We start from the raw sequence: 42797 nt of genomic DNA on the forward strand, positions 1-42797 counted from the left end.
GTGACGTGAAGTAGGTCAACTACGTCGTAGGATGAACGCTTACCTTTTGCCAATACTGCGACAAATGAATAAACTGGATCGATAGGTGAGAAAAACTTATCTATTGAGAAGCCGGGTTGAGACCAAAAATAGGAGGCTAGCGGTGAATGCTTCACTACAGGCGATTAAGGTGTTTGAAGCAGCCGCTCGGCTGGGGAGCTTTAAAGATGCTGCCGAGGAGCTGTCGATAACGTCGGCGAATGTGTCGCATCATATCAGCAACCTTGAGAATAGGTTGGGAGTGCGGCTGTTTACCCGAATCAACCGGGGCGTGACTTTAACGTCAGAAGGGCACCAGCTCTCTGAGGCGACAACCGCCGGTTTGCAGAAAATTCAGACTGCGCTAGATAATATAAAGTCAGATGCCTCGCGACTGAATGTTGATACCACCTCATCCTTTGCCGCCCTGGTGCTAATTCCGTTGCTACATGACTTTAATAAAATTTACCAAAATATTGATGTTGAAATATCAACGGGCGAAGTCGTGGCATCAAAAGTGAATACCCTCTCTATCCGTTTGGGGGACGTAACCCGGGTTGATGAATCAAGTTTATTAAAGAAAGAGCGTTTTAACCTATATGGGAGCTGTCCTTTTATCCGCTCCATCACAGTGGATAAGCCAGCAACGGTCTATCTGACTAAATGGAAGAACAAGAAACTGCCGGACTCGCCTTGGAAAAACTGGCTAATTGAAAGTGGAGCGTCACTGCCAAATTTTGAAATAAGGTATTTTGATCAGGAGCTTTATGGTGTGTATGAAGCTCTTGCTGGGAAAGGACTGGTGTTTTGTTCAGAGACACTGGTTTCTGACTTTGTGAAAGCCAACGCATTGCAGCCCATTTCGTATCAAAGCGTCGATTCTCTGCTGTGTTACTACATCCCGACCGAAAGCTGGCAGCATAGTGCCAAAATGCAGGCTTTTATCGATTGGCTTAAGTCTCAGATCAAATAGGTTTGCACTGCTCTTTTCCCAACATCGGGCAGATAACGTTCCTGGTTGGATCATAGTGTCCACGCTTGAGTTGCGGATTAATCGCCGCTTTCTACTCCGTACCTAACGTCACTGCCTGACGAATTAGGGCCTCCTTTAACGTTTTGGCAGCTGGCCCGAGATGCTCGTCTGTACGATGCATCAGCCACATCCGAACAACGGTTTCGCCCTCGGAGCCGAACTCGGCCGCCGGTATGCGGACGAGTCGTCCTTCCAGTAGATCACGCTCGATCAGCCATAGCGGCAGATTGCCCCAGCCAATCCCTGCACAGATTAGCGCATGTTTTGTTGAATTATCGCCCACCCGCCACGTACCCGGTGACAGTACATCGTATTCGCGACCGCGAGTGAGAGTGGATGGGTCTTCGGTAACGATTTGAACATAGTCAGCGAGTTCGGCTGCCGTAATGGTCTCCCCGCTCGCTGTGCGATTGGCTAACGGATGGCTTGTGGATACCACAGCAGCACGTGGGACAAACACAATAGCTTCTCGCTCGATCCGAGGATCGGGTATGTCAATTCCGCTGATGGCAAGGGTACAGCGATGTTGCTGAAGTAGCTGAATGGCCTCACCCAGGGGGGCAGACAGCACGCGTACCGATACAAGAGGGTAGGCGTCCTGTAACTCTTTTAAGGCCCGCGAGGCAACAGTTAGCGGAAATTGTGGATCGAGCGCGATATCCAGTCCTAGTTCTACACCCTCTCCAAAGCCCCGTGCACGAGCACGCAGTGTGTCAACTTTAAGAAGAATGGCGCGTGCGTCCGCCAGCAGCATTCTCCCCTCGGGCGTCAAAACAGGCCGGTAGCCCGAGCGGTCAAAAAGAGTAACGCCCAACTGCGCCTCGAGATTGCCAATGGCATAGCTGACCGCTGATTGTGCTCGCCCTAGGCGCTCCGCACCACCGCTAAAGCTTCCTGCTTCGCTAACGGCAATGAGCACACGCATTTGGTCAAGTGTCAGGGCATCTAACATGATCGATTAAGTAGATAGTTAAAGACTAAATATTGTCATTTTTTTTAGTTAATTGACGAGTGTAGTTTTGCCTGAGGAGTGCGGATGGAGCATGACTGCATCCTCCTCATTGTGAGACACCTTAGGAGACCTACACATGAGTAACGTACTTGTCCTTTACTATTCGAGTTATGGCCATATCGAAACAATGGCGGAAGCTGTGGCAGAAGGCGTTAGGCAAGCGGGCGCCAATGTTGCTATCAAGCGAGTGCCGGAGTTGGTGCCTGAAAGTATCGCCAGTCGCTCAGGCTACAAGCTTGATCAGCGAGCGCCGGTTGCTGAAGTCGCAGAACTTGCGGATTTCGATGCCATCATCATTGGTACTCCGACTCGCTTTGGCAACATGGCGAGTCAGATAAAGAATTTTCTCGACCAGGCAGGGGGGCTGTGGTTTGAGGATTGTCTAGTGGGCAAAGTCGGTAGTGTCTTTACTTCAACAGGCAGCCAGCATGGCGGTCAGGAATCGACGATTCTTGCTACGCAGGTGGTGTTGATGCATCTGGGTATGGTGATTGTCGGCTTGCCTTATACCTTCAAGGGGCAAATGCGTATGGACGAGATTACCGGCTGCTCACCCTATGGTGCCTCTACGCTGGCTGAAGACGATAAGCAAGGTAGTCGCCAACCAAGCGCCAATGAACTTGACGGAGCACGCTTTCAAGGCAGACACGTTGCAGAAATCGCCACTGCTCTGGTAAACGGCCGGGAGCAAAGAACGCAGGTCGCCTCCTGATGAGCGGTGCTCACTCATCGCCAACGGCTGCGGCCTGGCCCATAGTCGCACTGATCATCGGGGCGGGCGTCATTGCAGCCTGCCAGGTTGGTAAGGCATCGATGGCTCTCAAGGCCGTGCAAGAGGAATTGCAGTTGGGACTCGGTACGGCTGCTTGGTTGATGTCTGCGTTCGCCGTCATCGGTGCCGTCGCTGGAGCACCTATCGGTTTAGCCGTTGATCGCATTGGCGCAAGGCGAATGGCTCTCTGTAGCTTAGTGGTGATGGGGGTAGGCTCTGCGCTAGGAGCGTTTTCAAGCGATGCTAAAATGCTTCTTGCAACACGCGTTTTTGAAGGCCTGGGTTTTCTCGGGCTCACTGTCGCTGCCCCTACACTGATTGCCGCAGCAGCGCCAGCCAGTATTCGCGGTAGAGCGATGGCGCTTTGGGCAGTTTTTATGCCGGTCGGAATGACCGTGGTCTTTCTATCAGCGCCACTGATGAACTGGCTTACATGGCGTGGTTTTTGGCTGTTTAACGCTGGAATCTTAATTGGCTATGCCGCACTTTTGGGGTGGGTAGTGTCAGCGTCGGAGAGTTTTAGAGTGAATCATAACTCGATACTTGGCGATATAAGGGAAGCCATTACTGCCCCCGGGCCTTGGGTGCTTGGGGGGTTATTCGTCATCTTCTCTTGCATCTTCTTCGCTCTTTTTAGTTTTCTGCCGACGTTGCTAGCAGAGCGCCTTGGGGTCAGTGATGAGAGTGCGAGTTTGCTAAGTGCCGCTGCCATCGCGTTAAGTGGTGTTGGTAATGTCGTCGGTGGGCAACTTTTGACTCGCGGGGTGCAGTCCATCTATCTCCTGGCTGCAGGCTTTAGCGCTATGGTGTTCGGTGGTATCGGCGTATTCAGCGCGCCCACACCAGAGTGGGGGATATACGCTTTGTGTGTAGTTTTTGCCTTTTCTAGCGGGTTTGTGCCGGTGGTGATCTTTAAAAGTGCCCCGGATTACGCGCCTCATAGCTCACTGGTTGGCGCCACACTTGGCTTTGCCATGCAAGGTAGCAATATCGGGCTATTGATTGGTCCAGTGGTTGCAGGAGGATTGGCCAGCGCTTTTAGTTGGTCAGCGGTATCGTTGCTGATTAGCGTAAGTGGATTTTTAGCAGTACTTTTACTCATCGCATTTCAAAAGCTACGCGTGCAGCCCGGAAGGAGGGCACTCCAGCTTTAACGAGAAGTTTAGCCGTATGTTAGGAGTGACTCCTGCCCAGTATGTTGCGCGGGTAACGGTGTATCAGGCTCGTCAGTGGCTAGTACACGACATTAGCAGTCGAAGTAAACCACCATCTTGAGATGACGGTGCTCATCAACGATGAGCGTCTCATGGGTATAGGTATGATGCTCGCCCTCTGTATCAAGGAGGCTGCTGATTCCTCGGTTGTAACCTTCCATGCTTGACGCTTCCCACCAGTGCCGGAAGTCTGGCGATAACTGGCAAAGCTCTTCAATTTGCGTTTGCATGACTGGGTCTTCAGGGGCGACAGCTAAGTCACAACGAAACTGTGCCAGCATATTCGACGCATCCTGTTGCCAGTCAGGGAGTCGTCGGCGTAGGTCGGGAGCCGTAAATACCATCCTTAATAGATTGCGCTCAGACGCTTCTCGGCTGCTGAACTGAAGTAGTTCATCAGCCTGCGTATTCCAGCCAATAACATCCCAACGCAGGTTCATCACGTAACTAGGGCGAGAAAGGTCATCCATCAGCGACTGGATTCGGGGGGAAGTGCTCTGCTCTTGATACGCTTCTGCAGGCGGTGCTCGGCGGTGCGCTAATAGAAAAAGATGGCAGCACTCGGCGTCATCCAGTTTTAGGGCGCGGGAGATGTTGAGCAGAAAACGTTCGGAGACCTTAATGTCACGGCCCTGCTCAAACCAGGTGTACCACGTCAGGCCTACCCCAGCGAGCGCAGCAACCTCTTCTCGTCTTAAGCCCGGGGTACGCCTTCGCCCGCTAGTGGGAAGCCCGACGTCAGCAGGCGTTAATTTGCGGCGATGCCGCAGCATGAATTCGGTGAGATCACACTGCGTTCGCTCAAGCCGATGATTCGCCATGCTATTACCTCTAGTAATAGGATAATTAGCTATATTGTAACCCCATATTGAGTGTCTGAGAATGCCTGCTTCCTTGATGAAGTCGGAGGCGACATGTCATTCAGCTGTGATGTTCACACCCCTGGTAATACGGACACAGGCGGAAGCCCCTGCAACAAAGCTGGCATTAAAGAGTGGGCGGGGCTTGCGGTATTGGCCCTGCCCACCATGCTGCTTGGGCTCGATGTCACTATTCTCTACCTTGCGCTTCCTGCCTTAGCGGTAGATCTACAGCCTAGCAGTACTCAGGCGCTGTGGATTATGGATGCCTACGGCTTCATGATCGCTGGTTTTCTTATCACGATGGGCACGCTAGGGGATCGGGTTGGCCGACGTCGACTACTAATGATCGGGGCCTTTGCGTTTGCGGTCGCGTCAGTGTTTGCTGCTTATGCGCCTAATGCCGAGTGGCTTATTGTGGCGCGGGCAGTACTGGGTATTGCCGGAGCAACGCTGATGCCTTCTACGCTGGCCTTGATTAGCAATATGTTTTTTGATCTGCGCCAGCGCGCATTGGCGATTGGGATATGGGCGACCATGTTTGCACTGGGGATGGCCTTGGGGCCGGTAGTCGGTGGGTTGCTGTTAGCCCCCTTTTGGTGGGGAGCGGCTTTCCTAATTGCCGTGCCCATCGTCATCGTACTGCTATTAACTGCGCCATTACTGCTGCCGGAGTATCACAATCCGCAGGCAGGCCGTCTGGATATTTTAAGTGTTCTACTGCTGTTGATAGCAATTCTGCCCAGTATCTATGCCATAAAGGCGTTCTCTAAAGCCGGTGTGACGCCACTGGTATTGGCCACACTTGTGTTGGGAATCGTAGGAACACTGCTCTTTGTGCGTCGACAAAAGCAGCTTCTTGATCCTTTGCTTGATCTCAAACTGTTTGCCAGTAAAACCTTCACTGCTGCGCTGGTCATAATGTTGCTAGGGCTGGTGGGTGTGGCGGGAATGATGCTTCTAGTCACTCAATATCTTCAGCTAGTAGCGGGCTACACGCCGCTGATTGCTGGGCTGTGGATGGGGCCGCCAGCGCTGATGATGGTGCTTGCCGGTATTCTTGCTCCTATCTTGGCGCGCCGTATTCGGCCTGCGTTTGTTATTGCTGTCGCGCTGATGCTTGCAAGCATCGGCTGTGCTTTTCTGGCTCAAGTAGACCCGCTCTCTGTTCAGGTACTCCAGGTCGTTTTGGGATTTTCATTAGTGTATCTGGGGTTGGGCACCATCGCTGCGCTGGGCACCGACTTGGTGGTAGGCGCGGCTCCTGCGGAAAAAGCTGGGTCCGCGTCGTCGATGTCCGAGATGGTTCAGGAGTTGGGTGTAGCGCTGGGCGTAGCACTTCTCGGTAGCCTGGGAACCTTGTTGTATCGCGTGCAGATTGCCAGTGCGATTCCTGATGAGGTGCCAGACGATGTCTCCCGTGCCCTTGGAGAAAGTTTGTGGTCCGCAACGTCCGTTGCTGAACGACTTCCCGGCGGGATACTTGAGCAAGCACAGTCAGCGTTTACGCAAGGAATGAATGCTGTGGCCATCGTCAGTGGCATCACTATTTTGGCGCTGGCGTTGTTGTCGGCTGCTAGCCTCCGGCATGTACAGGCAGTTGGTGAGAATGAGCACTAAATTTTGACATGCAACTATTTGGTTGCATAATGTCATTATGACAACTAATCTCAATCTTGTTTTCAAAGCGCTCGCTGATCCCTCGCGGCGCCAGCTGCTGGATAGCCTGTTTGAAAATAATGGGCAGGCCCTCAATGAGCTATGCGAACGACTCTCCATGAGTCGTCAGGGCGTTACCAGACACTTGGCGCTGCTGGAAGAAGCGGGGCTGGTGGTTACGGCGTGGCGGGGGAGAGAAAAGCTGCACTACCTCAATGCCGAGCCAATTCAGCAGATCCACCAACGCTGGGTCAGTAAGTTCACTCACCAGCGGATTGCGGCGGTGGACAGTCTCAAACAGAAGCTTGAGGACCATCACAATGAGTAAGCCCGATTTTGCCTACGTTATTTACATTAACACGACGCCCGAGCAACTGTGGAAAGCGTTGACGGAAGGGGAGTTTACCCGCGAATACTGGGGTGGGCGGCAAATTACGTCGGAGTGGACAGCGGGAGCAACGGTTAAACTCGTCAAGGCCGATGGATCACTGGATTGGCGCGGCGAGGTGCTGGAGTCAGATCCGCCGCACCGTTTGTCCTATACCTTCATTCCTGAAAACGATGACGAGATGCCAGGATACGAGGGCGAAAAAGTTGATCTGACGAGACCTGAAAAACCGTCTCGGGTCACGTTTGAGATTGCCGAGTATATGGGCCAAGTACGCCTAACGCTGATTCACGATCAATTCGAGGAGAGCAGCAAGGTACTGCAAGGCATCAGCGTCGGCTGGCCATTCATTCTTTCCAGCCTCAAAAGCTTGCTGGAAGGCGGCAGCCCTTTGCTAAGGAGTGATACTGATGGCGCGCATTGAACATATTCAATACGTCAATGCCCCTCTTTCACGTGTTTACGAAGTGTTGACTACGGCTCGTGGCCTGGCCGAGGTGTGGACCCAGGATTTAACATTCACTGCCCAACTTGATGCGGTCAATGAATTCCGATTTGGGGATGAGCACCCGACAAAGATGACGATCGTGGAGCTGGTGCCCAATGCTAAGATGACTTGGCAATGTATCGATTCAGACCCGGAGTGGATTGGGACCAGCATAAGTTTCGAGCTAGAACAACGAGGAGGCAAAACGGCCGTCACTCTCAAGCATACCGATTGGCGTGAAGTGACCGAGTTCTACCGTTTCTGCAACTATAACTGGGCGATATTTCTGCTGAGCCTTAAGCAATACTGTGAAGAAGGGGCCGGTATTCATTACCAGACCCGGACGTTTTAGTAGAGCCGCTGTTCAATTGTGACAAGCAAGCACGATCAGCCTTTAGAATAATATTTTCCATATTGTTGTCGATATTTACCTCCCTCACACGACTGCTTGGCATAGGACATAGAACATAGGACGAAGCCATTTCGGCTTTCGGATGAACACACTTATTGATAAAGGAATATTCAGTGAAAACCGATATGATCAAAATGGCACTGGTGCTCGGCCTGCTGAGCTGGATCGGCCCTTTTGCCATTGATATGTATCTGCCTGCTATGCCGGCCATCAGTGAAGACCTGGGGGCGTCAGTGTCGGCCGCTCAATGGACGTTGATGTCGTTCTTCATTGCATTTGGTATCTGTCAGCTTTTTTACGGACCGGCCTCCGATGTGCTCGGCCGCAAGCCACCGCTCTACTTTGGCCTTGGTATCTTCGGTGTCGCCTCGATTGGTTGTGCATTTGCGCCCACCATCGAATGGCTGATTGCTTTGCGCTTTTTGCAAGGTATGGGGGCGGCTGCGGTCATGTCCATTCCGCGCGCGGTGATCCGTGACCGCTACACTGGCACCGAGGCGACGCGCATGATGTCCACCATCATGTTGGTAATCGCCGTTTCACCCATGCTGGCACCCCTGATGGGCACCTCGATCATCGTGCCCTTCGGCTGGCGTGCTGTCTTTCTGGCAGTCGCCATTGCCACGCTGTTGGGCCTGTTTCTGACCGGCTTCGCTTTGAAGGAAACGTTGGCCCCGGCAGACCGCGCACCTTTTCGCTTCAACGCTATGATGAACGCTTTCGGCGTATTGTTCCGGGACTCGGGATATATGGGCCTGACGTTGATTGGTGGTATGGGCATGGCCAGTTTCTTTGCCTTTCTGGCCACCGCCTCGTTTCTCTACACCGGTTACTACGGCCTTACAGCATTCCAGTTCAGCCTTGCGTTCGCACTGAACGCCCTGGGGTTCTTTACCACCAGCCAAATTGCCTCCAATCTCGGTGTCCGTTTCGGCTCCATCACGGTGGTGAAATGGGCGGTGGCCTGTTACGCCGTGTCGGCCTGCCTGATGTTTACGCTGGTGGCGCTGGGATACACCAGTTTCCCGCTGCTGGTGGGAATGCTGATTACAACCTTTGCGTTTCTTGGTCTGGTGATTCCCACGTCCATGGTGTTGTCGCTGGAGGAACACGGCCCCATCGCCGGTACAGCGGCGGCCCTGGGCGGCACCCTGCAAATGATGCTGGGCGCGGTCGCCATCGCTGTGGTCAGTGTGGTGTTCGACGGCACCCCACTGATGCTGACCGCAGCCATCGCACTGTGCTCGCTGGTGGCAGCGGGCCTGTCGCTGTTGACCTTGCGCGGTACGTCACAAGAGGCCGTGGTCTAAGGTTTTTGAAAGATGTCACATTGAACCGCGCCCGAGTGCTGTTACCGATCTGCTCTCAGGTCCCGCTATCCAAGCAAACGAGATCGGCAATATCCCTAGGTTCGTTGTCACGCGGGATGGGCTTAGCCAACGCGCTGAACGTCCGGTATTTCGCTACGCAAATAGTCAGCGAGCGTCATTAAATGAAATTAGCGGATTCAGCTTGGTAGGCGTTATGGAGCAAATTGATGAACGGTGTTGCTTCTGCAAAAGCCGTTGAATCAATGGCCGTGACGGCGATCCCCGGTGTCCATGAGTTCATCACCGCCGCACCGGACAGTTCTCGAAGCCGTTCGGTGGTAATGACCTCATGACGCTGGGGAATCCCAAGGCGATCCAGTTGACGCTGGATGATGCTCATCATGGTGCCCTGTAGTATCTCGGCCTGTGGCCAGATAACCGCCTCGCCGTCCCAAAAGACAAGGTTCCATATCGTTGCTTCGCTCAGGTGCCCGTGGCTGTCAACAAAAGCTGCATCGTCGAAGCCCTGGCGTATGGCTTGATGTAGATAGAAGGTTTTGCCGGATTCACCAACATGTTTTATGGCGGCCAAAGGTCTTTCATGTGCCACCGTACCCAGCCTCAGCGGGCCTGTGGGGCCTTGAGAGGGGGCACCTGTGCGGATGAGCACTGCTAGCTCCCCATCCATACTGGCCGCCGTGAACTCACCATTACGGGAAAAGATGGTGACTGTTAGTGACTGGTCTTTCGGACCCTCATCAATGGCTGTTCTGATGTAGGACAAGAGCTGTTCATCGGGAAACGCTCTGCCAAAAAAGTCTATTGAAGCGTTTCGTAGGCGATCTAAGTGCAGGTCTAGCCCTTTAACCTTGCGGTCTCGTACCTGCATTGCTGTGAAATGCGCAAACCCGGCAAAGGCCAGGGGTATCAGCTCTGAAAGAGTGGCTGGCTGCCCATTGATATGGGCCTGAACATTGCTGACGTTAGCAGACATAACATTGACTCCTGATTGAACTGGCAGTGAGGAGTCACTACCCTAAACCCTTACAGTGCTGTGAGGGTCAAGAGGGGGAAATGAAAATAGGCGAATTAGCAAAACGTACCGACGTGAGCATCCGCATGCTGCGTTACTATGAAGAGGCAGGTTTGCTGAAGCCGAAGCGCAGCGCGAGTGGGTATCGTGATTATGCTCCGGATGAGGTCCGCACTGTTGAGCGGATCAAGCTGCTTGGTTCGGCAGGCATGACCCTTGCGACTATCCAGCAGTTCTTACCCTGTGTGAGAGGCGAGGAGCCTGTCTTCGAACCCTGTGACGAACTACGCAATGTCTTGCACGAACAAATTCGTCTTGCTGACCAGAAAGCGGCGAAACTGGCCCAAAGCCGAGCCATTCTGGAGAGTTTCCTGTGCGATATAGAACGGCGCTAAAGCGGTAGGTAGCGGTAATTTCAAGGGGCATATAATGCTTGAGACACCACGTTTTTACTGAGTGGTCTATCCCAAAGGAGAGCCGGGGAGTTTCACTGCCCCCCGGCTTTCTTGCTATCAGGCTTGGCTCTTTGAGCGTGGCCCAAATGACAGCACAAGCAGTGTTCCCAGGCTGGTAGTGATCAGGGCTAGTAAGGGCCCACCTAAAGCGCCGAGGTAATCCACTAATATACCGCCGCCTATGGCGCCACTGGCGATAGCAACCTGAAAGGCGGCAACTATCAAGCCTCCTGCCGCTTCAACCTGATCCGGCGCAGCACGAACTATCCAGGTTTGAAATCCGATGGGAAAAGCGCCAAAAGCAAACCCCCACAGTGCGATAGATACAGCAGTAACGCTGGCTAAACTACCCGCGAACAGTAACGTAATGGTGATCGCAATAATGAGTGCCCCACCAAACATAATGGCGTTGCGCTCGCTACGTTCAGCGATAAATGCACCGGCGAAATTGCCAAAGAAGCCACCAATACCAAAGCCGAGCAGTACAGCAGAGATTGCACTGACGGATAGTTGCGCCACCTCTTCAAGGAGCGGTCGTATGTAGGTAAATCCGGCAAAATGACCTGAAATCATCAGCACCACGGCTAGTAGCACAACGCGAACCTGCGTGCGTTTGAGCAGATGGAAGAGAGTGCGCAGATTTGGGTTGTCTTTTGGCGGCATGGCGGGAACGGCGAAAAGCTGAGCCACGAGCGTTACCAGACTAAGGCAACCGGCGGCAATAAACGCACTGCGCCACCCCCAGAGACCACCAATATAGGCGCCCAGAGGCGCTGCACAAACGGTAGCGACAGACACACCTGTCAGAACAATAGACATAGCGCGTGCAAACAGGTTATCGGGCACCATGCGCATTGCTAGCGCGGCGGACATCGACCAGAACCCTCCCAAGGCAATTCCCAGCAATACTCGAGCAATAATTAAAATAAAATAGCTACTAGCTGTGGCCGCAAGGGCGTTGGAAATGACGAGTAACAGCGTTAACAAAAGCAGCACAAACCTGCGATCAAAATTGCGCGTCAGGAGTGGGATTGTTAGCGCGGCAAGTGCAGCGACCGCAGCGGTAGCCGTGACCGCCTGGCCCGCGGCGCCAACGGAGATACTGAGATCTGCTGCCATGGCAGTCAGCAAGCTAGCCGGTAAAAACTCAGCAGTCACCAAACCAAACACCCCCAGCGCGAGGCTGACAATACCCATCCAATTGGCTTGGGCAGGTTCAGCGGTGGGTGTGGCTATCAGTAACTGTGGGTTGGCAGAGCAAGTGGTGTCGTTCATTGCAGGCCTACTAAAGTGGTAGTTGAAGCTGCAGTGTAGAGTTAAGGTTTTGGCTTTTCTATGATATAAAAACCTAAAAGCATGACTATTTGTCCAAATAGAGCCCATTGATATGCGCGATACCTTAACTGAAATTCTGCTCGGCCTGCGCCTTGAGGGCGTTGAGTATGGTCGCTGCCTGCTGCGCCCCCCTTGGGCCGTCGCAACCGCAGCCCAGACAGCAGCACATTTTCATTTTGTAGCTCAAGGCGGGTGCTGGTTGCGTACCGAGACAACCGACTGGACATATCTCAACCCTGGAGATGCGGTGCTCTTTCCGCGTGGAGCGTCCCATGTAATGGCCAGCTCGCAAGACGTGCCTGCAGTGGATGAGGCTACGTTGGCGCGTAGGCCGGTCTCTGAGAATATTTATCTGGTGAACAGTGAATCAAAAGAGGGCGACATTGAACCGAATGTACTTTTTTGTGGTGCCATGCACTTCAATCTCGACCCGCTACATCCACTGATCGCGATGATGCCTGACATGATGCGCGCTAGCGATTTGGCTAAACGCGACCCATCGGTACCTGCCTTACTGGAAGCAATGGAGCGAGAAATTAGCCTGGATCGGGTCGGTGCCTGCGGCATACTTGCCCGTTTGGCCGATGTGCTGGCAGCCAGTATTATTCGTGCTTGGATTGAGTGTGCCAGCAGCGACGACTCCAGCGGTTGGATTGCCGCCGTGCGTTGTCCCCAGCTCGGCAAGGTACTGACAGCCATCCACACGCAACCGGAGCGCGATTGGTCCGTTGCTGAGCTAGCCCATGTCATGGGGGCTTCGCGTTCCAGCTTTAACGAGAAGTTCAGCCGTATGTTAGGTGTGACTCCTGCCAAGTATGTGGCGCGGGTAAAGATGTTTCAGGCTCGACAGTGGATAGCGCGGGATAATATGCGCATCGCCGTGGCCGCTAACCGGCTTGGCTATGACTCCGAAGCCTCATTCAGTCGCGCGTTCAAACGGATTATTGGACACCCACCGAGTGAAGCACGTGTAGTAGAGATCGTGTGACGGTGGAACCTTCTCTTCAGTACCTTGTGAGAACCAGAAGGTGCCGATAACTGAGGGAACACTTTCGAGCGCAGTAGCGCAGCGGCATGCTGGAAGCTTTCAAATATTCCGAATATTGCACTGAGCAGGCTCAAGTCATACAAGGGCGCAAGGGCAGGATCGTCGCCGGACGGCTAATGTTTTTTAAATTATCCCCGCCATGTCACAAACCCTGAGGCTATTCCGTCTACCTCTGTAGAGCTTCCCGTGGAAAGGTTCCACACCACTCACTGCAGAGGAATAGAACGATGGAAATACGCCTGAATGCCTATAAAGCCTCCCCAGAAGGCATTGCCGCGATGACGAAGCTAGAGGAGTACGTGCGTCATTGTGGGTTGGAGTTTAGCCTGGCTATGCTGGTTAAAACACGCGCCTCTCAGATCAACGGCTGTGCCTATTGCCTGCATATGCATACCAGTGATGCCCGTGCCGCGGGGGAGAGCGAGGAGCGGCTCTACCTGTTGTCTGCATGGCGCGAGTCCACTCTTTATACACCTCGGGAGAGGGCGGCGTTGGCCTGGACCGAAGCCTTAACACGGCTGCCTGACACTGGTGCTCCAGCTAAGGATTACGAGCAGGGCCTGGAGAGCTTTACTGAGAAGGAGCTTGTGGACCTAACGCTGCTGATTGGTGCGATTAATGTTTGGAACCGGATCAGTGTAGGCTTTCGTTCGGTTCATCCTAATGAGGCGAAAATAGCCCGCTGATCAACGTTCAGGAGTTCGTGTCATGTATTCCTGTTGCATCCAACATTTTAAATTTGGAGTTATCGCTATGAGTATGATGCTGAACACTGCTTACGCCGGCGGGGTAACAACGGCTATCGTCAACCCCACGGAACTTTATGATCCTGCTCCTAACGGATATAGCCACGCGGTGATTGTCAGCGGCGGCAGCCGGGTCGCCTACATTGCCGGTCAGGGGGGCGAAAATGCCCAGGGAATACTGTCAGCGTCATTTACTGACCAAGTGGCCCAGGCCTATCGCAATCTTAGGATTGTGTTAGACGAGTTGAATGCGAGCCCGCAGCAGGTCACTCGTATTAACACCTATGTCGTCAATTATGATCCTTCCATGTTGGAGGTAATGACCCACTATGTGAAGGAGACCTTTGGCGACTCACTGCCAGCGCAGACGCTTGTTCCAGTGCCGCGGTTAGCGCTGGATGGCATGCTGTTTGAAGTGGACGCGACTGCCGTTCTTGACTAGCGGGAGCGAGGATCCATGGCTGAACAGCCTGCGTGCCAGTTTAATCACTGGCGCCGTTATTTGACCGGTATCGCCTATCGCATGCTTGGGTCAGTGAGCGAAGCGGAAGATGTCGTACAGGATGCTTACCTACGTTGGCACGCTGTTGACCACCATTCGGTATCAGATGTGCGGGCTTATTTGACGACTGTCACTAGTCGGCTTTGTCTTGATCGTCTTAGAACCGCACACCGGCAACGGGAGGTTTATGTTGGTCCCTGGTTACCAGAGCCTTTAGTGGAAGCGCTGGATGCCCCAGAAGACCCCGAGGCGTTGGCCAGTGATGTGTCTTTCGCTTTGATGCTGGCGCTAGAGCGGCTATCGCCTCTGGAACGGGCTGCGTTCCTACTGCACGATGTCTTCGGGCTGGGTTTTAATCAGGTAGCCGTCAGTTTGGGGCGCAGTGAAGCAAGCTGTCGGCAACTCGCCAGCCGGGCTCGGAAAAGAGTGCAGGCCGCTGGTCCGCGTTATCAGGTTAACGCTGGTGAGCATGGCCAACTGACCGAGCAATTTTTTGAGGCAGCTCGTAGTGGCGATGTTGCAGCACTGCAGGCTTTGCTGAGTGAAGGGGCCACTCTGCATACTGATGGTGGGGGCCAGCGGATTGCTGCGCGACGTCTGATTATCGGAGTCGAGAAAATCAGTCGGTTCTTTGCAGGCTTGGCGCGTAAGTCGACGCGATCCCATCCTCGTTGGGTTAATCCTGTGATCGTCAACGGGCTACCAGGGTGGTTAACTATCGAACAAGATGGGCTGCCTCAGGTCATGATGCTGGACATCGTGGATAGTCGTATCCAGGCGCTCTATGTTGTTCGTAACCCGGATAAATTACGCCACCTAGTGGATTATTTTCCGGAGCCGTTTGCTGGGCGTGACGTATGTGCCGACAGTCCTCCTCAATAATAATACGCTGTCCAATAGCGCCGGTGACTAGGCGGGTTGTGTTGCTGCCCTAGCGCCTCTGAGCTGAATGACGTCGGCTCTGGGCGGCGCGCCAAACATGCGGCTATATTCGCGGCTAAAGTGGGAGGGGCTTTCATAACCCACCCGGTAGCTGGCCGTGGCCGCTTCCAGCCCTTCTGCCAGCATCAGTCGTCGGGCTTCGTGTAGGCGTAGTTTCTTCTGGTACTGCAGGGGCGACATGCGTGTGACTTGTCGGAAGCTATGGTAAAGCGTCGATTCACTCATGTTGGCGGCGGCTGCCAGCTCACTGATCTTGAACGGTTGCGTGTAGCTTTCTTTAAGGGCGTAGATGACCTTTGCAATCCGGTTGGCTTGGGAGTCAGAGGCGGCGAATCGACGCATGTGAGGCCCCATTGCACCCATGAGTGCCCGGTAGATTAGCTCGCGCCTAGCTAGGGGCGAAAGTACCTGAATATCTTCCGGTGAGTCGAGCAGGCTTAACAGTCGATAGAGCGCACCCAGCATAGCTGTATCCATGGGAGCCGATTTTAATCCGCAGTCTGTCTCGGGGCAGATAGTATCATTTCCCGCGGGCGGAGCTTTGTCACCCAGTTCCAGTATCAGTCCTGCTACCTCCTGAGGGTCTACCGAAACTTTTACTGCTAGGTAGGGGGTTTCCGGAGTGGCATGGTCAATTCTGCCTACCACCGGTAGGTGAATGGCGCTTCCCATGTAGCTAGGTCCGGTGTAGACGATCTCCTTGTCACCCAATAGCACCGTCTTGCTGCCCTGAATGACAAAGCATAGGCACGGCTCATATACGGCGCAGTGAAAGGTGGTGGGGGTGTCAGCACGTATCAGTTGCACCTCGGGAATCGCCGTATTCTGAAGCTCCTCCAAGGGCGTCCAGCGACGGACAATTTTGCTTAATTGCTGCGGCAGGCTGTCACTGAAATAGGTGGTCTGCTCAGGCACGGTATCGGTCAATGGCTCTCCTCCCTAACAGCCTGCAGTATATGCCTTCGCTGCGCGCATAGGAGGCTTTTTCAGTTTTTTTGCAGGATCGGGCAAGCACTGGGTAGAAACCGACAATCCGTGCCGCGTGTCAGAAAACGGTCATTATGCTAAAAAACCGAAACAGCGCGATGATCCAAATACCTCGCCAAGTGAAGCTTGTCACTCCTCACGACAGAAATAGGCAATCTTACCGCAGGAACCCGATACCTCCATTGTCCTTAAAGACCCTACCGTAGAGAGCTTCTGATTAGGAGCTAGCAACCCCCCTGTCAGCCTCCTTGATAAAAAATCGACCGTTGACCTATTGACCTCAACTTAACTTGAGGTTGCAAAGTGGATGTCGAATCTGACGCTACCCAACCGACTAGTTAAAAGCTAACCACCAATGCGGTACGCAATTATATAACCAACGCTGATATCGGTTTCCGATAGTCACTGGAGCAAGTAATCATGGGAAGTTTGGATCAAAGTGCTCGCTCAACGAGTTGCCGGGGAATCATCCCGCTGCTACTGGTAATGGCTTTACTTACCGGCTGCGAGGCCAAGAGCGAGGAGGCGGCAGCTTCGCCACCACCGCCGCCAGAAGTAGAGGTGGTGAGTATGGTTTCCCAACCGGTAGTGTTGAGTGAGATCTTCACAGGACGAGTAGAAGCCGCAGAAACGGTGGAACTAAGACCTCGCGTCAGCGGCTATATCCAGGAGGTGGCGTTCGAAGAGGGAGAGCTTGTGGAGCAGGGGGATCTACTGTTCCTGATTGATCCGCGCCCATACCAAGCCCGTGTTAGTGCCGCCCAGGCGGATCTAGCCCAGGCCAGGAGCCAGCAGGCTCAAGCGGGCAGTGAAGCTGAGCGTGCTCGGGTCTTACTGGGGCGTCAGGCGATTTCACAGGAGGTACACGACCAGCGTCAATCGGCCCTGAGCACTTCTCGTGCCATGGTCGATGCCGCTGAGGCAGCGCTGCAGACCGCCGAGCTTAACCTTGAGTACACCCGCATTACAGCGCCGGTCAGTGGTCGTGCCGGTCGGGCAATGGTGACCCGAGGCAATTTGGCTAACGCTGACCAAAGCCTGTTGACGACTCTCGTTACCATCGACCCGATTCATGTCTACTTCGAAGCGGACGAACAGGCCGCTTTTGCCAGCCAAGCCCTGCTATCCGATGAAGAGAGCAGCCTGAAGATTGAGTTGGGCGGCGACCCACAGCGTCAATACAGTGGCACGCTGGACTTTATTGATAACCGTTTAAATCCCAGCACGGGAACACTGCAGTTCCGTGCTCGGTTGGCCAACCCTGATGGCCGTATCCGGCCGGGAGAGTTTGCCCGGGTTGAAATGCCGATAGCGAGTTTGGAACAGGCGCTGCTGGTGGAACGTAAGGCAATTTTGACCGACCAAGATCGTCGCTATGTCTATGTCGTGGCTGGTGACAATCGGGCAGAGCGTCGCCAAGTAGCTACCGGTCGTCAGATGGGGGAGCAGATGGTGATCACCGAAGGACTTAGCCCCGGTGATCGAATCATCGTCAACGGTGTGCAAAAAGTGTTCTTCCCTGGAATGGAAGTGAGCCCGCAAAGCGCCGTTGCCGCCTCGACTGTCGATGCCCCACCCACCACCCTTGCTGCCAGGGAAGAGTAAACCGCCATGAATTTCTCCCGTTTCTTTGTCGACCGACCGATCTTTGCGGCGGTGCTGTCGATTATCATCCTGGCGATCGGGCTGATCTCCATCCCCAATCTGCCGATCAGCGAGTACCCGGATGTGGTGCCACCCTCGGTGGTGGTGCGTACGGTCTATCCGGGTGCCAACCCGAAGGAGATCGCCGAGACGGTGGCGACGCCTTTGGAGGAAGCCATCAATGGTGTCGAGGACTTGATGTACTTCAAGTCCGTCGCAGGCTCTGATGGCGTACTGCAGATGACCGTCACCTTTCGCCCTGGTACTGATGCGGAGGAGGCGGCCGTCAGGGTACAGAACCGGGTAAGTCAAGCCGAGGCGCGTTTGCCGGAAGCCGTGCGCCGCCAGGGCGTGACCACCCAGAAGCAGTCGCCCACTTTCCTGATGGTCGTTCACCTGACCTCGCCCGGGGGCGAATACGACACCCTCTATCTGCGTAACTATGTGCGGCTGCATGTCAGAGACCGCCTTGCCCGGCTCGAAGGGGTAGGGGACGCCCAGATATTTGGTGGTGGTGACTACGCCATGCGTGCCTGGCTCGATCCCGAGCGGGTGGCGGCGCGTGGTCTCACCGCCAGTGATGTAGTGGCTGCCATGCGCGAGCAAAATGTCCAGGTATCCGCCGGGCAGTTGGGCGCTGAACCCATCGGAGAGAGTGATTTTCTGACCCTAATCAACGCCCGTGGGCGCTTGGAGACGGCGGAGGAGTTTGGCGACATCGTGCTGAAACGCGGTGACAGTGGCGACATTCTAAGGTTGTCGGATGTGGCCCGGCTGGAGATGGGCGCTGGAGACTATACTCTGCGTTCGCAGCTTGATGGCAATGACGCGGTCGCCATTGGTATTTTCCAGGCACCGGGTGCCAATGCGCTAGCTATCCGCGAGCAGGTGGTGGCCACCATGGATGAGTTAGCCACGCAGTTCCCTACCGGCGTTGAGTATGAGGCGGTCTACGACACCACTATCTTTGTTAGCGATTCGATCAAGGCAGTCGTCAAAACCCTGCTGGAAGCCGTGCTGCTGGTAGTACTGGTCGTTACTCTTTTTTTGCAAACCTGGCGCGCCTCAATCATTCCGCTGTTGGCGGTGCCAGTATCGGTGATCGGTACCTTCGGGGCGCTCTATCTGCTGGGATACTCGATCAACACGCTGACCCTATTCGGGCTGGTGTTGGCCATCGGCATTGTGGTCGATGACGCCATCGTGGTGGTGGAGAACGTCGAGCGTAACATCGGCGAAGGGCTCAATCCCCAGGCCGCGGCTCACCAGGCGATGAAGGAGGTCTCTGGACCGATCGTTGCTATTGGCTTGGTGCTGTGTGCGGTGTTTATACCCATGGCCTTTCTTTCCGGGGTGACCGGGCAGTTTTACCGCCAGTTTGCGGTAACGATAGCCATCTCTACTGTTATCTCCACGATTAACTCTTTAACCCTGTCGCCCGCTTTGGCGGCGATGCTGCTCAAACCCCACGATGCGCCTAAGGATCGACTCACCCGGCTAATCGATTGGCTATTCGGCTGGATTTTTCGGCCCTTCAATCGCTTCTTCAACGCCAGCGCAGAAAAGTACCAGGGCGGCGTGGCGCGCTCCCTAAAACGGAGGGGGGCGGTATTTATGGTTTACGCTCTATTACTCACCGGAACCGGGTTGATGTTCAAGGTGGTGCCTCCCGGCTTTATTCCGGTGCAGGACAAGCTGTACCTGATTGCCGGCGTTATTTTGCCAGAGGGGGCATCCCTGGAGAGAACCGACCAGATGCTTCAAGAGGTGGTAGATATTGCCATGGAGACCGACGGTGTTGAGCACGCCATTGCCTTTCCTGGTCTCAATGCGCTGCAGTTCACGAACACTTCCAACACAGGGGTAGTGTTTCTCACTCTTAGCCCCTTTGGCGAGCGTAGTCTCACCGCCGCAGAGATAAACGCCAGGATTAATCAGGGCATAGGTGGCCTGAAAGAAGGCTTTGCGTTTGCGTTTATGCCGCCCCCAATTCTTGGTCTTGGCAATGGGTCGGGCTACCAGATGTTCATCGAGGATCGCGGTAATCTGGGTTACGGAGCGCTGCAGGGAGCGGTTAATCAGCTCCAGGGCGCTATCGCCCAAACGCCAGGGATGGGGTTCCCGATTAGCAGCTATCAATCTAATGTGCCGCAGTTAGATGCAGAGGTCGATCGGCTGAGGGCTAAAGCCCAGGGAGTGCCACTAACCGAGCTCTTCGACACTCTGCAGATCTATCTTGGTTCGACCTATGTGAATGACTTCAATCGCTTTGGCCGCACTTGGCAGGTAATTGCCCAAGCGGACGCTCCTTACCGGACCAGCGTGGAAGACATTGCTCGCCTGCGTGCCCGCAATGACCAGGGCGAAATGGTGCCTATTGGCACCATGGTAAACATCAAGCAAACCTTCGGGCCAGACCCGGTGTTGCGCTACAACGGCTATCCGGCGGCGGACTTAGCCGGGGAGGCTGATCCTAGGTTGCTCTCTTCTGCCCAGGCAATGGATGCGATCAACGCCTTGGCAATGGAGGTGCTGCCACCGGGCATGGCGTTCGAATGGACCGACCTGAGCTACCAGCAGTCCACCCAGGGGAGCGCTGCGCTGGTGGTCTTTCCACTGTCGATACTGTTGGTGTTTTTGGTGCTGGCGGCTCTCTACGAAAGCTGGACATTGCCTTTAGCGGTGATCCTGATTGTACCCATGTGCATGCTCTCGGCGCTCATCGGCGTCTGGTTTGGTGATGGCGACAACAATATTTTCGTACAGGTAGGGTTGGTGGTGCTAATTGGCTTGGCGTGTAAGAACGCTATTCTGATTGTGGAGTTCGCCCGCGAGCTGGAACTGCAGGGCAAAAGCGTGGTGGACGCGGCCCTAGAAGCCTGCCGACTGCGACTGCGCCCTATTATTATGACCTCGATCACGTTCACCGCCGCTGTTCTACCGTTGGTCATTGCCACCGGGGCGGGCGCCGAGGTGCGGGCAGCGCTGGGTACGGCGGTATTTGCCGGCATGGTCGGGGTCACCCTGTTTGGGCTTTTCCTCACTCCGGTATTCTATGTGGCGCTGCGTAAGCTCTCTGGCTCTCGCCCGCTTGTCAGCCATCACCTCTCTACTTTGACCGCTGAATAATGATGCCAGCCAAGAAGGGATGCTAGAAGGAGGGCCTTGCTAACGTACTTATGCGAATTCTGACCAAGAGGGTTTAGTGCAGTAGAGTAATCCAACACACCACTTTTGCTCGGCAAAAGTGGCGTATTGGACACGCTTAGCGAGATGATGCCGTGACCTTTACTTTGCTAGTGGGCGTCATGTTTGTGTTGTCGGTACAGCCACCACACATCGAAGCCAAATGAGTAGCTGAGTGAGACTAACGCGCTCAGAGCAAGCAGGCCTGCAGCGAAAGGAGAAGTGAGTGGCGTTAACGCTAGCAGCAATGCAACAACCTGCCACACGCACACTGCTTTACGCCGAAAACTTTCGAATAACGGTGCTTTTAGCCACGCAAATGGCCAGCTAGCGGCGATAAATAAATAACGCATGCCGCCAATCAGTAGTACCCAAGCGCCTAGATGTTCGCTCTGCAATAAGCCAATGCAGAGTATCAGGATTAATACTGCATCCAGCTCCATATCAAAGCGCGCGCCAAACGTGGTGTGGGTTTTAGTGCGCCTGGAAATCCAGCCATCCACACCGTCCAGTAATAGCGCGATGACGGCCACCGCTAGCCATAGCCAAATTGCGTTAGTAAAGGCATTCGCTGCCAGTGCCCCTGCCACGATGGCGACGAGTACGCCGCGCCCAAGCGTTACCCGGTTTGCCCAACCGAGCGGGCCATGGGGCCAAAAACTTACCACCAGTACGCCCATCACGACGTAGAAGCCAGCTGCCAACCACCAGTTTGCAGCGCTGGCGACTAATCCCGGCAGCATCGATCCTAAGCCTGCGAGTAATAGGCTGGCCAGGGCTATCTCCGCCAAGGTGTAAATACGCTTGGGCAAAGAGACACTGGAGGTGTTGGAAAGAGAGGGCATGCTTACTCGCAAAGCGGCTGACTGGCCCGCGGTTGAATTAAAGTGTGCAAACTATTTCTTATGTACCATTCTTGTATAAGAAGGTAAGGTTGTCCATGATGTGAATATAGTTGTTTCAAATCATCTTCGCGCTGACAGGGGTTAAGCAGCCAGGGCTTAAGCAGCCGCTTCGCTTTCTAGGCTACGCTGTATGGAGGGATGAAGCGCTTAAACCATAAGGAAATGTCATGTTGCCGCCTGATACCGCTACGGCTTTTTGGGTGACCCACCCTACCCATGGTGAGCTCAAGCAGGAGCCACTAGCATCACCCGACGACAATGAGGTACGGGTTCGTGCCCTTTATAGTGGCGTAAGCCGTGGCACTGAGTCGCTGGTGTTTAACGCACGGGTGCCGCAAAGTGAATATTTGCGCATGCGCGCTCCCTTCCAAGCGGGTGAGTTTCCTACGCCCGTGAAATACGGCTACTGCAACGTTGGTTATGTGGAGCAGGGGCCAGATCATTTATTGAATAAAACCGTTTTTTGCCTTTTTCCGCACCAGGACTACTACGTCGTGCCTGTCGACGCTGTTTTAGCGCTTCCCGATGACGTACCTGCTCACCGTGCCGTGCTAACCGCCAACATGGAAACTGCCATTAACGGCGTGTGGGATGCTAACCCCATGCTTGGCGAGCGCGTGTGTGTGGTGGGCGCTGGCGTTGTCGGTGCACTGGTGGCGTATCTGTGTGCGCAAATTCCAGGTGTAGAAGTGTGCCTGGTCGACATTAATCCCGAGCGAGAAGCGTTGGCAACGCATTTGGGGATTCCCTTCTGTACACCAGGACAGGCACCCAGCGACCAAGATTGCGTGATCCATGCTAGTGGTCAGCCGGATGGACTGAAGCTGGCCATGAGCTTGCTGGGCAACGAAGGCCGGGTGATTGAAATGAGCTGGTTTGGCGAAGGCGATGTGTCGCTACCACTCGGTGGTGCTTTTCACTCCCAGCGTTTAACGCTTCGCGCCAGCCAGGTTGGACAACTGCCTGCCAAGTTGCAGCCGCGTTGGAATTATCGCCGCCGTTTAGCGCTCGCTTTACGCTTACTCACCGACCCGCGATTAGATGCGCTGATCAGCGGTGAGAGCGACTTTGCCGATTTTCCAACGCTGGCGCCTGCTCTGTTTGGGCCTGATAGCACAGCGCTTTGCCATCGAATTCGTTATCCATTGCCCGCTTAGGCGATGTGGCTTATTTAACACGACAGGAGTGTCTATGTACCGTTTATGCGTTCGTGACCATTTCATGATTGCCCACAGTTTTAATGGGGAAATATTCGGCCCTGCCCAACGCACCCACGGTGCCACCTATGTCGTGGACGTGGTATTTCAGCGCCCTGAACTTGACCAGGATGGTCTAGTGATTGATATCGGTTTGGCCAGTGAAACGGTTAAAGAGGTGCTGGCGGATTACAACTATCGCAACCTTGATGAGGTAAGCGAGTTTAGCGGTAAAAACACCACCACGGAATTTATGGCCAAGGTGATTTTTGACCAGTTGGCGGCTGCCATCAAAGCAGGAAGAATGGGCGCCACCGCTCAGGGGCTGACGCATATGGAGATCAAACTGCATGAATCTCATGTGGCGTGGGCAAGTTATGAAGGAGCGCTATGAGTCAGCCATTGACCTTGATAGTGGCTGGCGATCCAGACCAGCGTACCGGCGGGTATATTTACGACGCCCATATTGTCGCTGCGCTGCGCAAGCGTGGGCTGGCTATCAATGTGGTGGGGTTGGCAGGGCGTTTTCCTGATGCCGATGATGAGGCGGCTCAAGCGCTAGCCAGTGCGCTTTCTGTATTACAGGATCGTTCGCGAGTGATTATTGACGGCCTAGCCATGGGAGCATTGCCCGATGTGGTAGCTGACCATGCTGAGCGCCTTGATATCACTGCGTTACTGCATCATCCGTTAGGTGATGAGCAGGGCTTGAGTGAGCTGGATCAGCAGCGTTTTCACCGTTGCGAACTGCTCGGGCTGGCGCATGTGAATAGAGTGATTGTGACCAGTCGCTTTACTGAACGCCGTGTAACAGCACTGGCGGAGCAATACGCGCTGCCATTTGGTGCCCCTATCAGCGTGGTGGAACCTGGCGTTGAACGTGCTCCGGTCAGCCCCGCGGCGCAACCCAACGAACCTATCCGCCTGCTATGCGTGGCAACGCTGACCCCGCGTAAAGGACAGGATATTTTGGTTCAAGCCTTGGCGGATGTTGAGCGTGGTCACTGGCGATGTGATTGCTTTGGCGGTGCTCGTGATGCTGCGTTTACGGAGCGCGTTCAAACACTGATCGACAACCATCAGCTTGGTGATTGGATAACGCTTCACGGCGAATGTGATGCTGCGACCCTGGAAGCCGCTTATCAAAATGCCCATGCACTGGTGTTACCTTCTTGGTACGAAGGCTACGGCATGGTGGTAACTGAAACGCTAGCCCATGGCTTGCCGGTTATTACCACCACCGGCGGAGCACTGCGGGATACCTTACCTAAAGGGGCTGGCATCAGCGTAGCACCGGGGGATGTTGAGGCGCTGTCGAGGGCGCTGGCGGCTTTCTGCCAGGATGAGGCACTACGCACTGAGCTACGCGCAGGCGCCGCCGCTGCACGTGACCGCTTGGGCGACTGGCAGACTGCAGGAAAAGCGTTTTCCCAGGCGTTGCAGCAATCTTCGACATTGTTGCCAGGAAGCCAATTTAGCGCGGATTGGCTGTCGCTGCGTGAAAGCGTCGATGCCAGTTCGCGCAGCCAAGCGTTGGTCGAGGCGTTAGCGAGCTGGTTATCAGAAGATAAGTGGAGAGCAGAAGCTTGCTCGCCAATCACACTAGCGGATTTAGGCTGTGGACGCGGCAGCAATAGCCAGTTTCTTGCACCTCGCTTGCAGCATGCCCAGCGCTGGATGCTGATTGATCATGACCCGGCCTTACTGAATGAAGCCTACTCGCGAACCAGCCAATTGAACACCGGTAAAGGTGAGCCACTGCAGGTCGAAACCCACTGCGTCTCCCTTAAACAGCTGGATCACCCAGCTCTTACGCACTGTGACGTAGTGACGGCATCTGCGCTGATTGATCTGGTGTCTCAAGAGTGGATCGATGCCTTGGCTGCACAGTGTGCTAAACATCGCCAAGCGCTGCTTATCACTCTAAGCATTACCGGCGAATGGTACTTTACCAATGCCCAGCAGCAACCTCTGAACGACCTTGACGATCGCTGGGTCTGTGAGCTGTTCAACGCACACCAGAGCCGGGATAAGGGCCTAGGCGGTGCATTAGGCGGCGCTGCTCACAGTGCGCTAGCTAAAGCGATGGCTGGCCACGGTTATCGTGTTAACGAGGCTGAAACACCATGGCGCTTGGCGGCGGGCAAGCCAGCGCAGTACCCCTTAATGTGCGCGTTGATTGAAGGATGGGCGAGCGCTGCTAACGAACAGGCTCCTGAGGCGGCGTTACGGATTGCTCTTTGGCGTGATCAGCGCCTGGGTCAGGTAGCCAAAGGCGAGATCGGTATTTGGGTAGGCCACCGCGACTTGCTGGCGCTGCCAGCGGATGAGGGCTAACCCCATGCGACGCTGGCGCTGGCTGAGAACCCCGTGGGTGCAAAAAGGGCTAGTGAGCTTAGGGCTGCTGGCCGCTGTTGCCCTGTGGGTAGAGCCAGACGCGGTGATGGCCGAAGTGCAGCGTTTTGCGCCGGCTTGGATGGCTCTGGCGCTGTTGATCAGTGTGCTGCAAGTGATGCTGAGCGCGTGGCGCTGGCAGTTGACAGCAGGCTTAATCGACGTGCCGCTGCGCTACCGTTATGCACTGCGGGAGTACTACTTAGCGTTGTTGGTTAACCAGTTGTTGCCTGGCGGCGTGTTGGGTGATGCGGGTCGTGCCCATCGCCATGCCCGTCAGTCTTCTTCGAAGGGAAGTGCTTGGCGTGCGGTGGTGATTGAGCGTGCCTCTGGGCAGCTGGCGATTGCACTTTACACACTAATCGCCTTGTTCACGTCACCACTCTGGCTAACAGCGCTGGGCTTCAGTGGCTTGATGGTAGTGGCGGGCGTAGCGGTTATCGTGATGGTGGCCGGTGTGACGCTGATGGTCTGGCTGCGGCGCTCGGCGGTAACGCTACCCGCTTGGTGCGCTGCATTAGGGCAGGATATGCGTCGCGGGCTACTGCAGCGCGACGTATGGCCACGGCAACTGATCTCTTCTCTTGCTATCGTGCTTAGCTATGGCTTGGTAATGGTCTGCGCGGCTCGGGCAATCGGCATAGAGCTGGCGACCTTAGATATTTTGGCGTTGGCTCCAGTGTTGCTGCTTGCCATGCTGGTACCCCTTTCGATTGCCGGGTGGGGGGTGCGAGAAGGCGCCGCCGCAGGCATTTGGATGTTTGTTGGCTTGCCTTCGGCGCAAGGTGTGGCGATATCATTGGCTTATGGTGTGTTAGTGCTGATGGGTAGCCTGCCAGGCATTTGGGCAGCGCTGGCTTCACGGACACATGCGACGCCATCCAGTTCTCCGCCGTCCGGTTCTCCGTCAGGCAGTGCGTCCGCTCAGCACTACGTCGAACAGCGTGTCGTCCCCGCAGCGGAAAGAGCGCATCGTCGGGCGCAACGCATTCTCAAGGGTATCGATGGGCGTCATCTGCAGCCCAGGTCGGCCGGAACCGATCAGCAGCGGCGCAACCAGCAAATGCAAGCGGTCAACCGCGTTCGCTTCAATGAACTGCGAAACAGTGACGCCGCCGCCTTCTACCAATACCCGCGTAAGACCACGATCTGCCAGCAGGGCAATAACGTCGGTGGGACGGAACTGACCGTTGGTATCCAACGGCAGCACGCAGTGTTCGGCGGCCGTTGGCGCCACCGTTACCTCTGGCCCGGTGAGATGCAGCGTGGGGGCGGTAGACGAGGTGAACAGCGCCAAATCAACGGGCACACGTCCTCGTGGGTCAATCACCACTCGGGTGGGGTGTTTGCCCGCCACATGGCGCACGGTGAGTTGAGGATTATCAGCACTCGCCGTACCTGCGCCAATCACTACGGCATCTGCCAGCGCTCGCAGCCGGTGCAGATGCACCAAGCTTTCAACGCCATTGATGTAGTGGGAATGACCGCTTTCCGTAGCGATGCGCCCATCCAGGCTTTGCCCCAGTTGGGCAACCACCCAGCTCGAATGACGCACCAGTGGCAGCAAACACGTCAACAGCTCCTGAGCGGCGCTTGTGACTGCGTGGGGAGAGTGCCAACCGCCATGGGTATCAAGCGTCATAGTGGCGTCACTTTTGATGCCCTGTTGAGTGTCCAGCAACCATGCCCACGCTTGGTCGGTATCGATCGTCACTTCATTGGTGCCAGGCATGGTATCTCCACTCAAAAAACAGCAACTCATCATGCGGGGCCATGTTGCCCGACGCAAGCAAACGTTGTCCGCCCCAACCGGCAACTTGGAGGCCTACATGTATCACATTGAACGCGCTATTTTCGATATTCGCCGTGGATTGCCCGTGGTAATTAATACCGGAGAGCAACGTCTGTTGGTACAGGCTCTTGAAGGCAGTGTGTCGGTCGATTCACTGGCGAAACTCTCCGGCTCTCGGCCAGCGCTGGTATTAACGCGTCATCGCTTGCAGGCAATGGGCATGTCGCTTAAGGCGGATGCGGCCTGCTTACCGCTCACCGAGCAAATCAGTGAGCGTGATTTGCATCACCTTGCTGTGTCCAATGAAGCGTCGAAGGCTCATTCGCTTTTAAGCGGCCTGAAGCCTGCTGGCGTGGGAGAGAGAGGCGCTGTGGCACTTATGCGTCGTGCGCTATTGATACCGGCGGCGCTGTGCGCAGAGGTCAGTGCGACATCAGCCGAGAATATTGCTCAGCAGTTAGCAAAAGGCGAGCTGTTAGAAGTGAATGCCCGCGATGCAGAGACGTGTTTAGCCGGTGCCCCGGGGATGCTAAAGCGTGTCAGTGAAGCACGTATTCCCCTTGAAGATGCGCCTGAAAGCCGCTTCGTACTGTTTCGTGAACCTGATGGTCTGCGAGAGCATGTGGCCGTGGTGATTGGCGATTTGGCTACTATCCCTGGGGCGGTTCCTTTGCGTATGCACTCGGCTTGTCTCACCGGTGATCTGTTCGGCAGTCTGCGGTGTGACTGTGGCGAGCAGTTACGTAATGCGGTGGCCGATATTCAAGCGATGGGTGGCGGCGTACTGCTTTATTTAGCACAAGAGGGACGGGGAATTGGTTTAGCCAATAAGCTGCGCGCCTACACCTTGCAAGATGGCGGTTTAGACACCGTCGATGCCGACCAAGTGCTAGGGTTTGGCGACGACGAGCGGCAGTACGCCGTCGCGGTGGATATGCTCAATGCGCTAGAGATCGATAAAGTTCAGCTGTTGACCAACAACCCGCTAAAAATGGCAGCGCTGCGTGAAGGGGGTATTGAAGTCGTCTCACGTCAGGCGCTCTACGGTAGTGTGACGGATCACAATCACCGCTACCTAAGCGCCAAAGCCAACCGGGCAGGGCATTTTTTAGACGAAGTGCTTGAAGGTCGTGGGCGTTAATCTGGCGTTTTACCAGTGATAAGCGGTGGCAGGCGGGCGGTTTCGGCCACCACCTGCGCCAACTGAGTGGCGTAGTGCCTGACTAACCGTTCACCCAATGCTTGATGAGCACCCGTTGCATCACCGGCAACGCCGAACCTACTCAGGTCCTCGGCAAGCCAGGCAAACGCGGCGCTACCCTCTGGACTGACCAGGGCGTCACCTTTAGGCATTGCCGGTGGGGTAGGTTGGTAGCTGTCGAGCTGCACAAGCTCAGGCGCTAAATGCAGCATGATGGCGGTTTCCAATAATCCGCCATGCAATCCATAGCGCAGCTCATCGGCATTGATAGCACCTTCCAACGGCGGTAGCCGCGTATAGGTGGCTTTCACCACGCGCATTTCAAACTGCTTGCGTAGGGTCAGCGCGGCAAGATCCATCACGGCTTTATTGCCACCGTGGCTATTAATCAGCACCAGCTTTTTTATCCCTGCCTGGGCAATGCTTTCGCCGTAAGCCTCTAATGTCGCGATGGCGAGTGGAGCGGGCAGGCTAAGCGTTCCAGCAAAGCTGGCGTGTTCGTCGCTCGCACCGACGGCAATTGCTGGCAGACACAGCACGTCGAGTGCTGGGTCAATCATGTCTAACATGGCGGCTTGTAACCCTTCACCAATGATCAGATCGGTGCCCAGCGGTAGGTGAGTGCCGTGTTGCTCAATGGCCCCCAAGGTGATCACTGCGACTGGATCACCTTCGGCAATCGAGGCGAGCTGGGGAGCGGTGAGGGTTTGCCAGTGATAAATCATGCAGATTCTCTTGTTTTGAAAGCTATGTTTTAAAAGCCGTGTTTTAAAATCGTTTTTTGAAGAGTTATGCGGCTTCGTTTAACAGCGGATGGTCGGCGCGGCAGGCGTAGAGATCCCCAGAGGCTAAGCCGTCAACGCCATCGTTAAGCCATTGGGTAATGGTTTCAGGGGATTGCCAGGTTGCCCAGCGGAAGTGGCGCTGCTCACCGGCAATTGCATTGAAACGGTAGTCGCCAAGACGTGACAGCTGTTCAACGCAGGCATGGCTGACCTCTAACACGCCCGCAACAAATTCCACTGAAAGCGCTGCTACCGGGTGGTTAAGCCCCATCAGCACTTCTGCTTCAAACCCTTCAATATCAATTTTTATAAAGCTTGGTTCGCCGTAAGTGGCGATCAGTTGATCCAGTGTAGTGACTTCCACGCTTAGCTGCTGTTCCCATTGCACGTGCTGAAAGCCAGGGTTTCGTTCGCCCACCTGATGTCGCCATTCGGTCGCTAGGGTAGAGAGGGTCGGATTGCTAACACTGATAGCGATATCCGCATAGCCGGGTTGCGGTCCAGCGGCCAGTGGTAAGAGCGTGATGTTAGGCTGATTAAGTATCCGTTTAAACCATTTGGCCAGTGCTGGCTGTGGCTCTAATGCCACTACCTTAGCACCTAGCGAGTGGAAGGCGGCACTACGGTCGCCTAAGTGAGCGCCAATATCAAAAGCGATATCGCCCGGTTGAATAAACGGACGATATAACTGTTTCAGACCCCTTTGCCTTCCTGGCCGCCAGTAAATAAACAGTGAACGCACCATACCGCTGGCACTGCGCAGCCGATGAAAAAAAGCAGAAGGCATTAGTGGGGCTCCTTAGTGGGTGGTGCATGCTCGGTTTTTATCTGGACGTGATGGCGAAACGACTGGCAGGGCATATCGCCTGGCTGTTCTTGGGGAGGCGCTAGAGCAAGTGTTAGCGACGAGCGAGCTAAGGTGGCAATGGATTGATGACTGCGGCTTTCTAACGCGGCAAACTCCTCCAAAAGTGGTGGTTGTTGTGCTGAACTGGGTGTTTGCAGTAAGCCGAACTTGCGGCTAACGAGGCCTCCCCAAGTGGCACTGCTAGAATATTTCACCAGTGGAGCGGCTCCAATCAGCCCCAGCCATGCGGGGGTTAACCAACCAAACGCAGAGGGTGAAAAGAGTATCATCGTGCCTGCCCAAGCAATACCACACAGCGTCATCCACCCAGTGTGGTGCCATGTTTCTCGCCAGCTTAGCGAACGCTCTCCCCGGTGTTGGGTTTGCCAGTCAATGGCTCGGCCAATCAACACGTTGATGATAAATAAGCTATGCCACGCCATCATCAGTGGTGCAATCAATGCAGCAAACAGAATTTCCAAGAGTGTGCTGGTGACAAGCTTGAGTCGCCCGCCGTAAGCATGGGGGCATTGCCAGAACGTTAGTAATAGCCCCAACAGCTTGGGCGCAATCAGCATACCCAGCGTTACACTTAACAGACTCAGAGAGAGGGCTTCAGGCAAAGGCGGGTTTGACGTGGTCTCAATGGCTTGATAACCCACCATCAGGCTGGTGCAGAGCAGAAGCCCAAGCCAAACAAGCGAAGAAAGGTAGGCAAACGCGCCGAATAAAAAGTGTAGCCGACTAATCGGGTGAAAACCGGCGCCGGTGAGTAAGCGTAAGTGCTGCAGGTTGCCCTGTAGCCAGCGGCGATCACGCTTGGCAAAGTCGAGCATGTTACTCGGCATAGCTTCAAAGCTGTTGTGTGACGCGCTAGCGTAAGGGTTATGGCGAGATACGGCGGTGGTCGCAGAGGTATCCAGTAACACCTGCCAGCCGCCCCGTTTCAAGAGAGCCGCTTCGACGAAATCGTGGCTTAATAGCTCCCCTCCCAGCGGTGGCTTACCTGAAAGGATAGGTAACCCGGCATGGGCCATAAAGGCCCGAGTGCGAATAATCGCATTGTGGCCCCAGTAATTCGCCGCATCGCCCTGCCAGAAGCTTTGGCCAGTTGCCAGCATCGGGCTGTAGAGTGCTGAGGCTAGCTGGGTAAAACGTCCAAATAGCGTGCGTTGGCCAACAGGGATAGGCACCGTTTGAATAAGCCCTACGCTGGGTTGCCGCTGCATCCGGTGGACTAAGTGCAGCAGTGTAGCGCCACTCATTAGGCTGTCGGCATCTAGCACCACCAAGTAGTCATAGCGGCGGCCCCAGCGGCGGCAAAACTCTGCGATATTGCCTGCTTTGCGGCCATCATTATTAGGGCGTCGCCGATAATGAACGGCTATCTGTCCGGCCAGGCGCTGTTGCAAGGCAGCCACATGGGCCGCTTCGATGTCTGCCATGGCCGACTCATGAGTATCGCTCAATACAAACACTTCAAAGTATTTGTTGATAGCACTGGGTGTTCCTGCACCATACGCTTCTGCTTGCTGGAGAAGTGAATGACACGTTGCTTCTAGCCCTGCAATGGTCGGGATGGGAGGTTCTGCATAAATAGGCATTATTAGCGCGGTGCGGCTGATTAACAGGCTAGCATTGGGGTTTTCAATGGCTTGGCGACGTAAGCTGAGTGGATCGCGGCGTAGCGCACAAAGCACAAAGCCACATAGTGCCCCCCAGAAAGCCAGCGCTATCCAAGTAAACGTTAATGCAAATAGGATCAACATGGTGAGCTGCCAGCCAATGGCAAAGTTGGCAACGACCTTCGCCATCGCGATACAGCCACCAATGCTGGTGGCTAACACCGTGAAAGCAAAGAAGGCTCTACGACCGTTAAGCCAGGGCATCGAAGGCCGCAACGCGTGGAGATCAGGCATCGGGATACCACACGTAATTCCAGGTTTCAGTAATCGGCTCTCCTTCAACCATCAGCCGTAGCCGGATATCACTAGGCTCGCTGCTGGGGGGCAGTCGGAAAGTGGCCCGTTGTCCGTTGTTGGGTAGTGTTTTAACTTGAGGTAGTAATACCTCGCCATTGAGCACGCTGATGTCCAACTCGATTGGCTCGCTTGATGTCAGGTCATCCAGTTTGCCGCCCTGGAAGTCGACAATAAATTGGCGCTGATCAGCAGAGGGGGAGTCGGCCTCGCCTGGAACCGCTGCGTTTCCATGGCGGGTGCGCACAACCTTGCCCAGTGAATTAGCCTCGGGCTGTTCATTGAGCGTAAACGTTCGATAGTGAAGGTGGCGAGACTCGCCAGCAGTGAGCGCCTCCTCGGCCACCCAATAAGCCACTATATTGTCGTGAGTCTCATCTGGCGTGGGAATTTCGACGAGTTCTACATGCCCTGGTCCCCAGTCAGCAAGGGGTTCGACCCACTGGCTGGGGCGGCGATGGTAGTGGGCTTCAAGGTCTAGGTAGCGGTTAAAGTCCCGCTCCCGCTGCATTAGACCAAACCCAGAAGGGGAGTCGTCCATAAACGCTGATACGCGAAGCGATGAGGGGTTTTGCAACGGCCGCCAAATCCACTCGTCGGCCCCCGTGTGGATTAGCAAACCATCAGAATCATGTACCTGGGGACGAAAGTCATCAGCTCGTTCGGTGCCGGCTTCCCCAAAGGTGAACATGCTGGTGAGCGGCGCAACCCCTAGCTTTGCTATATCAGAACGTGCAAACAGCGTTGCTTCTACATCTGCCTCGGTGCTCTCGCCCGGCGTTAACGTAATGCGGTAGGCACCGCTTAGCGATGGGCTATCCATGAGGGCGAGTAGCGTAATGCTGTCAGAATCTTCATCAGGCTTGTAGAGCCAGAATTCACGAAATTCGGGAAACTCTTCACCACTGGCTAATGCGGTATCAATGGCAAGGCCACGGGTAGAAAGGCCGTAGGCTTGGTCGCGTCCTACTAAACGGAAGTAACTTGCGCCAAGGAAAACAGCAAATTCATCGGCATAATCATCACTATTGATAGGATAGTGCAGCCTAAAACCGGCATGACCGCTGCCCGTTAAATCATGCTCTAACAAACGGTTGGCATCGCCATCGTACTGAAAGTCATCGGCCGAGAAAGAGAGTGGTTCAACGTCACCATCGTCGATCACATTAATCGTGACGGGGGTTTGAAATATAAATCCGCTATGAAATAGCTGCATACTGAAAGGGCTTTCATCGCGCCAGTAGGCTCGCTCGGGATTGAAACGGATTTGTCGATACAGGTCGTAATTTAACGACGTCAGAGCGCTGGGAAGCGTCTCATGCGGGGGCTGGTAAGGCGCATCGGCTAAGGTTTTAGCACGCTCAATAACGTGGTCAAAAACATCATCATCGTTAGCAATCGCAGAAAAGGCGATCAAGCAGTTGAATGACAACATCCATTTTGCTGCAGTACGAACACTCATGAGCGAGTTCCTTTCGATTGCATGCCAACATGGTAACCATAAAATCAGTATATGAAATATTTCAACAAAAGTTATACCATTGATCCTATTGGTATATGATTTTTATGGTCGTGTGCAAGCTTTAAACTCCATTAAGCGTGTAATGTTTAGGTGATTGCTATGCTGTTGAAGCGCTGATGATTCGTCTTCTACTCACATGTATAACGCTCAACTTTCTACTGGTATTGCCGCTTTGGTGGCGTTTCGGTGAGATTGGCTCTCCTCTAATTGCTTGGGAAGCATGGCTTATAGCCCCTGTAATGCTACTTATTCGCCCTGGTAGCTTACGTCGCTGGTTGGCTATTTTGTTGGTAGGTTGGCTGGCGTTGGTATCGGCAGCCAACCTAGGTGATGCCGCGACACACACCGCGTTTGGGCGATCACTTAATCTCTATCTGGACGTGCCTTTGGTGCGCTCTATCTACCATTTGCTAGTAGGTAATGTAGGTCAACTGGCAGCAATTTTCCTGATGTTGTTGGGCAGTGCGGCCCTGCTAGGTAGTTTATGGGTGATGCTGCGATTGCTGCTGCCTGCTAAGCCTCTATCGGTGAGGCGTGCTTCAGGTGCTCTAGCCATCCTCGTGATGATCACCGCAGCAGGTTTCGCGGTTTCCGAGGCTAACGGCAAGCGATTGGTCGCTAAATCAACGCTGCCTGCTGTTAACACCACGCGTTTCCAGTGGGAACAGGTAGTGGCGACTCATCGGGCGAGAGTGGCGTTTAGCGAACAGCTGCAGGCGTCACCGTTAGAGCCTAGCCCATTACCCGGTTTGTTGGGGCGCAATGTCTTATTAACGTTTATTGAATCTTATGGTGTATCGGCCATTAATGATGCTCGCTACAGCAGTGTCGTACTGCCTACGCTAGATGACATACAGCAACGTTTGGGTCAGCGCGATCTACACGCTGTTTCGGGGTTGCTAGAAGCGCCTATTCGGGGAGGTCAGTCTTGGCTTGCTCATGCCACGGCGCTAAGCGGTCGCTGGATTGATAATCAGCTATGGTATCGGCTGATGCTGGAAAGCGGTCATTCAACGCTGATTAGTGATTTTAGTAGCACTGGGCAGCGGACGCTTAGTGTCATGCCAGCCATTACGTTGGCTTGGCCAGAAGGGCTGGCCTACGGATTTGATGAGATTGCAGCAGCGAAAGATTTACCCTATGCCGGGCCAGCGCTGAACTGGGTCACAATGCCCGATCAGTTCACGCTGGATTACACCCAGCGACATTTGTTAGGCGAAGCGCCGGTATTCGCGCAACTTGCACTTATCTCTAGCCACGCGCCATGGACACCAATTTTACCCGTTTTCGAAGACTGGTCGATGATAGGCGATGGGCGTATTTTTGCCCCTTGGGAGGAGGCCGGTGATCCGCCAGAAGTGCTTTGGCAGGATATTGAGCGTATCCGCGACCATTACGCTTGGTCGATAGACTACGCTGTGAAGGTCACTGGGCGTTGGGCCGAGCGAGTGGTTGATGACAACACTCTATTGATTGTACTGGGAGATCATCAGGCGGCACCGCTGATTACCGGCGACAACGCCAGTGCAGCGGTGCCCGTGCATGTGATTAGCGGTGACCCCCGACTCTTAGCACCTTTCAAGGTACGTGGTTTTATTGATGGCATGCTGCCGTCACTGGAAAGCCCTGAGGAAGCCGCGAAAATGAGCCAGCTGCGTCATTGGTTACAGCAAGATTTCGGCACGCCAGCATTAACTTCTTCTGGGTCAACGACTGAGACGACACCATGACCTAGCCTGTCATCCTTAGCAGTTGCTCAGTTGCTCAGTTGCTCAGTTGCTCAGTTGCTCAGTTGCTCCTGCGCCTAGCGCCGTCGCGAAGTTTGCTGCAGCAAATGCTGGCGTGGTTGGAGGGGGGCGATACTTAGTTGTTACCAGAGCCAACTGCCAGGACGAGCCGGCGGCTCTCCCTTGCGCACTGCGAGCCAGCCAATAATACAGCGCACACCAAGCCACACGGCTAATAGTGGCCATAGCAAGGTGCCTACTAACATCAAGCTAAGGGTAAAGGTGGCGATAAAGTAGAGGCAGCCTATCCAAAAAGTCCGGATCAAATAGCGGTAGTGCGCTTGCAACCACGGCGCGGCCTCTTTGCGATATACGTAAGCGACTATAACGCCAATCAACAGTGTAATATTGGCTGTTACTAGACCCGCTAAGTAGAGCGCGTAAATGATCTGGGGTGGGCGCGTTTCCTCAGTGGGACTATAACGCTGGGTCATAAATTACCTCGTTACCCGTTAGTAAATCCGAAATTCTCTGGCGTTTGCCAGCCCTTGCTGTTGCTCTATGACCTTGCGATAGCGTTTGTATTCCCACTGATACTGCGTTGGGTCAAGCGCAATTGACGCTTCTACGCTGGCATTAACACCAGTGGCTGAGACCACATCATCGGCGCTGTAAACCTGCTCATCGGCGTCAAGGAAATGAATTTCAAACCCCTTGCCGGGCACCCGTAAGGCAACGCCAGTGACTACTCTTGCCTGAGTGCGGGCGACCAGTTTCGGTAGCAGCGTTGCCGTATAGGCATCGCGCCCATAAAAAGGGGCAAATACACCGCTACCCCAGTTCGGTTCTTGATCCGGTAAGATGCCAATAGCTTCGCTACGCTTAAGCGCTTTGAGAAGGGCAGCGACGCCTCTGGCGTTGGTGGGTACCAAGCTGGCTCCCATGCGCTCACGGCCATGGCGAATAATAGGCTCAAGGTCGGCAATTTTGGGGGGTTCGTACATGGCGGTAAAAGGGAAGTGGCTGGAGAGCCAAAAATTAAGCACCTCCCAGTTACCAAAGTGCGGAGCAAGCACAATGACGCCGCGGCCATCGGCGCGGGCGCTGTCTAGCTTATCTCGGCCATGAACCGACAAAATGCTGGCTGCTACTTTTTCGGGCGCAGCCATCCACGCATGGCCAAGTTCCAGCATTGTCGCCGCCGAGTGGCGCAGGCTTTGTATGGCAAGGGCTTTGCGCTGGCTGGCAGTGGCTTCTGGGTTAACCACTGCCAGATTGATTTCCGTCACCTGACGCTCTCGTTTGCTAAAGCGATAGACCAGCGGACCTAACCGCACGGCGATACGCCATAGCACGCCAAGTGGCCAGCGCGCCAGGAGCTTCCAAAGGGCTATGATGGCACGTGCTTGGAAACGTGATTTTTTAGACGGTGACTGCTCTGTCATAAATTACAGGAACCAGCTATCAACGTTGGTTGGCGCACGCTTCTCCTGCAGACCCTTAAAGCCTTTCACACAGCGAACAATAAACCATACGGCCAACGCCAATAGCATGGGGATGCCAATCAGAATAAACGTTAGCAACGTGGCGATGCTGCCGTAGAGCAGCCCAATCCAAAACGTACGGATCTGGTAACGGTAGTGCTCATCTAGCCATTCAGGTCCTTTACCACGATAGACATAGGCGATAACGATGCCGACCAGCGAGGTAAACCCTACCAAAAAGCTTGCCAAATAAAGCGCGTAAATCACCATCGCCATGGTGGTATCCGGCTGTTCTGAAGACGTACTGTCGTTAATTACTTCACCTTCTAAAGGTGCTTTGTTGGCATCGTCGCGCATAACCGATCCTTTTTGCTATTCGCCATGAGGCGTCCCCGAGGACGCCGTTAAAGCTCACTATGATAGCGCGGCTGGCGCGGCTTATCATTAGCGGGTAGCAGGTCGGCAAATTTCCAGCAAATTACCGTCTGGGTCGCGTAAGTAAATCGACTCAATTGGACCATTAGCGCCTTGGCGAGCAACTGGGCCAAGCTCTACGTCAATAGCAAGTGCATCTAAGTGCTGTTTGAACTCATCCAGCGGCAGTTGGCAGCGCAGGCATAAATCCAGGCTGCCTGGGGTAGGGGTGGCAGAAACAGGCGCAATATCAGTGTCGGTTTGATGCAGGCGCAGTGCCGTGTCGCCTAGCATAAGATCTACCCGCTGTGCGTCTCGGTAGCGCACGTCTAACCCCAGCACACGGGAGTAAAAATCCACGGCGCGACCCATATCAGTCACCGTAACTACAAGATGGTCAAAACCTGAGAGCATGCCACTTTCCTTAAAACAAACGTAAAACATGAGAATACGATGATGCGACGCTGCCCGCTATGCTATACGCCTGAACCGGCGCTTTATCACCAAGACCGTCGCCGCGATTACTACCAGTGTGCCACGTGCGCCTTGGTGTTTGTGCCTGCCGAGCAGCATTTAGATGCGCATCAAGAAAAGGCAGAATACGACCAGCATCAGAATTCGCCGCATGATACGGGATATCGGCGTTTTTTGGGGCGTTTATTTGCTCCGTTAGTGGCTAAGCTACCACAAGATTCCCAAGGGCTAGACTTTGGCTGTGGCCCAGGGCCTACGCTGTCGGCGATGTTTGAGGAGGTGGGGTTTGCGATGGCGGTTTACGATATTTTTTACGCCCCTGACGTTGAAGTACTAAACCGCCAGTATGACTTTATTACGGCCACCGAGGTGTTAGAGCATCTCGCGAGGCCAGGCGAAGAGCTTAGTCAACTGGTCGAGAAAATAGTCCCTGGGGGCTATCTTGGGGTCATGACAAAGCGTGTCAGTACCCCAGCAGCATTTGCCCGCTGGCACTATATAAACGACCCGACGCATGTGAGTTTTTTCAGCGAAGCGACGTTTTGTTGGATAGCCGAACGTTGGGGCATGGTGGTGGAATTTCCCGCAGCGGATGTGGTGTTGCTCCGCCGCAGACCATTAACTTGATGATTCGGTGCCAGAGTTCATGACTCATGCCATCTGGCCGATGGCCTTGCGAAAACGCGATAAAGAAAAAGCGAATAGAACGCTACCGATCAACAGCAGCAGCAGAAACTGAGGCCATACTACGTTTATCCCCGCACCTCGATAAAGGATTGCCTGACCCAGTTCGACGAAGTGAGTGGTTGGTGCGAGCAGCATGATGTGCTGGACAATTTCCGGCATGCTTTCGCGTGGTGTCGTACCCCCGGATAGCAGTTGCAGGGGCAGCAGTACCAGCACCATTAGCATGCCAAATTGTGGCATGTTGCGTGCAAGGGTGGCGAGAAAGATGCCCATAGAGGTGGTCGCGAAGAGGTGGAGCGCTGCCCCCACAGCGAACAGTGTCACTGAGCCTGCTATGGGTACCTGTAAGGCCCAGCTAACAACTAAATAGAGCGAAAGCAGTGCGGAGACCAGAACCACTAGACCCATTGACCAGACCTTGGCCAGCATAATTTCTGCCGGGGTGACTGGCATTGCCAGTAGATGCTCAATGGTACCGTGCTCTCGTTCGCGTATCAGCGCTGCGCCAGTGAGAATGATAGAGAGCATGGTAATGTTATCGATGATGGACATCAGCGATCCGAACCAAGCTTTTTCGAGCCCAGGATTGAAGCGCGCTCGTAGTACTAGGTCGACGGGTGGGGCGCTAGAGTTGCGGTAACGTTGAGTAAACGCGTTGATCTCGTCCATGACGATTTGCTGGATATAGCCATTGCCAGTAAACGCTTGGCTCATGCGTGTGGCATCGATATTGAGTTGAATCTGAGGGGCGTGACCAGCCAGTACGTTGCGCTGAAAATCGGGTGGTATGTTGAGGACGAAAGTGTACTGGCCTGCATCTAGCCCAGGGTCAATCTCACGAAGTGAGATCTTGTCTGGGATAGCGAATTGGGGGGGATAGAACGCCGTGATAATACGAGATGATAGCGGCGAGTTATCTTCATCAACGATGGCGATGGGAGCCATGTGGAGACTTTCGGGCAACGCGGTCGCCTTGGTGTAGACCGAGATACTGCACACGTAAGCGATCAGAATTAGCATAATCGGGTCGCGGATCAGGCTCCATAGTTCCTTGACGCCCAGCCGGTAGATAGTCAAGACACTATGCATCTCAGCGCTCCTGGTTTTTTAACAGGAAAATAGACAGTCCCATGATCGTTGGAACTGCGATCAACAGTGGGACAAACAGGGTATAGAGGTCGCCAAGCCCCAGCGCTTTGCTAAATACACCGCGCGTGATGGTTAACATGTAGGAGGTGGGGTAGATGGTGCCAATGAAACGCCCCACGCCTTCTAGTGAGCTGACCGGATCGATCATTCCTGAGAATTGCACGGCGGGAATCAACGTGCCGATGATGGCGAAGAACATCGCTGCTATTTGGCTGCGCGTCAACGTCGAGGCGAGCAGTCCCATGCCCGTTGCGATAATGCTGTAGATCACTACTGCTAACAGCAGCGTCAGGAAGCTGCCTTTGATGGGCACATCAAATAGCGTGACCGCGAGTAATGCCATTAGCAGAAAATTGATGATAGCGAGAGCGATATAAGGCAACTGCTTGCCGACTAGGAATTCGCTACGAGTGACAGGCGTGACGTAGAGGTTGATGATCGACCCGAGTTCTTTTTCCCGCACGACGGCCAGCGCGGTCAGCATCGCCGGTAGCATCATTAATAGAAGAGGGATGACTGCTGGCACCATGGCTGGCAGGCTCTGAACATCAGGATTGTAGCGAAAGCGGGTTTCGACATTAGCAGCGGGGGCAGTGACATTAGTCGCGGCTTGCCCTGCTTGCTCGAGTAGCCACTGTCGATGGATACCCTGCACGTAGCCGCGTGCGGTTTCAGCACGCTGGGGCATCGCACCATCAATCCAGGCGCCGATTTCAACCTGGCTTCCTCGCTTCACATCACGGCCAAAGCCAGGAGGGATTTCAATGGCCAGGGTGAGCTTGCCACTGCGCATGCGCTTGTCCATATCTGCGTAATCAATCAATGGCGGTTGCTCGATAAAGTAGCGGGAGCCAGACAGATTCATCGCATAGCTATTGCTCAGGGTCGTCTGGTCGCGGTCAAGGATGGCATAGCTGAGATCCTCCACGTCCAGGCTGATGCCGTAGCCAATGACCAACATCAGGATGAGTGAGCCAAGCAGGGCAAGGGTGCCGCGCACCGGGTCGCGACGAAGCTCCAGCGATTCTCGCCAAGTGTAGCTAAGTAGACGCTGGAGACTAAAAGCGCTGTGTTTTACGCCGTTATGAGGCAGGGTGGGCGGTGTCGTGGTCACTGAGTTGGGCGTTGCCTCGGGTGCTTCCTGGTCCTGTTCGTCGGCGCCTGCTTCGGTCAAATAGCCGATGAACGCCTCTTCCAGAGTCGCTGCTCCACGTTTTTTCACCAGTGCCGCAGGCGTGTCGCTATCGAGCACTTGACCGGCGTGCATCATCGACATGCGATCACAGCGCTCGGCTTCATTCATGAAATGGGTAGAAATGAAAATGGTCACCCGGTCACGGCGCGCTAGCTCAATCATCAGCCGCCAGAAGTTGTCGCGGGCAACGGGATCAACCCCAGAAGTCGGCTCATCCAGGATGAGTAGTTCGGGCTTGTGGACCATCGCCACCGCCAGGGAAAGACGCTGACGGATGCCGAGTGGCAAACTTTCCGGCAGGCTGCCGCGTACCTCTTGTAGGTCGAAGCGTTTCACCATCTCATCCACGCGGGTGGCTATCTCCGCTTGAGGGACCTGGAAAAGGCGGGCGTGTAAGATTAGGTTTTGCTCAACGGTTAGTTCGCCATACAGTGAGAACGCCTGGGACATGTAGCCCACACGGCGGCGGGTGTCGATATCGCGGGTATCCACCTGTTTGCCGAACAGCCACGCCTGGCCTTCACTGGCCGGCAACAGACCGGTAAGCATCTTCATGGTGGTTGATTTGCCACAACCATTGGAGCCAAGAAAGCCGAAAATCTCGCCACGCCGGATCCGAAAGCTGACGTGGTCGACGGCGACAAAATCGCCAAAGCGCATGGTGAGGCCCTTAGCCTCAATGGCGACTTCATCGTCATCTTGTGCCAACGGCGGAATATGCACTGGTGCGTAGTCGCGTTTTTTCTCTTCCGGTAGCAGGGCGATAAAGGCAGCTTCCAGGGAGTTACTGGCAGTACGCTCTAGCAATGTCGCTGGCGTTCCGGTAGCCAGAATTTTGCCGTCGTCCATGGCCACTAGCCAGTCGAAGCGCTGGGCTTCATCCATGTAAGCGGTCGCGACCACCACGCTCATCTGTGGTCGTTGGCGACGTATACGTGCGATCAACTCCCAGAACTGGGCGCGGGCCAATGGATCGACGCCGGTGGTTGGTTCGTCGAGGATCAATAAATCGGGGTCATGGATCAGCGCGCAGCATAACCCCAGCTTCTGCTTCATACCGCCGGAAAGTTTGCCTGCTGGGCGGCCAAGGAATCTGTGCAGCCCCGTACTACGGGTTAAATCGTCGATTCGGCGACGTCGTTCGGCATGCTCATGGCCGAAGAGGCGGGCAAAGAACTGTAGGTTTTCCTCTACTGAAAGCGTCGGGTAGAGGTTCTTGCCCAACCCTTGGGGCATATAGGCAATGCGCGGGCAGATAGTGTCGCGATGACGCTTGTTGGCCATATTGCCGCCGAGCACTTCCACTTGCCCTTCTTGGATCGCGCGTGCCCCCGCAATAAGCGCTAACAGGCTGGATTTTCCAACGCCATCAGGCCCTATCAGCCCAACCATGCTGCCCGCAGGGATTTCTAGATCGATGCCCGCCAGGGCAACCTGCTTACCATAGTGCAGCTGGATGGCTGATAGTATTACTACCGCTGGCGTAGGTGATGAGGGCGGTGTTGCTATCATTGTGGTACCCGAACAGCCAACTCAGCAGGCCACTCTGCGTCGGGGTCAAGCTTAACCCAGGCTTCCCCAGGGACACCGGTTTTAACTTGCTCAAGATGACGTTGTAGAAGGTCTCGATCAATCTGTGCTTTCACTCGGAACATTAATTTTTGTCGTTCCGAAGCGGTCTCTACCGTCTTAGGCGTAAATTGTGCCGTGCTGGCGACAAACGAGATGCGTGCCGGTATGACTAGGTCAGGTGCCGCATCCAGGATGATACGTGCCTCGCTGCCCAGCGCTACACGACCTGCTTGTTCGGCAGGTAAGAAGAACGTCATGTGTACGTCGCTAAGATCGACCAGGTTCAGCACTCGCCCTCCACCTGGAAGTACCTCGCCAGGCTGGGCAATACGGAATTGTACGCGCCCTGCACGAGGCGCAACCAACTGACTGTCGGTGATGTCTGCATCGATACGCGTGATGGTGGCTTCGGCGGCAGTAACCGCAGAGCG

General features: G+C 54.7%; 39 protein-coding genes and 1 pseudogene. 22 read left to right on the plus strand and 18 right to left on the minus strand.

Annotation, left to right across the window (positions count from 1 at the left end):
• Positions 1-142 precede the first annotated feature (142 nt).
• The gene (locus INT19_RS01605) at positions 143-991 is read left to right on the plus strand and encodes a LysR family transcriptional regulator (protein ID WP_193059454.1); all 849 of its coding nucleotides are present in this window, start codon (positions 143-145) and stop codon (positions 989-991) included.
• Between the two features lie 91 nt (positions 992-1082).
• Here INT19_RS01605 and INT19_RS01610 read toward each other — a convergent pair whose 3' ends face one another.
• Positions 1083-2003, minus strand: coding sequence for a LysR family transcriptional regulator (locus tag INT19_RS01610; RefSeq protein ID WP_193059455.1), 921 nt, complete (start codon positions 2001-2003; stop codon positions 1083-1085).
• Positions 2004-2139: 136 nt separating this feature from the next.
• Between INT19_RS01610 and wrbA the strand changes: the two genes are divergently transcribed.
• Both wrbA and INT19_RS01620 read left to right on the plus strand, forming a co-directional pair.
• Positions 2140-2775: an NAD(P)H:quinone oxidoreductase gene (gene wrbA / locus INT19_RS01615; RefSeq protein WP_193059456.1), complete on the plus strand. Its 636-nt coding sequence runs from the start codon at positions 2140-2142 to the stop codon at positions 2773-2775.
• A complete protein-coding gene (locus INT19_RS01620; protein WP_193059457.1) occupies positions 2775-3989 on the plus strand; it encodes an MFS transporter in 1215 nt (404 codons plus the stop codon). The genes wrbA and INT19_RS01620 overlap by 1 nt, the downstream gene beginning before the upstream one ends.
• Before the next feature lie 92 nt (positions 3990-4081).
• Here INT19_RS01620 and INT19_RS01625 read toward each other — a convergent pair whose 3' ends face one another.
• The gene (locus INT19_RS01625; RefSeq protein WP_193059458.1) at positions 4082-4870 is read right to left on the minus strand and encodes a helix-turn-helix transcriptional regulator; all 789 of its coding nucleotides are present in this window, start codon (positions 4868-4870) and stop codon (positions 4082-4084) included.
• Positions 4871-4963: 93 nt separating this feature from the next.
• On the opposite strand from INT19_RS01625, the gene INT19_RS01630 reads away from it, so the two are divergent.
• From INT19_RS01630 to INT19_RS01650, 5 genes are all read left to right on the plus strand, one after another.
• Positions 4964-6529: an MFS transporter gene (locus tag INT19_RS01630; RefSeq protein WP_193059459.1), complete on the plus strand. Its 1566-nt coding sequence runs from the start codon at positions 4964-4966 to the stop codon at positions 6527-6529.
• A 37-nt stretch (positions 6530-6566) separates the two neighbouring features.
• Positions 6567-6896: an ArsR/SmtB family transcription factor gene (locus tag INT19_RS01635; RefSeq protein ID WP_083007844.1), complete on the plus strand. Its 330-nt coding sequence runs from the start codon at positions 6567-6569 to the stop codon at positions 6894-6896.
• Positions 6889-7380 carry an SRPBCC family protein gene (locus INT19_RS01640; protein ID WP_193059460.1) on the plus strand — a complete coding sequence of 164 codons (492 nt, stop codon included), beginning with the start codon at positions 6889-6891 and terminating at the stop codon, positions 7378-7380. The genes INT19_RS01635 and INT19_RS01640 overlap by 8 nt, the downstream gene beginning before the upstream one ends.
• On the plus strand, positions 7367-7795 hold the full coding sequence (locus tag INT19_RS01645; protein ID WP_193059461.1) for an SRPBCC family protein: 429 nt from the start codon (positions 7367-7369) through the stop codon (positions 7793-7795). The genes INT19_RS01640 and INT19_RS01645 overlap by 14 nt, the downstream gene beginning before the upstream one ends.
• Before the next feature lie 173 nt (positions 7796-7968).
• Positions 7969-9165, plus strand: a complete 1197-nt coding sequence (locus tag INT19_RS01650) for a multidrug effflux MFS transporter (RefSeq protein ID WP_301397752.1) — start codon at positions 7969-7971, stop codon at positions 9163-9165.
• Positions 9166-9343: 178 nt separating this feature from the next.
• Here INT19_RS01650 and INT19_RS01655 read toward each other — a convergent pair whose 3' ends face one another.
• Positions 9344-10159 (minus strand): aminotransferase class IV family protein, encoded by an 816-nt coding sequence (locus INT19_RS01655; RefSeq protein ID WP_193059462.1) that lies wholly within the window; start codon positions 10157-10159, stop codon positions 9344-9346.
• Positions 10160-10239: 80 nt separating this feature from the next.
• Between INT19_RS01655 and INT19_RS01660 the strand changes: the two genes are divergently transcribed.
• Positions 10240-10593 carry a MerR family transcriptional regulator gene (locus tag INT19_RS01660; RefSeq protein ID WP_193059463.1) on the plus strand — a complete coding sequence of 118 codons (354 nt, stop codon included), beginning with the start codon at positions 10240-10242 and terminating at the stop codon, positions 10591-10593.
• A 117-nt stretch (positions 10594-10710) separates the two neighbouring features.
• Here the strand turns inward: INT19_RS01660 and INT19_RS01665 are convergent, their stop codons facing one another.
• Positions 10711-11928 (minus strand): MFS transporter, encoded by a 1218-nt coding sequence (locus tag INT19_RS01665; protein ID WP_193059464.1) that lies wholly within the window; start codon positions 11926-11928, stop codon positions 10711-10713.
• 112 nt (positions 11929-12040) lie between these two features.
• On the opposite strand from INT19_RS01665, the gene INT19_RS01670 reads away from it, so the two are divergent.
• The 4 genes from INT19_RS01670 (at position 12041) to INT19_RS01685 (ending at position 15166) form a co-directional block, all read left to right on the plus strand.
• Entirely contained in the window at positions 12041-12976 is a 936-nt protein-coding gene (locus tag INT19_RS01670) for an AraC family transcriptional regulator (protein WP_193059465.1), read from the plus strand.
• A gap of 287 nt (positions 12977-13263) precedes the next feature.
• Entirely contained in the window at positions 13264-13722 is a 459-nt protein-coding gene (locus INT19_RS01675) for a carboxymuconolactone decarboxylase family protein (RefSeq protein WP_193059466.1), read from the plus strand.
• A 67-nt stretch (positions 13723-13789) separates the two neighbouring features.
• The gene (locus INT19_RS01680; RefSeq protein ID WP_226912649.1) at positions 13790-14224 is read left to right on the plus strand and encodes a RidA family protein; all 435 of its coding nucleotides are present in this window, start codon (positions 13790-13792) and stop codon (positions 14222-14224) included.
• Positions 14225-14239: 15 nt separating this feature from the next.
• The gene (locus INT19_RS01685) at positions 14240-15166 is read left to right on the plus strand and encodes a sigma-70 family RNA polymerase sigma factor (protein WP_193059468.1); all 927 of its coding nucleotides are present in this window, start codon (positions 14240-14242) and stop codon (positions 15164-15166) included.
• Positions 15167-15193: 27 nt separating this feature from the next.
• On the opposite strand, the gene INT19_RS01690 is transcribed toward INT19_RS01685, so the two are convergent.
• On the minus strand, positions 15194-16153 hold the full coding sequence (locus tag INT19_RS01690; RefSeq protein ID WP_193059469.1) for an AraC family transcriptional regulator: 960 nt from the start codon (positions 16151-16153) through the stop codon (positions 15194-15196).
• Between the two features lie 480 nt (positions 16154-16633).
• Between INT19_RS01690 and INT19_RS01695 the strand changes: the two genes are divergently transcribed.
• A complete protein-coding gene (locus INT19_RS01695) occupies positions 16634-17818 on the plus strand; it encodes an efflux RND transporter periplasmic adaptor subunit (protein ID WP_193059470.1) in 1185 nt (394 codons plus the stop codon).
• 6 nt (positions 17819-17824) lie between these two features.
• A complete protein-coding gene (locus tag INT19_RS01700) occupies positions 17825-20986 on the plus strand; it encodes an efflux RND transporter permease subunit (RefSeq protein WP_193059471.1) in 3162 nt (1053 codons plus the stop codon).
• 167 nt (positions 20987-21153) lie between these two features.
• Here the strand turns inward: INT19_RS01700 and INT19_RS01705 are convergent, their stop codons facing one another.
• Complete coding sequence (locus INT19_RS01705) at positions 21154-21888, minus strand: CDP-alcohol phosphatidyltransferase family protein (RefSeq protein WP_193059472.1); 735 nt, start codon at positions 21886-21888, stop codon at positions 21154-21156.
• A gap of 227 nt (positions 21889-22115) precedes the next feature.
• On the opposite strand from INT19_RS01705, the gene INT19_RS01710 reads away from it, so the two are divergent.
• The 4 genes and pseudogenes from INT19_RS01710 to INT19_RS19320 all read left to right on the plus strand — a co-directional run.
• Entirely contained in the window at positions 22116-23105 is a 990-nt protein-coding gene (locus INT19_RS01710; protein ID WP_193059473.1) for a zinc-dependent alcohol dehydrogenase, read from the plus strand.
• 34 nt (positions 23106-23139) lie between these two features.
• A complete protein-coding gene (locus INT19_RS01715; RefSeq protein ID WP_193059474.1) occupies positions 23140-23538 on the plus strand; it encodes a 6-pyruvoyl trahydropterin synthase family protein in 399 nt (132 codons plus the stop codon).
• Positions 23535-25481 (plus strand): glycosyltransferase, encoded by a 1947-nt coding sequence (locus tag INT19_RS01720; protein WP_193059475.1) that lies wholly within the window; start codon positions 23535-23537, stop codon positions 25479-25481. Before INT19_RS01715 ends, INT19_RS01720 begins: the two co-directional genes overlap by 4 nt.
• A 4-nt stretch (positions 25482-25485) precedes the next feature.
• A pseudogene (locus INT19_RS19320) lies at positions 25486-26367 on the plus strand (lysylphosphatidylglycerol synthase transmembrane domain-containing protein); the annotation flags it as partial.
• 78 nt (positions 26368-26445) lie between these two features.
• On the opposite strand, the gene INT19_RS19325 reads toward INT19_RS19320, so the two are convergent.
• A complete protein-coding gene (locus INT19_RS19325; protein ID WP_319022070.1) occupies positions 26446-27303 on the minus strand; it encodes a RibD family protein in 858 nt (285 codons plus the stop codon).
• A gap of 64 nt (positions 27304-27367) precedes the next feature.
• On the opposite strand from INT19_RS19325, the gene ribA reads away from it, so the two are divergent.
• Positions 27368-28471 carry a GTP cyclohydrolase II RibA gene (gene ribA / locus INT19_RS01730; RefSeq protein ID WP_193059477.1) on the plus strand — a complete coding sequence of 368 codons (1104 nt, stop codon included), beginning with the start codon at positions 27368-27370 and terminating at the stop codon, positions 28469-28471.
• Here ribA and INT19_RS01735 read toward each other — a convergent pair.
• The 4 genes from INT19_RS01735 to INT19_RS01750 form a co-directional block, all read right to left on the minus strand.
• Positions 28468-29256 carry a creatininase family protein gene (locus tag INT19_RS01735; RefSeq protein WP_193059478.1) on the minus strand — a complete coding sequence of 263 codons (789 nt, stop codon included), beginning with the start codon at positions 29254-29256 and terminating at the stop codon, positions 28468-28470. The genes ribA and INT19_RS01735 overlap by 4 nt on opposite strands.
• Before the next feature lie 64 nt (positions 29257-29320).
• Entirely contained in the window at positions 29321-30103 is a 783-nt protein-coding gene (locus INT19_RS01740; protein ID WP_193059479.1) for an FkbM family methyltransferase, read from the minus strand.
• Positions 30103-32082 (minus strand): glucans biosynthesis glucosyltransferase MdoH, encoded by a 1980-nt coding sequence (mdoH, locus tag INT19_RS01745; protein WP_193059480.1) that lies wholly within the window; start codon positions 32080-32082, stop codon positions 30103-30105. Before mdoH ends, INT19_RS01740 begins: the two co-directional genes overlap by 1 nt.
• Positions 32075-33604, minus strand: coding sequence for a glucan biosynthesis protein (locus INT19_RS01750; RefSeq protein WP_193059481.1), 1530 nt, complete (start codon positions 33602-33604; stop codon positions 32075-32077). The genes mdoH and INT19_RS01750 overlap by 8 nt, the downstream gene beginning before the upstream one ends.
• A 176-nt stretch (positions 33605-33780) precedes the next feature.
• Here INT19_RS01750 and INT19_RS01755 point away from each other — a divergent pair, with 176 nt between their 5' ends.
• A complete protein-coding gene (locus tag INT19_RS01755) occupies positions 33781-35394 on the plus strand; it encodes an alkaline phosphatase (RefSeq protein ID WP_193059482.1) in 1614 nt (537 codons plus the stop codon).
• 140 nt (positions 35395-35534) lie between these two features.
• On the opposite strand, the gene INT19_RS01760 is transcribed toward INT19_RS01755, so the two are convergent.
• The 4 genes from INT19_RS01760 to INT19_RS01775 form a co-directional block, all read right to left on the minus strand.
• Positions 35535-35885 (minus strand): DUF4870 family protein, encoded by a 351-nt coding sequence (locus INT19_RS01760; protein WP_193059483.1) that lies wholly within the window; start codon positions 35883-35885, stop codon positions 35535-35537.
• Positions 35886-35903: 18 nt separating this feature from the next.
• Positions 35904-36836: a lysophospholipid acyltransferase family protein gene (locus INT19_RS01765; protein ID WP_193059484.1), complete on the minus strand. Its 933-nt coding sequence runs from the start codon at positions 36834-36836 to the stop codon at positions 35904-35906.
• A gap of 3 nt (positions 36837-36839) precedes the next feature.
• Positions 36840-37232, minus strand: coding sequence for a DUF4870 family protein (locus INT19_RS01770; protein WP_193059485.1), 393 nt, complete (start codon positions 37230-37232; stop codon positions 36840-36842).
• Between the two features lie 87 nt (positions 37233-37319).
• Positions 37320-37703, minus strand: coding sequence for a VOC family protein (locus INT19_RS01775; RefSeq protein WP_038482244.1), 384 nt, complete (start codon positions 37701-37703; stop codon positions 37320-37322).
• A 39-nt stretch (positions 37704-37742) separates the two neighbouring features.
• On the opposite strand from INT19_RS01775, the gene INT19_RS01780 reads away from it, so the two are divergent.
• Positions 37743-38390 (plus strand): class I SAM-dependent methyltransferase, encoded by a 648-nt coding sequence (locus INT19_RS01780; RefSeq protein WP_193059486.1) that lies wholly within the window; start codon positions 37743-37745, stop codon positions 38388-38390.
• A 24-nt stretch (positions 38391-38414) separates the two neighbouring features.
• Here the strand turns inward: INT19_RS01780 and INT19_RS01785 are convergent, their stop codons facing one another.
• The 3 genes from INT19_RS01785 to INT19_RS01795 form a co-directional block, all read right to left on the minus strand.
• On the minus strand, positions 38415-39539 hold the full coding sequence (locus tag INT19_RS01785) for an ABC transporter permease (protein ID WP_193059487.1): 1125 nt from the start codon (positions 39537-39539) through the stop codon (positions 38415-38417).
• 1 nt (position 39540) lies between these two features.
• Positions 39541-42306: a ribosome-associated ATPase/putative transporter RbbA gene (gene rbbA / locus INT19_RS01790; protein ID WP_193059488.1), complete on the minus strand. Its 2766-nt coding sequence runs from the start codon at positions 42304-42306 to the stop codon at positions 39541-39543.
• Positions 42303-42797, minus strand: a 495-nt coding sequence (locus tag INT19_RS01795; protein ID WP_193059489.1) for an HlyD family secretion protein, incomplete at its 5' end; no start/stop codon positions are given. The genes rbbA and INT19_RS01795, both read right to left, overlap by 4 nt.

The organism is Halomonas sp. 3A7M, from assembly GCF_014897875.1.
In the GTDB taxonomy this organism is placed as follows: Bacteria; Pseudomonadota; Gammaproteobacteria; order Pseudomonadales; family Halomonadaceae; genus Vreelandella.

What these genes read in the sequence shown, in the direction of transcription:
- INT19_RS01705 (WP_193059472.1), bottom strand. Translation starts at nt 21,888, where the DNA reads ATGCCCTCTCTTTCCAACACCTCCAGTGTCTCTTTGCCCAAGCGTATT.
- INT19_RS01640 (WP_193059460.1), top strand. Translation starts at nt 6,889, where the DNA reads ATGAGTAAGCCCGATTTTGCCTACGTTATTTACATTAACACGACGCCC.
- INT19_RS01765 (WP_193059484.1), bottom strand. Translation starts at nt 36,836, where the DNA reads ATGACAGAGCAGTCACCGTCTAAAAAATCACGTTTCCAAGCACGTGCC.
- wrbA (WP_193059456.1), top strand. Translation starts at nt 2,140, where the DNA reads ATGAGTAACGTACTTGTCCTTTACTATTCGAGTTATGGCCATATCGAA.
- INT19_RS01625 (WP_193059458.1), bottom strand. Translation starts at nt 4,870, where the DNA reads ATGGCGAATCATCGGCTTGAGCGAACGCAGTGTGATCTCACCGAATTC.
- INT19_RS01685 (WP_193059468.1), top strand. Translation starts at nt 14,240, where the DNA reads ATGGCTGAACAGCCTGCGTGCCAGTTTAATCACTGGCGCCGTTATTTG.
- INT19_RS01620 (WP_193059457.1), top strand. Translation starts at nt 2,775, where the DNA reads ATGAGCGGTGCTCACTCATCGCCAACGGCTGCGGCCTGGCCCATAGTC.
- ribA (WP_193059477.1), top strand. Translation starts at nt 27,368, where the DNA reads ATGTATCACATTGAACGCGCTATTTTCGATATTCGCCGTGGATTGCCC.
- INT19_RS01760 (WP_193059483.1), bottom strand. Translation starts at nt 35,885, where the DNA reads ATGACCCAGCGTTATAGTCCCACTGAGGAAACGCGCCCACCCCAGATC.
- INT19_RS01710 (WP_193059473.1), top strand. Translation starts at nt 22,116, where the DNA reads ATGTTGCCGCCTGATACCGCTACGGCTTTTTGGGTGACCCACCCTACC.
- INT19_RS01630 (WP_193059459.1), top strand. Translation starts at nt 4,964, where the DNA reads ATGTCATTCAGCTGTGATGTTCACACCCCTGGTAATACGGACACAGGC.
- INT19_RS01775 (WP_038482244.1), bottom strand. Translation starts at nt 37,703, where the DNA reads ATGCTCTCAGGTTTTGACCATCTTGTAGTTACGGTGACTGATATGGGT.
- INT19_RS01680 (WP_226912649.1), top strand. Translation starts at nt 13,790, where the DNA reads ATGAGTATGATGCTGAACACTGCTTACGCCGGCGGGGTAACAACGGCT.
- INT19_RS01755 (WP_193059482.1), top strand. Translation starts at nt 33,781, where the DNA reads ATGATTCGTCTTCTACTCACATGTATAACGCTCAACTTTCTACTGGTA.
- INT19_RS01670 (WP_193059465.1), top strand. Translation starts at nt 12,041, where the DNA reads ATGCGCGATACCTTAACTGAAATTCTGCTCGGCCTGCGCCTTGAGGGC.
- INT19_RS01700 (WP_193059471.1), top strand. Translation starts at nt 17,825, where the DNA reads ATGAATTTCTCCCGTTTCTTTGTCGACCGACCGATCTTTGCGGCGGTG.
- INT19_RS01750 (WP_193059481.1), bottom strand. Translation starts at nt 33,604, where the DNA reads ATGAGTGTTCGTACTGCAGCAAAATGGATGTTGTCATTCAACTGCTTG.
- INT19_RS01675 (WP_193059466.1), top strand. Translation starts at nt 13,264, where the DNA reads ATGGAAATACGCCTGAATGCCTATAAAGCCTCCCCAGAAGGCATTGCC.
- INT19_RS01655 (WP_193059462.1), bottom strand. Translation starts at nt 10,159, where the DNA reads ATGTCTGCTAACGTCAGCAATGTTCAGGCCCATATCAATGGGCAGCCA.
- INT19_RS01740 (WP_193059479.1), bottom strand. Translation starts at nt 30,103, where the DNA reads ATGCCTTCTGCTTTTTTTCATCGGCTGCGCAGTGCCAGCGGTATGGTG.
- INT19_RS01720 (WP_193059475.1), top strand. Translation starts at nt 23,535, where the DNA reads ATGAGTCAGCCATTGACCTTGATAGTGGCTGGCGATCCAGACCAGCGT.
- INT19_RS01770 (WP_193059485.1), bottom strand. Translation starts at nt 37,232, where the DNA reads ATGCGCGACGATGCCAACAAAGCACCTTTAGAAGGTGAAGTAATTAAC.
- INT19_RS01660 (WP_193059463.1), top strand. Translation starts at nt 10,240, where the DNA reads ATGAAAATAGGCGAATTAGCAAAACGTACCGACGTGAGCATCCGCATG.
- INT19_RS01635 (WP_083007844.1), top strand. Translation starts at nt 6,567, where the DNA reads ATGACAACTAATCTCAATCTTGTTTTCAAAGCGCTCGCTGATCCCTCG.
- INT19_RS01715 (WP_193059474.1), top strand. Translation starts at nt 23,140, where the DNA reads ATGTACCGTTTATGCGTTCGTGACCATTTCATGATTGCCCACAGTTTT.
- INT19_RS01665 (WP_193059464.1), bottom strand. Translation starts at nt 11,928, where the DNA reads ATGAACGACACCACTTGCTCTGCCAACCCACAGTTACTGATAGCCACA.
- mdoH (WP_193059480.1), bottom strand. Translation starts at nt 32,082, where the DNA reads ATGCCTGATCTCCACGCGTTGCGGCCTTCGATGCCCTGGCTTAACGGT.
- INT19_RS01695 (WP_193059470.1), top strand. Translation starts at nt 16,634, where the DNA reads ATGGGAAGTTTGGATCAAAGTGCTCGCTCAACGAGTTGCCGGGGAATC.
- INT19_RS19325 (WP_319022070.1), bottom strand. Translation starts at nt 27,303, where the DNA reads ATGATGAGTTGCTGTTTTTTGAGTGGAGATACCATGCCTGGCACCAAT.
- INT19_RS01785 (WP_193059487.1), bottom strand. Translation starts at nt 39,539, where the DNA reads ATGCATAGTGTCTTGACTATCTACCGGCTGGGCGTCAAGGAACTATGG.
- INT19_RS01735 (WP_193059478.1), bottom strand. Translation starts at nt 29,256, where the DNA reads ATGATTTATCACTGGCAAACCCTCACCGCTCCCCAGCTCGCCTCGATT.
- rbbA (WP_193059488.1), bottom strand. Translation starts at nt 42,306, where the DNA reads ATGATAGCAACACCGCCCTCATCACCTACGCCAGCGGTAGTAATACTA.
- INT19_RS01780 (WP_193059486.1), top strand. Translation starts at nt 37,743, where the DNA reads ATGATGCGACGCTGCCCGCTATGCTATACGCCTGAACCGGCGCTTTAT.
- INT19_RS01610 (WP_193059455.1), bottom strand. Translation starts at nt 2,003, where the DNA reads ATGTTAGATGCCCTGACACTTGACCAAATGCGTGTGCTCATTGCCGTT.
- INT19_RS01645 (WP_193059461.1), top strand. Translation starts at nt 7,367, where the DNA reads ATGGCGCGCATTGAACATATTCAATACGTCAATGCCCCTCTTTCACGT.